Origin of the sequence: Wolbachia endosymbiont of Armadillidium vulgare str. wVulC (assembly GCF_001027565.1) — a bacterium.
Lineage (GTDB): Bacteria > Pseudomonadota > Alphaproteobacteria > Rickettsiales > Anaplasmataceae > Wolbachia.
Genome location: NZ_ALWU01000008.1, coordinates 115,344 through 173,014, shown reverse-complemented (window position 1 = coordinate 173,014; position 57,671 = coordinate 115,344). Strand labels below are relative to the sequence as shown.

The 57,671-nt window shown below is 35.1% G+C and carries 50 protein-coding genes, 3 tRNA genes and 7 pseudogenes (1 of these 60 only partly in view); 25 read left to right on the top strand and 35 right to left on the bottom strand.

Going from position 1 to position 57,671, the window contains the following annotated elements; genetic code table 11:
• The first annotated feature begins 114 nt into the window (after positions 1-114).
• From wVul_RS05450 to wVul_RS08880, 4 genes and pseudogenes are all read left to right on the top strand, one after another.
• Positions 115-546, top strand: a complete 432-nt coding sequence (locus wVul_RS05450; RefSeq protein WP_161794178.1) for a group II intron maturase-specific domain-containing protein — start codon at positions 115-117, stop codon at positions 544-546.
• Between the two features lie 14 nt (positions 547-560).
• Complete coding sequence (locus tag wVul_RS05445) at positions 561-782, top strand: hypothetical protein (RefSeq protein WP_153295372.1); 222 nt, start codon at positions 561-563, stop codon at positions 780-782.
• A 77-nt stretch (positions 783-859) separates the two neighbouring features.
• The gene (locus wVul_RS09895) at positions 860-1,609 is read left to right on the top strand and encodes a hypothetical protein (RefSeq protein WP_238580334.1); all 750 of its coding nucleotides are present in this window, start codon (positions 860-862) and stop codon (positions 1,607-1,609) included.
• A 79-nt stretch (positions 1,610-1,688) separates the two neighbouring features.
• Positions 1,689-2,781, top strand: a pseudogene (locus wVul_RS08880) (IS256 family transposase).
• A 35-nt stretch (positions 2,782-2,816) separates the two neighbouring features.
• Here wVul_RS08880 and wVul_RS05420 read toward each other — a convergent pair.
• From wVul_RS05420 to wVul_RS09890, 3 genes and pseudogenes are all read right to left on the bottom strand, one after another.
• Positions 2,817-3,576 (bottom strand): annotated as a pseudogene (locus tag wVul_RS05420) (IS630 family transposase); the annotation flags it as partial.
• A gap of 91 nt (positions 3,577-3,667) precedes the next feature.
• Complete coding sequence (locus tag wVul_RS05415) at positions 3,668-4,219, bottom strand: DNA-3-methyladenine glycosylase (RefSeq protein ID WP_047759499.1); 552 nt, start codon at positions 4,217-4,219, stop codon at positions 3,668-3,670.
• Positions 4,220-4,283: 64 nt separating this feature from the next.
• The gene (locus wVul_RS09890) at positions 4,284-4,841 is read right to left on the bottom strand and encodes a hypothetical protein (protein WP_238580416.1); all 558 of its coding nucleotides are present in this window, start codon (positions 4,839-4,841) and stop codon (positions 4,284-4,286) included.
• Positions 4,842-5,436: 595 nt separating this feature from the next.
• Here wVul_RS09890 and mraY point away from each other — a divergent pair.
• Positions 5,437-6,416 (top strand): annotated as a pseudogene (gene mraY / locus wVul_RS05405) (phospho-N-acetylmuramoyl-pentapeptide-transferase).
• 5 nt (positions 6,417-6,421) lie between these two features.
• Entirely contained in the window at positions 6,422-7,018 is a 597-nt protein-coding gene (locus wVul_RS05400) for a ribonuclease HII (protein ID WP_047759484.1), read from the top strand.
• Here wVul_RS05400 and virB9 read toward each other — a convergent pair whose 3' ends face one another.
• The 3 genes from virB9 to wVul_RS05385 all read right to left on the bottom strand — a co-directional run bounded on the left by virB9 (position 7,019) and on the right by wVul_RS05385 (position 8,755).
• A complete protein-coding gene (gene virB9 / locus wVul_RS05395; protein ID WP_047759483.1) occupies positions 7,019-7,804 on the bottom strand; it encodes a P-type conjugative transfer protein VirB9 in 786 nt (261 codons plus the stop codon). It lies immediately after the preceding gene.
• 187 nt (positions 7,805-7,991) lie between these two features.
• Positions 7,992-8,447 carry an outer membrane lipid asymmetry maintenance protein MlaD gene (mlaD, locus tag wVul_RS05390; protein WP_047759482.1) on the bottom strand — a complete coding sequence of 152 codons (456 nt, stop codon included), beginning with the start codon at positions 8,445-8,447 and terminating at the stop codon, positions 7,992-7,994.
• 2 nt (positions 8,448-8,449) lie between these two features.
• Positions 8,450-8,755, bottom strand: coding sequence for an NADH-ubiquinone oxidoreductase subunit NDUFA12 family protein (locus wVul_RS05385; RefSeq protein WP_047759481.1), 306 nt, complete (start codon positions 8,753-8,755; stop codon positions 8,450-8,452).
• 64 nt (positions 8,756-8,819) lie between these two features.
• On the opposite strand from wVul_RS05385, the gene wVul_RS05380 reads away from it, so the two are divergent.
• Together wVul_RS05380 and rodA are read left to right on the top strand one after the other, a co-directional pair.
• Complete coding sequence (locus wVul_RS05380) at positions 8,820-10,268, top strand: proton-conducting transporter transmembrane domain-containing protein (RefSeq protein ID WP_047759480.1); 1,449 nt, start codon at positions 8,820-8,822, stop codon at positions 10,266-10,268.
• 45 nt (positions 10,269-10,313) lie between these two features.
• A complete protein-coding gene (gene rodA, locus wVul_RS05375) occupies positions 10,314-11,417 on the top strand; it encodes a rod shape-determining protein RodA (RefSeq protein WP_047759479.1) in 1,104 nt (367 codons plus the stop codon).
• A 48-nt stretch (positions 11,418-11,465) separates the two neighbouring features.
• Here rodA and wVul_RS05370 read toward each other — a convergent pair whose 3' ends face one another.
• Together wVul_RS05370 and wVul_RS05365 are read right to left on the bottom strand one after the other, a co-directional pair.
• Positions 11,466-12,707 carry an IscS subfamily cysteine desulfurase gene (locus tag wVul_RS05370; RefSeq protein ID WP_047759478.1) on the bottom strand — a complete coding sequence of 414 codons (1,242 nt, stop codon included), beginning with the start codon at positions 12,705-12,707 and terminating at the stop codon, positions 11,466-11,468.
• 173 nt (positions 12,708-12,880) lie between these two features.
• Positions 12,881-13,426 carry an ankyrin repeat domain-containing protein gene (locus wVul_RS05365; protein WP_153295609.1) on the bottom strand — a complete coding sequence of 182 codons (546 nt, stop codon included), beginning with the start codon at positions 13,424-13,426 and terminating at the stop codon, positions 12,881-12,883.
• A gap of 199 nt (positions 13,427-13,625) precedes the next feature.
• On the opposite strand from wVul_RS05365, the gene wVul_RS05360 reads away from it, so the two are divergent.
• On the top strand, positions 13,626-14,639 hold the full coding sequence (locus wVul_RS05360; RefSeq protein ID WP_047759358.1) for an IS110 family RNA-guided transposase: 1,014 nt from the start codon (positions 13,626-13,628) through the stop codon (positions 14,637-14,639).
• A 163-nt stretch (positions 14,640-14,802) separates the two neighbouring features.
• Here wVul_RS05360 and wVul_RS05355 read toward each other — a convergent pair whose 3' ends face one another.
• The 5 genes from wVul_RS05355 to mnmE all read right to left on the bottom strand — a co-directional run bounded on the left by wVul_RS05355 (position 14,803) and on the right by mnmE (position 20,106).
• Positions 14,803-15,279 carry an ankyrin repeat domain-containing protein gene (locus wVul_RS05355; protein WP_153295607.1) on the bottom strand — a complete coding sequence of 159 codons (477 nt, stop codon included), beginning with the start codon at positions 15,277-15,279 and terminating at the stop codon, positions 14,803-14,805.
• A 109-nt stretch (positions 15,280-15,388) separates the two neighbouring features.
• Positions 15,389-16,822, bottom strand: coding sequence for a phage terminase large subunit (gene terL / locus wVul_RS05350; protein WP_047759477.1), 1,434 nt, complete (start codon positions 16,820-16,822; stop codon positions 15,389-15,391).
• Between the two features lie 642 nt (positions 16,823-17,464).
• Positions 17,465-18,475: an NAD(P)/FAD-dependent oxidoreductase gene (locus tag wVul_RS05345; protein ID WP_047759476.1), complete on the bottom strand. Its 1,011-nt coding sequence runs from the start codon at positions 18,473-18,475 to the stop codon at positions 17,465-17,467.
• A 170-nt stretch (positions 18,476-18,645) separates the two neighbouring features.
• Positions 18,646-18,730 (bottom strand) — tRNA-Ser (locus tag wVul_RS05340).
• Positions 18,731-18,777: 47 nt separating this feature from the next.
• Positions 18,778-20,106 carry a tRNA uridine-5-carboxymethylaminomethyl(34) synthesis GTPase MnmE gene (gene mnmE, locus wVul_RS05335; protein WP_047759475.1) on the bottom strand — a complete coding sequence of 443 codons (1,329 nt, stop codon included), beginning with the start codon at positions 20,104-20,106 and terminating at the stop codon, positions 18,778-18,780.
• 206 nt (positions 20,107-20,312) lie between these two features.
• On the opposite strand from mnmE, the gene nuoI reads away from it, so the two are divergent.
• From nuoI to infC, 3 genes are all read left to right on the top strand, one after another.
• The gene (gene nuoI / locus wVul_RS05330) at positions 20,313-20,795 is read left to right on the top strand and encodes an NADH-quinone oxidoreductase subunit NuoI (RefSeq protein WP_047759474.1); all 483 of its coding nucleotides are present in this window, start codon (positions 20,313-20,315) and stop codon (positions 20,793-20,795) included.
• Between the two features lie 185 nt (positions 20,796-20,980).
• Positions 20,981-22,882, top strand: coding sequence for a threonine--tRNA ligase (thrS, locus tag wVul_RS05325; protein ID WP_047759473.1), 1,902 nt, complete (start codon positions 20,981-20,983; stop codon positions 22,880-22,882).
• Between the two features lie 12 nt (positions 22,883-22,894).
• Complete coding sequence (infC, locus tag wVul_RS05320) at positions 22,895-23,413, top strand: translation initiation factor IF-3 (RefSeq protein WP_047759472.1); 519 nt, start codon at positions 22,895-22,897, stop codon at positions 23,411-23,413.
• Positions 23,414-23,435: 22 nt separating this feature from the next.
• Here infC and nuoF read toward each other — a convergent pair whose 3' ends face one another.
• The gene (nuoF, locus tag wVul_RS05315; RefSeq protein WP_047759496.1) at positions 23,436-24,689 is read right to left on the bottom strand and encodes an NADH-quinone oxidoreductase subunit NuoF; all 1,254 of its coding nucleotides are present in this window, start codon (positions 24,687-24,689) and stop codon (positions 23,436-23,438) included.
• A gap of 19 nt (positions 24,690-24,708) precedes the next feature.
• A tRNA-Lys gene (locus wVul_RS05310) sits at positions 24,709-24,781 on the bottom strand.
• Between the two features lie 302 nt (positions 24,782-25,083).
• Here wVul_RS05310 and wVul_RS05305 point away from each other — a divergent pair.
• The 3 genes from wVul_RS05305 to wVul_RS05295 all read left to right on the top strand — a co-directional run bounded on the left by wVul_RS05305 (position 25,084) and on the right by wVul_RS05295 (position 27,692).
• Positions 25,084-25,159: transfer RNA gene (locus wVul_RS05305), tRNA-Ala, on the top strand.
• A 164-nt stretch (positions 25,160-25,323) separates the two neighbouring features.
• Positions 25,324-27,204 (top strand): magnesium transporter, encoded by a 1,881-nt coding sequence (locus wVul_RS09885; RefSeq protein ID WP_238580415.1) that lies wholly within the window; start codon positions 25,324-25,326, stop codon positions 27,202-27,204.
• Between the two features lie 44 nt (positions 27,205-27,248).
• A complete protein-coding gene (locus tag wVul_RS05295; protein ID WP_047759471.1) occupies positions 27,249-27,692 on the top strand; it encodes a hypothetical protein in 444 nt (147 codons plus the stop codon).
• A 76-nt stretch (positions 27,693-27,768) separates the two neighbouring features.
• On the opposite strand, the gene ccmE is transcribed toward wVul_RS05295, so the two are convergent.
• From ccmE to wVul_RS05250, 10 genes and pseudogenes are all read right to left on the bottom strand, one after another.
• Positions 27,769-28,161, bottom strand: a complete 393-nt coding sequence (gene ccmE / locus wVul_RS05290; protein WP_047759470.1) for a cytochrome c maturation protein CcmE — start codon at positions 28,159-28,161, stop codon at positions 27,769-27,771.
• Positions 28,145-28,282 (bottom strand): CcmD-like small membrane protein, encoded by a 138-nt coding sequence (locus tag wVul_RS09465; protein WP_179943858.1) that lies wholly within the window; start codon positions 28,280-28,282, stop codon positions 28,145-28,147. The genes ccmE and wVul_RS09465 overlap by 17 nt, the downstream gene beginning before the upstream one ends.
• Positions 28,279-29,138, bottom strand: a pseudogene (locus wVul_RS05285) (biotin--[acetyl-CoA-carboxylase] ligase). Before wVul_RS05285 ends, wVul_RS09465 begins: the two are co-directional and overlap by 4 nt.
• 17 nt (positions 29,139-29,155) lie before the next feature.
• A complete protein-coding gene (locus wVul_RS05280) occupies positions 29,156-30,520 on the bottom strand; it encodes an NADH-quinone oxidoreductase subunit N (RefSeq protein ID WP_047759469.1) in 1,365 nt (454 codons plus the stop codon).
• Complete coding sequence (locus tag wVul_RS05275) at positions 30,517-31,959, bottom strand: complex I subunit 4 family protein (RefSeq protein WP_047759468.1); 1,443 nt, start codon at positions 31,957-31,959, stop codon at positions 30,517-30,519. The genes wVul_RS05280 and wVul_RS05275 overlap by 4 nt, the downstream gene beginning before the upstream one ends.
• A gap of 3 nt (positions 31,960-31,962) precedes the next feature.
• On the bottom strand, positions 31,963-33,810 hold the full coding sequence (nuoL, locus tag wVul_RS05270) for an NADH-quinone oxidoreductase subunit L (protein ID WP_047759467.1): 1,848 nt from the start codon (positions 33,808-33,810) through the stop codon (positions 31,963-31,965).
• Complete coding sequence (gene nuoK / locus wVul_RS05265) at positions 33,807-34,115, bottom strand: NADH-quinone oxidoreductase subunit NuoK (protein WP_047759466.1); 309 nt, start codon at positions 34,113-34,115, stop codon at positions 33,807-33,809. The genes nuoL and nuoK overlap by 4 nt, the downstream gene beginning before the upstream one ends.
• Positions 34,106-34,693, bottom strand: coding sequence for an NADH-quinone oxidoreductase subunit J (locus wVul_RS05260; RefSeq protein ID WP_047759465.1), 588 nt, complete (start codon positions 34,691-34,693; stop codon positions 34,106-34,108). The genes nuoK and wVul_RS05260 overlap by 10 nt, the downstream gene beginning before the upstream one ends.
• A gap of 133 nt (positions 34,694-34,826) precedes the next feature.
• Positions 34,827-36,028, bottom strand: a pseudogene (locus tag wVul_RS05255) (IS256 family transposase).
• Between the two features lie 150 nt (positions 36,029-36,178).
• The gene (locus tag wVul_RS05250; RefSeq protein WP_047759464.1) at positions 36,179-36,820 is read right to left on the bottom strand and encodes a hypothetical protein; all 642 of its coding nucleotides are present in this window, start codon (positions 36,818-36,820) and stop codon (positions 36,179-36,181) included.
• A 196-nt stretch (positions 36,821-37,016) separates the two neighbouring features.
• On the opposite strand from wVul_RS05250, the gene wVul_RS05245 reads away from it, so the two are divergent.
• From wVul_RS05245 to wVul_RS05240, 3 genes are all read left to right on the top strand, one after another.
• The gene (locus wVul_RS05245) at positions 37,017-37,304 is read left to right on the top strand and encodes a WD_0964 family protein (RefSeq protein ID WP_238580414.1); all 288 of its coding nucleotides are present in this window, start codon (positions 37,017-37,019) and stop codon (positions 37,302-37,304) included.
• 2 nt (positions 37,305-37,306) lie between these two features.
• Positions 37,307-37,438: a hypothetical protein gene (locus wVul_RS10070; RefSeq protein WP_255351242.1), complete on the top strand. Its 132-nt coding sequence runs from the start codon at positions 37,307-37,309 to the stop codon at positions 37,436-37,438.
• Between the two features lie 122 nt (positions 37,439-37,560).
• Positions 37,561-39,474 carry an ATP-dependent helicase gene (locus wVul_RS05240; protein ID WP_047759463.1) on the top strand — a complete coding sequence of 638 codons (1,914 nt, stop codon included), beginning with the start codon at positions 37,561-37,563 and terminating at the stop codon, positions 39,472-39,474.
• A 125-nt stretch (positions 39,475-39,599) separates the two neighbouring features.
• Here wVul_RS05240 and wVul_RS05235 read toward each other — a convergent pair whose 3' ends face one another.
• The gene (locus wVul_RS05235; protein ID WP_047759462.1) at positions 39,600-40,355 is read right to left on the bottom strand and encodes an alpha/beta hydrolase; all 756 of its coding nucleotides are present in this window, start codon (positions 40,353-40,355) and stop codon (positions 39,600-39,602) included.
• 1 nt (position 40,356) lies between these two features.
• A complete protein-coding gene (locus wVul_RS05230; protein WP_047759461.1) occupies positions 40,357-40,881 on the bottom strand; it encodes a c-type cytochrome in 525 nt (174 codons plus the stop codon).
• Between the two features lie 299 nt (positions 40,882-41,180).
• Here wVul_RS05230 and ruvA point away from each other — a divergent pair, with 299 nt between their 5' ends.
• The 3 genes from ruvA (at position 41,181) to wVul_RS05215 (ending at position 44,189) form a co-directional block, all read left to right on the top strand.
• The gene (gene ruvA, locus wVul_RS05225) at positions 41,181-41,753 is read left to right on the top strand and encodes a Holliday junction branch migration protein RuvA (protein WP_047759460.1); all 573 of its coding nucleotides are present in this window, start codon (positions 41,181-41,183) and stop codon (positions 41,751-41,753) included.
• On the top strand, positions 41,750-42,739 hold the full coding sequence (gene ruvB, locus wVul_RS05220; RefSeq protein WP_047759459.1) for a Holliday junction branch migration DNA helicase RuvB: 990 nt from the start codon (positions 41,750-41,752) through the stop codon (positions 42,737-42,739). The genes ruvA and ruvB overlap by 4 nt, the downstream gene beginning before the upstream one ends.
• Positions 42,740-42,986: 247 nt before the next feature.
• Positions 42,987-44,189 carry a hypothetical protein gene (locus wVul_RS05215; RefSeq protein ID WP_047759458.1) on the top strand — a complete coding sequence of 401 codons (1,203 nt, stop codon included), beginning with the start codon at positions 42,987-42,989 and terminating at the stop codon, positions 44,187-44,189.
• A gap of 540 nt (positions 44,190-44,729) precedes the next feature.
• Here the strand turns inward: wVul_RS05215 and wVul_RS08870 are convergent.
• A pseudogene (locus wVul_RS08870) lies at positions 44,730-45,015 on the bottom strand (GIY-YIG nuclease family protein).
• 582 nt (positions 45,016-45,597) lie between these two features.
• Between wVul_RS08870 and wVul_RS05210 the strand changes: the two are divergent.
• Both wVul_RS05210 and wVul_RS05205 read left to right on the top strand, forming a co-directional pair.
• The gene (locus wVul_RS05210) at positions 45,598-45,777 is read left to right on the top strand and encodes a hypothetical protein (RefSeq protein ID WP_047759457.1); all 180 of its coding nucleotides are present in this window, start codon (positions 45,598-45,600) and stop codon (positions 45,775-45,777) included.
• Between the two features lie 25 nt (positions 45,778-45,802).
• Entirely contained in the window at positions 45,803-47,260 is a 1,458-nt protein-coding gene (locus tag wVul_RS05205; protein WP_047759456.1) for a hypothetical protein, read from the top strand.
• Positions 47,261-47,350: 90 nt separating this feature from the next.
• On the opposite strand, the gene wVul_RS05200 is transcribed toward wVul_RS05205, so the two are convergent.
• The 5 genes from wVul_RS05200 to wVul_RS09460 all read right to left on the bottom strand — a co-directional run bounded on the left by wVul_RS05200 (position 47,351) and on the right by wVul_RS09460 (position 50,913).
• Entirely contained in the window at positions 47,351-48,592 is a 1,242-nt protein-coding gene (locus tag wVul_RS05200) for a citrate synthase (protein ID WP_047759455.1), read from the bottom strand.
• 80 nt (positions 48,593-48,672) lie between these two features.
• Complete coding sequence (gene rpsT, locus wVul_RS05195; protein ID WP_047759454.1) at positions 48,673-48,942, bottom strand: 30S ribosomal protein S20; 270 nt, start codon at positions 48,940-48,942, stop codon at positions 48,673-48,675.
• A 43-nt stretch (positions 48,943-48,985) separates the two neighbouring features.
• The gene (locus wVul_RS05190; protein WP_047759453.1) at positions 48,986-49,711 is read right to left on the bottom strand and encodes a lysophospholipid acyltransferase family protein; all 726 of its coding nucleotides are present in this window, start codon (positions 49,709-49,711) and stop codon (positions 48,986-48,988) included.
• Between the two features lie 55 nt (positions 49,712-49,766).
• Positions 49,767-50,753, bottom strand: coding sequence for a site-specific tyrosine recombinase (locus wVul_RS05185; protein ID WP_047759452.1), 987 nt, complete (start codon positions 50,751-50,753; stop codon positions 49,767-49,769).
• On the bottom strand, positions 50,743-50,913 hold the full coding sequence (locus wVul_RS09460) for a hypothetical protein (RefSeq protein WP_179943857.1): 171 nt from the start codon (positions 50,911-50,913) through the stop codon (positions 50,743-50,745). The genes wVul_RS05185 and wVul_RS09460 overlap by 11 nt, the downstream gene beginning before the upstream one ends.
• Before the next feature lie 540 nt (positions 50,914-51,453).
• Here wVul_RS09460 and wVul_RS05180 point away from each other — a divergent pair.
• Positions 51,454-52,078 (top strand): annotated as a pseudogene (locus wVul_RS05180) (IS110 family transposase); the annotation flags it as partial.
• Positions 52,079-52,180: 102 nt separating this feature from the next.
• Positions 52,181-53,449, top strand: a complete 1,269-nt coding sequence (locus wVul_RS08860; RefSeq protein WP_076611312.1) for an IS4-like element ISWpi18 family transposase — start codon at positions 52,181-52,183, stop codon at positions 53,447-53,449.
• Positions 53,450-53,967: 518 nt separating this feature from the next.
• On the opposite strand, the gene putA is transcribed toward wVul_RS08860, so the two are convergent.
• Both putA and acnA read right to left on the bottom strand, forming a co-directional pair.
• Positions 53,968-57,108: a bifunctional proline dehydrogenase/L-glutamate gamma-semialdehyde dehydrogenase PutA gene (putA, locus tag wVul_RS05165; RefSeq protein ID WP_047759451.1), complete on the bottom strand. Its 3,141-nt coding sequence runs from the start codon at positions 57,106-57,108 to the stop codon at positions 53,968-53,970.
• 131 nt (positions 57,109-57,239) lie between these two features.
• Positions 57,240-57,671: the 3' portion of an aconitate hydratase AcnA gene (gene acnA / locus wVul_RS05160; RefSeq protein ID WP_047759450.1), read on the bottom strand. The gene runs 2,163 nt beyond the window's last position; the window shows 432 of its 2,595 coding nt (coding positions 2,164-2,595); its start codon lies off the right edge, out of view — the gene reads right to left on this strand; it ends in the stop codon at positions 57,240-57,242.

The following is a 57,671-nucleotide window of genomic DNA, read 5'->3' as shown; positions in this document are numbered from 1 at the left end:
ATTGTGTACCAAGCACAACTAATTTTAACTCAACTTGAACAGAGACTGAAGATTTGCAAATTGGAAGTAAAGCATACAAAGACCAAAATTATCTACTGTCAAGATGGAAAACGAATGGATAATCATGAGAATGTGTCATTTACATTTCTTGGATATGAATTTCGAAAAAGACTTGTACGAAATAGAAAAGATAGTAGTCTGTTTGTAAGTTTTACTCCAACTGTAAGTAAAGAAAGCCTGAACAAGATGAAGAAAGAAATTAGAAGCTGGAAATTTGCTAGAAGAACAAACTTGGAAATAGAAGATATATCACGAATATGTAATCCAATCCTGAGAGGGTGGTTTAACTATTACGGGAAGCATCATATAACTGCACTAGATAGCATAATAAGAATGTTTAATAGGAAACTCAGAAAGTGGTTGCAGACAAAGTACAAGAAGCTGAATAGGCATAAGACCAAAGCAGCTAAGTTACTAGAAAGAATCGCAAAGAGTAGACCAAATCTTTTTGTGCACTGGAAATTAAGTATAGGATTAGGGCAATGACTAGTGGGAGCCTTATGAGGCAAGAGTCTCGCGTAGGGTTCTGCGAGGGGCCAGGAGGGAAGTTCTCCTGGTCTACTCTCCTTGAGATTGTAGACGGTAGAATTGCGGGCAGTTGTCACGGCAATTCTGAATGTGATAGATGCGTAGAGGCGGTGAATAACTCTATAGTAGATAGAGAACTTTTCTTTTCTGCTTACAATGTGTCAGTGCCAGAAAGTACTGTTTATATTATATGAAAGTAGTGAAATATGTACATTGTTAGTACACACTTCATTTTATGTTTAATAAATTTATTTACTAATGGAGTCATTTTATGTTAAAAAGTACCTATTTTTATTCAAATCAAAAAAATACAAGTCGTGCATGTTCATTACCACCTGATACATGTTCTGTTAGTGACATGGTGAAAGTTAATTTGTTCACAAAGTTGGATGATTGTAAAGTCAATAAGAGTAAGTTGATTTATGATAAATGTGGTAAAGATCTTAAGTGTAAGATTGATGATAAGACTAAAAATGAACTGAAAGAAGATATTAAGAGTGAGCTAGAGAAAGGTCTTAAGTTTGAGATTGGTGATAAGACTGAGAATGAATTGAAAGAAAAGATAAAAAATGAGATAATGAAAGATCTTAAGTTTGAGATTGATGATGAAACTAAGGATGAATTAGAGAAAAAAATAAGCGAAGAAGTAAAAGCAAACATAAATTGTGACATATTAAAAAAGTGTAGCCTTGAAGAGCAAATTGATGAATGTGATCGAAGAGGATGTGAGAAGAGCAGACAAGATGGCGAATATATTGATATAGATAAAAAGTATACGATTCACATAAGAGAAGCGTTAAATAAATTTTACCCTAACTTAAGTCTAGAGATTATAAAAAAAATTGAGGAGGGAGTCTTGGAAGCAGTAAAAGATTTAGGGTATGGCGATATAGTGAACTCTTCGTTAAATTCCTGTAGAGAAGGCTGTGCAGAAAATCAGGGTGCTAGTATGAACTCAAGTCACTCAGTGCAGCATAGCAAGTCAAGTGGAAATAGGAGGAGTATAAGTGCTCCAGGTTAAAATAACAGGGGAGTGTTAAATAAACTGTGTCAAACCAAGAAATAAAAATATAATTGATATAAAAAAACGGAGGTTTGACATGAGTCAAGTAAATAAAACTACCGGTTTGGTAGATTATAAAGATGTCGTCTATACGAGAAGGAAGACCGCTAACAGGAAGAGATAACACCGTTTATAAAAAAGCTGCTTGAGGCAAGTCTGGAAGGTGAAATAGAACACCACTTGTCTGGTGAAAGCGAAGAAAATAATCGAAGAAATGGGAAAAACTTTACGTACAACTCATTTGAGTTGTTAACACCTAGAGACAGGGAAGGAAGCTTTGAACCCCAAATAGTTAGAAAAAGACAAACAACAGAACTTGAAGCAAAGGTCTTAAGCACATTTGCCAGTGGCATGGAGATATAGCGTCACATATTGAGGAAATTTACGATCACAAAATATCGGCGGCAGAGATATCAAGTATTACTGACAAACAGTAATCAACGAATGGCGTAGTCGTCCGCTGCAGTCTGTATATCCGATAGTTTTCATGGTTTTTTAAGGAGTTGTGTAAGTAAATGTATGTATAATATATTAGCAAAATGGCAGAAAAGAAGTTTTATTTAGCTGAAAGTGAAGTTCTGGTTGGGAGTACTAAATGATCTCAAAGAGAGAGGAGTGGAAGATATTCTAATTGCATGTGTAGATGGGCTAAAAAGCTTTCCTGCAGCAATAAACGGTGTGTTCCCTAATGCAGAATGTGTATAGTGCATCAGATACGTAACTCACTGAAGTATGTAGCTAGTAAAGAGTTTTTTGAGTGATTTAAAGAAAAGCTTCAAGTAAGGAAATTGCCGAGAATTATCTGTTGGAATTAGATGAAAAATGGGGCACAAAGTACCCTATAATCTTGGCAGAATAATTGGGAAAACCTATCTGGTTATTTTAAGTATTCCGACCCAGTTAGGAGGATAATCTATACTACTAATCCCATAGAGGGGCTACATAGGCAAATTAGGAAATTCACCAAAACCAAGGGCTCATTTACTAGCATAAATGCCTCGTATAAACAGGTATATTGTGCTATAAAGAAAGCGGAGGAGAAATGGACTATGCCTGTACATGATTGGGCATTGACTATATCTCAGCTCGACATTTTCTTTCCCAACAGATTGAAAATTGAGTTGAATTAAAAATGCAGTTTGACACAGTTTATTTAACACTCCCGCCAGCTTGCGTAATCCATTACAAGAAAGGCTTCTTTCGTGCCTAAATCTTTCGACATCTGCTCCAGAAATATATTCATACAATCAGTGTTTACGTATGGAGCAAGTAGGCTAATTTCCTCACCACTTCTTGGATTTACCACACTGTAGATATAGAAATTTTGTCTACCGATTTTCATTTTAACCTGCGTTCTGATCCCTTTTTTGAACCATTCGTGTCCGACTTTTGAATGAGTCCCAAATCGTGATTCATCAAAAAAATACCTCCTTTTTAGGGTGGGAATTAACTATTTTATTGCAGTATTTTTTAACTCTTCTTGCTTATTTTTATCTTGTTTATGGTGCATTGGCCTCGGTGTTATGTAAATCCTTTGTATCTCACGGTGCACTGTTGATTTGCCGATGTTTAGGCCAAATTCCTCTGAGATTTTTATTTGCACTTCCTTAATAGTAATATTTGGATTTTTTTCTACCCATATTTCAATTTGCTCACGTTGATTTTTGTTTAATTTGCTTTTTATTCGCCGCTGATATGGGGCAAGTAATTTTTCTGCTCTACTAAATTTTAGGTGCTTTATCCATTCAGTCAATGCAGCCCTTGAAATTTTACATATTCTTGCTACAGCGCTTATACTACTTTCTTTTCCTGCTATCACCGCTTGTAACTTTTTTGAAACATATGCGTTGTTTCTGACCTTTTTTAACATTTCTTTCACCAAATTTACAACTTTTTTTGTCTAATAGTTTTGACCTTAATGCCACTTTATACTTCCATATTCAACTATTTTTACTATAACCCCTTCATATATACTATCTATTTGTTGGTTATGCAAGAGGAATTGGTATTAGAAGTCTAATATTTATTGTCGAGTGTGATTTTAGGCATTTCTGCTAAAGCGCAACTTTTAAATCGCCAAAATTTCTCTTGGCCTTTACTAATTCCGATTCTTGGAGTGCACACATAATCCGGTTTGAAGTGAGATTCATAAACACAAAATTCGTGGCTTATAGTAAGGTCTTGTTTATTATGTTCTTTTGTAATGTTTAATCTTTTGCACAGTATGCCTGGCCCGCCTAAGTTTGCTTCAAGCGGTTCAATGATCTTTAATCCTCGTATTAACACTGCTGCTGGGAATCCTTCTGCTTCTGTTACAATATTTAGACAATAATACATTCCATATATAAAATATACGTACGAAAACCCCGGAGTACCAAACATTACTGAGGTTCGATTAGTATAGCCTCTTGCTGCGTGACAAGCTGGATCATCCATTCCTATATACGCTTCAACTTCAGTTATTATTCCGCTAAAATTAAAGAATTTTAGCGTTTTTCCTAGCAGCTCCCCAGCTACGGTTAAAGTTGGCCGGTCGTAGAAATTTCTCGGTAGTATCATGTTGTTCATCATAGAAGTATAAGTTGCTTACATTTGCAAACAACTTATACTATTTTTGCTTTTTCTTATTTATTTAGTCAAAAATACATCTCTGAGAAGTAGAAGTTGGTGTTGTTGTCACATCTTCCATATCTGTTGTAGGCTGTTGTAAAACTTTGACTGATTCAGAGCTTCTTTGTTGCAGCTGCGATGCTAACGCTTCATATAAAGATTTTGGCTCACGTTTCTTACCTATTTTGACTTCTTTATTTGCGCACAACTGCTCCGCAGTAACACCGTTGCCTTCAAGGAGAGTTACACCGTTCTCACCGTCAATGTTAACTTTAATTTTGCATTCTTTCCCATCAACATACCACTTTAAAGTCATTTCATATAACCCACTAATTATTTCATAAACTCTTTCCTCATCATCATTAATATAGCAACATGCCCCTCTCTTTTTTTCTTGATTAGGATGACAAAATGTAATTGTTCTTACATCATACTTTTCACATATACTACCGCTTAGAAGTTTAGCTATATCTACTCCTTCTTTATTGACCTGTAGCACAACTCTCACGGTAGGGTAAACAATATTATCTTCCCTTTTGCCTTCTTTTATCATTATGGACCCTATGGTATGATTTTTCATACCTTCAGATATCTCTGCCTTAATTTGGTCAGCAATTTTGCCTACAATCTCTTTACCATGATAGTGAAATTCTCCTTTCTTCGGAGAAAAAGGTTCTTTGTTTGTAGTATTAATGGAAGGATCATTCTGTAACTCAAAGAATTCATCCCATTCTTCATCGCTGTCTAATTTGATATATCCACGCTCGTTCTTGCCTGATGTTGATTTAGACGCACTCTGAGTACTAGACGATCCTTCTGTTAAAGTTGTAACAGAGCTATTGCTTTTACCCTTTAGAAGAATAAGATGCTCTTCTTGCTTTTTTCCTTACTCAACTTTAAAGCTATATCACCAAAGGAAGGTTCTTTTACTGTATGCGTGTGAGGATTTTTAACTCTATTCTCACTATAGGGTACTAAAATAGTTCCCAAAAGCTTTTTAAATAAGCTAAATCTAATATATATCACCTCTTACCATTAACTAAATATCAGTATGCAGACTTTGTCATAATTAATCAATAACTAATTTACCCTAAATTAAAATGAGCTGCTAAAAAGGTATAAATTGAGATTAGGTAAAGCTTTTGGTATAATATCTAGTCAATTTGGATAGGCAGGTGATCTTAGCTACAAAGACGTTTTTTACCTCATTTATTTTTGGGCTCATTCTTTTTCCTTATTTTATAAAACTTCTAAAAAAGATAAGTAAAGATGGACAACCAATCAGATCATGTGGACCAGAAAGCCATTTAATAACAAAAAAGAATATACCACCTATGGGTGGAATAATAATACTCACTTCTGCTTTATTACCAATCCTGCTTTGGAATCAATTAACACCAGAAGTTTTATTACTGATATTTATAACTCTATTTTTTGCTCTACTTGGATTTATTGATGACTATTTAAAATTGAAGACGAATCACCACAGAGGTTTAAGTGCAAAAACCAAAATACTCATTCAGTTTGTCGTCGTTCTGGTTGTTATGTCTATACTTAAACTACAATCTGCTGAAGATTTTACAAAAACTTCCCTATTTAAAGAAGTAATAATCGACTTTGGCTATCTATATGTTCCGTTTGCTGCATTTGTAATTGTCGGCTCTTCTAATGCCGTAAATCTCACAGATGGCCTAGATGGCCTTGCTGCAACTCAAGTCATCACTTCCTTTGCTTTTTTGGGGCTAATTGCATACATAACTCAAGCAGATGTAAATATTACTTTATTCTGCATCGCATTTATAGGAGCCATTTAGGTTTCTTGTGGTTTAACACACATCCAGCAAAAATATTTATGGGTGATGTTGGAAGCCTATCAATCGGTGCAGCTTTAGGGTTAACTAGTGTCCTAATTAAAAAAGAAATGCTTTTTGCTATTATTGGAATAATCTTTGTAATAGAGACTCTCTCTGTGATTATTCAGATATCATATTTTAAATATACAAAGTTTAAATATGGAGAAGGAAAAAGAGTTTTCCTTATGACACCAATACATCATCACTTTGAAAAGAAAGGGTGGTCAGAAAATACAATAATTATAAAATTTTGGATAATTTCTATTGTTTGTTCGATTTTTGCTTTAGCTTTCTTATTATAGGAATTATGAAATATCCAGATTTTACATTAGAAAATACATTATCAGGCATTATAGCAGGAGTAGATGAAGTTGGAAGAGGTCCGCTTGCTGGTCCAGTGGTATCTGCAGCTGTAGTGTTTATCGATAGAAATACAATTATTGATGGAATCAACGACTCGAAAAAATTGACTCCTAAGTGTAGGCAAGTCCTATATGAAAAAATAACATCTGTTGCAAAATTTGGTATAGGAATGGCAAGCGTAGAAGAAATAAACTCATACAATATCTTGCAAGCAACAAAGCTTTCAATGAAACGTGCACTGGTGAATTTGGATCTAGAATTAGATTATGTGCTAGTTGATGGTAATCAACCACCTGAAGTGAAATGGCAAGTAAAATCTATAGTGAATGGTGATAGTTTGAGTATATCAATTGCCGCTGCTTCAATCATTGCAAAAGTTACAAGAGATCGGCTTATGGAAGAGTTGCACAATAAACATCCCAAATATAACTGGTATAAAAATAAAGGATATGGAACAAAAGAGCACCTTAATGCTATTAGTCTTTATGGAATTACGAAACACCATAGAAAAAATTTTGCACCCATATCTCGGGCATTTTAATCATTTACCTTTTTTGAAAGGCATGCTTTCATTAAATAGGCAAACTGTACTTGATCCATTCCTTAAGGTAAATACTGAACTTACTCTTTCGATTATCAGATAGTCATCAACTGTACGGAAATTGATCAAAGACTCATACCCTGCAGAATCAACCATAAAAACTGCCGGGAGATCAGAGTTTATTTTATTAAATTGTAGATATGTAAATTTTCCGTCATCAAAAACCTTGATTGGTGTTATTGACTGACTGCCTTTAACATGCGAGATTGAATAGTTAAAATTTAAGCCCTTCTTTATAACTTCAATATCATTTATATCAGGAATAATGGTATGACTAGCTTGCTCTAGAATATTACCGTTACTCGTTGAATAAATCTCATCACTGTTGAATAGTGGATAAAGAAACCTTACTTCATATGCTAATCTTGGATCATCTAATCCAGTTGCTTCCTCAGCGTGAAACTCAAAGTAATAAACTCTTTTATTGGTAATTATAGTTGCATTAGTATCGGCAATATCGTCTATAGGCTTAATAAATAATCTATTACCTTGAGGAAGGAGTTGCCAACCAGTTGCATCACCCATTGAAAGATTTTGTATTACTTCCCCTGGTTCAAACAATATACTGGATTGATAACCATAAAAACCCGTATACTTATGTACAGCTTGTGGATTATAATTCATTACCTTTATGTGATTATCACCGGCTATTGAGCGTGGCTCCTGTTTTGCAAGTGCATCACCACCACAAAAGAACAACAGTACGGCAAACAGTAAACCAATCATAATATCAAAATAAATTAATCTTCATTTTACCATTGATAGACATGTACTGCAACCATTAAGCTATACTATAAAGCCCAATTATAGGTTAGTAAGGGGTAAAAAAAGCAAGAAATCAGGCAGACGCTTTGAATACTTTAGAACTACAGGAGGCTTCAACTGAACGGATAAACTTGGAATTCTGCCATTTTCACTTCGTAAACATACCAATAATTTTATCCATTATTCCTCCCATATTTGCTTCAGCTTGAGTATGCACTATCTTACCACCGTGTGAAATTAATTTGGGATCTGCGCCAGGTGTTATATTAACAAACTTACTGCCAACAACTCCACTGCTAGTGATTAGAGCTGAGCTATCAACTGGCAATTTTATATCTCTGCTTATGCACATATCGATTCGCGCTATGTAGGTAGCTTTATCAAGTGATACACCAGTTATGCTTCCAACACCTACGCCGGAAATTTTAACGCTATCGCCGACTCCTACACCGTTAGCATCAGTAAAAAGGCCATGTATTTTATAGCAATCCTTATAATTTTTCTTTATGTAAGATAGCTTGTCAATGGCAAAGAAGATAAGAAAAATAGTGAAAATTAATACAAATGACCCAGCAGTTATTTCAAGTATATTTGACCTTTGCATCTTCAGTTATTAGGATTCCAGCTTTCATAGTAGTTTTTCACCTTTTGGTTTGGGTAGTATGCATCTTTTGTACCCGTTAAATTAGGAATTTTTCTCTTTTTATTGTTAACTGGTACTGCATTATCGGTATAATGCAGCCATATATGCCATTCTGGAGAAATTGTTGTTGGCTCAGAAATATTTCCGTATGTCACCCATCTTTTTCCTTTACTTGATTCATAGTAAGAATTTCCGTTTTCGTCCCCCCCTATAAGTTTACCTTTTCTTCGTAATAGGTTTGTTACTGCATTATAAATTTTAGATAACATAAAGGTATTAAAACAAAAAGTATTATATATACTAATACTTTAACGATGTATTAACAACAGTTTAATGCAATTACCAATTCTACAAGTGATTATACCAATAATTGCGTCAATGTTTTGCTTTCTTGCCAAGAGGCACAAGATATCTTGGTTTATTTCTTTTACCGCAACAACAGCTACTTTTTTGATCTCATTGATGCTGCTCATAAAAACATACAATGGTGAAATTATAACTTATTACCTTGGAGATTGGGCTCCTCCGTATGGAATAGAGTTAAGAATCGACGTATTAAACTCCTTGATTCTAACTTTGGTGAATTTTATAGCATTAATTAGTGTGCTTTATAGCTTTCATATTAATGAAAAAGAGATTAGCGAAAACAAAATCACTGGTTTTTATTCTCTATTTTTACTGTGCTTAAGTGGACTACTTGGGATTTTAGTAACAAATGATATATTCAACCTTTATGTCTTTTTAGAAATTTCATCTCTTTCTTCCTATGTCCTAGTTTCAATGGGAAGGGATAAGAAAGCCCTAGTTGCAGCATTTGAATATCTAATTAGTGGTACTGTGGGAGCAACATTTTACTTGTTTGGCATCGGGCTTTTGTACTCCATGACAGGAACGCTCAACATGTCTGACATGGCTGAAAGGATAGTGCCATTATATGATAATAACATCATAAAACTTGGTACATTGTTCATTTTTGTTGGTCTCTCAATCAAGATGGCACTGTTTCCACTCAGCAAATGGCTGGTTAATGCTTACAGCGAAGCACCTAGTTTCATTAGCATATTCTTTTCAGGCACAGTGACAAAAGTGATGATATATGTTTTTATCAGAATCTTTTATACTGTTTTCCAGCAAAATTTTTTCTTACCACTAAGCGATGTGATGATCATTCTTGCGCTTTGTGCTATTGTATTTGGGTCAATATTTGCAATAATCGAAAAAGATATAAAAAGACTACTTGCTCATTCCAGTATCAGTCAGATTGGCTATATAATTTTAATGCTGGGTTTAAATTCAAAAGCAGGTTTATTTGCAGCAGTTTTTCATATAGTTAACCACAGTATGATAAAAACGTCTTTATTCATGATTGCAGGGTGTATTTCTTATAAGTTTGGTATGACAAAAATAGAAAATTTATCAGGACTAAAAAAGTCAATGCCTTATACAACACTTGCATTTACTCTACTTAGTTTGGCATTAATCGGTGTACCTTTGACAAATGGCTTTGTAAGTAAGTGGTATATGATGAAAGCAATTGTCGAATCTCATGCATGGGTCTCTCTGATGGTTTTTGCTGTTGGCTCTTTTTTTGCACTAGTATACATGTGGAAAATGGTTGAGAAAATGTATTTTGAAAACAGTACAGAATCAAACGTTGGAGTGACACTTAACGAGGTGCCATTCCTTATGCTCTTTTGCCCATTGTTTATGGCAACTTTAACGGTAATAACTGGGATATATAGCAATCTAATTCGATTAGTGATTGATAAATTTGCTTTTTGATTTTCTTATGTTTTATTATACCTCAAAGTCTGTAAAGTTTTCGCTGTGGATAAGCTAAAGAAGATTCACTTATTACTAGTCATTAACGTAATAGCTCTGTTTTGCGTTGGCATTGTTGTTCAATATTCTTCTGCTGGAGGAAAGTGGGCTCCATTTGCAATTCATCAATTGGTCATATTCTCTTTCTTTTTTTTGCTTGCTATAGCTATGTCATTTATAGAACTAGATTTTTATTTGAAGCGCGCTTATTTTTTTTATATAGCAACAGTAATTTTGTTATTAATAGTAAATTTTTTTGGTTCGCACATAATGGGTGCTACGAGGTGGATAAGAATTGGTTCAATTAGTTTGCAACCATCAGAATTTGCAAAAGTGGGCTTAATACTTGCACTTGCTTGTTATTTTAATAAACGAAGTGTGTATAAAATGATGGAATTTCAAAGCTTATTTAAGCCACTTATAATTATTTTCTTACCTGTATTCCTGGTGTTGAAGCAACCTAATTTAGGCACAGCTGTGATAATGTTGTTTATAGGAGCATCAATTATATTCACAGCAATAATGGAAAGATCTCATTTAATAATTTTTGGAACGCTTGGCATTTTTGCAATACCAGCTATTTGGCCTTTTTTGCGCCCTTATCACAAGCAAAGGATATTATCGTTTTTGGATTCATCAGTGGATCCACTTGGAATAGGTTATAATGCACAGCAATCTCAAATAACTATTGGTTCAGGAGGTTTGTTTGGTAAGGGCTTTGTTAACGGAAGTCAAACTCAACTTGGATTTTTGCCAGAAAAGCGTACAGATTTTGCTTTTGCAGTGCTGAGCGAAGAATGGGGTTTTTTAGGCAGCATGACTTTGATTTTACTCTATACCACATTGCTCGCTATAATATTCTCTATCGCTTACAGGTCAAAAAATTATTTTTCTAAGTTAACATCTATCGGGATTTTTGCCTTTTTTGGTGCTCATTTCTTTATAAACATTGGAATGACAATAGGCCTATTACCTATAATAGGTGACCCACTTCCATTTCTATCCTATGGCGGAAGCACAACTGCTGCGAGCTTAATATGTATAGGATTGCTACTTAGTTCCGTGGCATCTACAAAGGACTTAAAGCTAAGTTTCCGATTTCACCCATAGAAAGAGCTTAGACAACCATCACTCTGCTAATGGTTAACGTCTTATTCTTCAATGAGAATCCCATTTTACGGTGCTTAAATCTATTCCCTCTTGTACCATTTCCAAAAGTGGGCTCATCTCTCTTAGCCGTCCAACATTTTTAGTAACAAGATCTGCTGCATATAGAACTTCATCTTTAGTTGTAAATCGGCCAAGGCCAAATCTAATTGATGAATGCTCAAGATCGTGGCCATTGTTTAGTGATCTTATGACATAAGAAGGCTCAAGGGATGCAGATGTGCATGCAGAACCAGAGCTTACTGCTAAATCCTTGATTGCCATGATAAGAGACTCACCCTCAACATAAGGAAAACTTAAGTTAAGGTTACCTGGAATTCTATTTTCGTAGTCACCATTTAAAACAACATCAGGAAATGCTTCTTTTATTTTGTTGTACAAAATATCTCTCAGTTCTTCTAATTTGCTTGCTTCTGTTTCCATTTCTTCTTTAGCGATACGTGCCGCTTCACCAAAACCAACTGCGAGGGGAGTTGGAACTGTACCAGAGCGCATGCCTCTCTCCTGTCCACCACCACTAATTAGTGGTGTCAATCTAACTCGAGGATTTTTTCTACGAACATATAATGCACCTATTCCCATAGGTCCATAAATTTTATGGCTAGAAAGGCTCATAAGATCAATGTTCATTTCATTTACGTCTATTGGAACTTTTCCAAAGCTTTGAGCAGCGTCTGTATGAAAAAATATATTATACTTTCTACATATTGCGCCAATTTCTTTGACAGGTTGCATTACTCCGATTTCATTATTCGCCATCATCACTGAAATTAGAATTGTTTTATCAGTGATTGCCTCTTCAAGTTTCAACAAATCTATAATTCCGTTTTGCTTAACGGACAAATATGTAACTTTAAAGCCTTCATTTTCCAGATGTCGACAAGAATCTAAAACGCACTTATGCTCTGTGCAGACAGTTATTATATGATCTCCTTTATTTTTATAAAAGTGAGCAACGCCTTTGATTGCCATGTTATTTGACTCAGTTGCACCTGAGGTAAAGACGATTTCTTTGCTGTCTGCGCTCACCAAGTCAGCGATGTGCTTCCTTGCTCTTTCTACTGCGTCCTCAGCTGTCCAACCAAATGAATGGCTACGAGAGTGTGCATTACAAAACTCACCAAAATAAGGTATCATCACCTCTAAAATGCGGGGATCCACTTTAGTAGTAGATTGATAATCAAGAAATATTGGTAATTTTATTTTAGTGCTGTGTATTTTTTCCACATTCATAGTCAGATTCCAGCATAGAAGTTACAATATTTAATAGCACTAAAACTTAATTTTTTCAAGATATAATCTTGCCTAAACGAAAGTTGTCAGCGCTCTCTCCTACGTTATTCCAGTGCCCCTGTAAAATGTCATTCCCTATGATCAGTGTTTGACACTGGTAGGTCGAATACGCGCTAGGCAACCCTACTAGCGCTAGCAGCTTCTTGCTGTCCATTTGTTAAGATTGGTTTATCAACTTGAGTATCAGGCTTTAACATCATATATGTAGCACCACCAACTGCTAGTGCTATAACTGCAACCACTGCTATAGCTATAGGTATCGCAATTGTCCCAGTTGCGAAAAGCACCGCTGCTATAGCAGCAACTAATAATGCAGTTTCTACAGCGGCAGCAACCCCTCTATTAAATGCTTTCACAAAAGAACGTCCTCCTGCCTTTAATAGAACTTCTACGTTTTGACCCTTAGCATAATCTAAAGGAGTCATTCCATGTGTATTTACTGCATTAACATTTGCTCCTTTTTCGAGTAAAACCTCTACTGTCTCTTTGCGACAATAAGAAACAGCATAATGTAAAGGAGTTCCATATAAATGTTGCACATCAACATTTGCTCCTGCTTGGATTAAAAACTCTACTATCTCTTTATGATCTTTATGAACAGCATTGTGTAATGGGGTAAACCCATATTCATTCCTTGTATCTTGAAAAAAGCATCTGATGTTTTAAGCTTAAGCATTAGGTGGAGAAGGGAAAAATTCTGCGTTCATTCCTAGATATAAAATCTGCATGAAAGATTAAGAGTTCCCTTCTCAAAAGTAGAGGCTGGACGGTATCGTAGAAAAACCTAAATGGTTCTAATTCTGTATTCACAAGGTAAGCCTTACTTTTCATTTTAAATGGTAACGTATGGGGTTATATATGATCAACAACTTTTTAGGTATAGACATTTCAAAAGAACACTTTGATGTTTCTCTCTCATTCATAAGTAAAAAAGGAAGACGTGAAGCAAGGAAAAGAAAATTTAAAAACGATGATATTGGGTTTCAAGGTCTGCTGAGCTTTTTACAAAAACATAATGTAGAAGAAGTAAAAGCCTGTATGGAATTCACTGGTTGTTATGGCGAAGCTTTGGCTGAATTCCTTCACAACGCTGGATATTTTGTTAGTGTTGTGAACCCAGCTTGCATAAGCTTTTATGCAAAAAGTAAGCTTGCACGGCAGAAGAATGACCAGTCTGATGCAGAAATTATTGCAGATTATTGTCAGAGACAGGAACCTTCTCGTTGGACACCACCTTCCCCTGAAAAGAAAAAACTAAAACATCTTTATCGTTGCTCAGATGCGTTAAAGAATGAGCTAGCATTAGTAAACAATCATTTAGAAAAGAAAGAGAGACTGCCTGAAGAAGTTGTAAATGTTTGGGAAAACCTTGCAACGAGTATAGAGCAATCAATAGAAACAATAAAAAACTCCATACGTGAACTATTAAAACAACACAAAGAATTGTTGGAAGATTTTCAACTCTTATTAACTATTCCAGGAATAGGAGAGGAATCAGCAATAGCTATTTTAGCTGAAATTCCTGATATAAAGGCTTTCATAAATGCAAGGCAATTGGCAGCATATGCAGGAACCATACCAAAAAATATAACATCAGGTTCATCTGTGCATGCCAAGACTAGATTGAGTAAATCAGGTTCACGAACATTACGTAAGGCGATGTATTTTCCTGCTATAGTAGCTAAGAATCACAACCCTATCATTATGACTTTTTGCGAGAGGTTAAAAGAGAAAGGCAAACATAATATGGCTGTTGTGGGAGCTTCAATGCGTAAGTTACTTCATATTGTTTTTGGTGTTTTAAGTTCAAGAAAAGCTTTTGATCCAGATCATATCAAAAACTACAGGGCTATGAGGTTGATTGAAGCTTAAAGTCCAAAAATTCTTCCAATATATCTTATGTAAAACAGTACCTTACACAAATTTATTGAATATTGTTGGTTAGTGTATATGTTGATAAGTAAATTTCTGCTGTTGTGTACGTATAAAATTAATTTACTTATCAACATATACACTAACTATAATCTGCGTACCACTACACGAAATATAGATTGGAAGAATTTTTGGATTTTATGATACAGCTTGGACAATTTTTATAATTTTTTTGTTGACTCGCAAGACGGTATCTTTCATCAACTTTAATTCCTTCGATCTTTAATAAAGCTTCTACTGTTCCTATATGGCCATGTTTAGCTGCTAAATTTAATACAGGAGTCCAACCTTTTCCACTCTTATCTCTAATGTTTGCTCTTGATGCTATTAGAGCGTCTAATATATCTGTATAGCCTGCCTCAGCAGCTATCCTTGATAACGTAAACTTTAAGTATTTAGGATGATCTGAGGCAAATTCATGATTTACATCAAATTTATTATCAATCCACTCTTTATGTAGATCTTGATCCTCTTTCTCTAGTTCTTCTTCTATTTTCTCAATTATATTATCTTTATCTAAATCTCTCTTATCGTTAATGATACTCAGTACTTTTTTCAGTGTTTCATATCCTTTTGCCATAACTTTATCCTTAAACTAGAATAAAATATCCAACTATTACATATTATACTAGAAAGTAAATATTTATTTTAAATGAGCTTATAATCGAAATTGTGGGTAGCAAATTGAATCACAATGTTCGTATAGCTGCAACTCGCGAGCTACTATCTCTCATCCACTGGAGGTATTGCACAGTGCTGTCGACTTGATCGTCGTGGCGAGTTTCTGGAAACATTAAAAATTCATACTCAAAATCGCTGAGCCATATTGCTTGATGCGGCAGAAAAACCTTGCCAGATTCTATTATCGGAACAATCTGGTGGAATCGAGCGAGTTTACTGTTATGCGGCACTATCTCGATAACAGGTATTGCCTTTAGCTCTTGAATCAATTGTTGACCGCTTGTTTTTGCTTCAATTAAAATTGCGTGTGGCTTCCACTTTGCAGCTAGTGATAGAACTTGTTCTTTAAGTTTTGGATACTCAACCTTTGCACGGTACACATTGAGTAAATAAAACTTATTATCCACCTTTGTCCAGGTGGTGCAGACACTAAAGCCACTAGAATCGTTTATTGAAACTGCAGTGTCCCAGCTCTGAGTTATATGTGAGAGATTGTCAGGAAAATTTCTATAGCGTTTCAACCATTCTTGCTTAATTATACCACTTGAAAGCGGCAGAGGATTTTGTTGATATTGGGCAGCAAAAGCGTAACTCCCAAGTTCAGCCTTCATCATTTCAATTTCTCCTACATCGAGGGGATATAACAGCTGACCTTCCTTTTTTAAGTATAAAATCCTTGAAGATGTAGCGCCTGTTGAGCTTTTGCACTCATTTGTAGTTACTTGAATAATAGGAACAGGAGAAGGGAGAATTGATCTTTTGATTGAATAGATAATTTCCTTATTTTCAGAAATCATTGGTAAACAAACATGATGCCATATATTTTTCGGTTTGGAGAGAAGATGCCCGGTTAAATCCTCCTGATGTAGTCTGTGCATTACAACAACGATAACTCCTTTTTTCCTGTCATTGAGCCTGGTTATTAGAGTCTGATCGAACCAGTTTGTGGCACGTTTTCTAAACGTTCCACTCAAAGCTTGAGAGGAACTCAGTGGATCATCCACGACGATAAAATCACCACCTTCACCAGTCAGTGTTCCACCAACAGATGTTGCAATCCTGCATCCTCTCTGCACTGTTTGAAATTTGTATTTAGTGTTTTGGTCTTTGCATAGTTCTACCTCTGGAAATAGCGCTCTATACCAACTAGACTGCATTACGCACCTGGTGTCGAGTGAATGCTTTTCGCTAAGCCGCTGAGAATAGCTTGCAACTATTATTCTTGCAGTTGGCTGATTCCCTAGTATCCATGCGGGCCATGCAACACTCACGCACATAGACTTCATCGAGCGCGGAGGCATATTGAATATTATTCGCTTCACTTCACCAGTGCCTGCTGCTTCAAGCCTGTCTGCTATAATTTTTATATACTGATAATTGTTATACTCACACCCTGGCATTACCGTTTGAAAGCATAGTTCAATAAATTTTAAAAAGTTCATATTAGTCTCCTATAGTGTTACTGAAATCTACTTTACGGTGGTGTCAGCTTCTTTGTTGTCATCCCAGTGCTTGACACTGGGATCCAGGAAATTTGATTGGATATTAAGTTTATGAGCATAGAAGCAGCTAATTTTATGTTAAAACACAACATTTTTGATGAGGCTGTATTAAGAGATGGATCCCAGTGTCAAGCACTGGGATGACACCTTTGCTATGCAATTTACCTTCAAAAATGAATGCTCGTACAGCTGTGTGTCAGCTACTTACATAACATCTCTCTAAAATTACTTTAGCTACAAATATTAAAAAATTTACCAAGCGAAAAAAAGGCAAAAGAACCCCCGTGTAACGAGTTTTGACCCTATAATAATGTAAATTGGCATTGTAATAATGTGCTAACGCTTAAAATAAGCGCGTTTTGGCTGAATGTAGAAAAAATAAAAAAGACATGCAGCCGCTATAATTTTATGTAATTTGCCAATAAATATCTGAGTTTTTTACTGAATTTTGTCGTTGAGCCCAAAAACAAGGATAAATACTCTTATTGTCATGATAAGGAGACTGATGAGGTTTGTAAAGTAATCTTTTTCGTTTGTATTCCCTTATGCTTGAGGTAACTGCATGCAGGTTCATGGATGTCCTTACTCTTTATTTCCATGAATTCCCTTTGAAGTTGAATATTGAAAGTTAACTGGAGAGTTGTGAATTACTTTGTATATGTCATAACAAGCCATTGCGCCCTCAGCAAAACCATTTAGTATCAACTTGAGTTTGCCTGAATAAGTAGCTATATCTCCGATTGCATATATCCTATCTCTACTGGTTCTAAGTGTAGCTGGGTCGACAACTATGCGGCTATGTTCTAACTGTATACCCCAATTGTTTATTGGACCAAGATTCATTGATAATCCAAAAAATGGCAGCAAAAAATCAGCGGATATTTCTTTTTCTTCCTTAGAGGCAATGTTTTTTACTATCACTGCGATCAACTGCCCGTCATTTCCGGCTAGTTCATGTAATTGATATGGCACTACAAGTTCTATTTTTCCATCAATTTCAAGTGTTTCTAATTTATTTCTAGTTTCAGGAGTGCAGCGAAATTCTTTTCTTCGATGTATCACATAAATTTTCTTTGCAACTCTAGAGAGTTCTACAGTCCAATCAGCTGCAGAATCACCCCCCCCTGCAATGACTATAGTTTTGTCCTGAAAATCAGAAATTTTATTTACACTGTAAAATACAGATTTATTTTCATATTCTAATATACTACTTAAGGGTGGACGGTTAGGTTCAAACATTCCGTTACCTGCAGCAACAATAACAACCTTACATTTTACCTCTGTGCCTGTATTAGTTATGATAATAAAGCTTTGATTGCAGTTATTCGAAATCTTTTCTACTTTTTGATTTAAATGGTAAATAGGCTTAAATTGTGAAGCCTGCTTCATTAATTGTTCGATTAATTTTTGAGCAGTAATTACAGGGTAACCAGGTATATCGTATATTGGCTTTTCTGGGTAAAGAGCAGTACATTGCCCCCCTGCTTGATCCAAAATATCAATTATATGACATTTCATATTAAGCATTCCTGCCTGAAAAGCAGTGAATATTCCAACAGGTCCTGCACCTATTATTACTATATCAGTTTCCATATTCAGATGGTAATCTATTTATAGATATTAGCTTTCTTCGCTAATAAGGTCAATTTACAAAGGGATGTATTTTAAAAAGACGTAGCTAGATTAGATAAGATTTACAGCGCTACGAACCATCTAAATAAGCTCTAAAAATTAACTAACATCGTGAGTCTGAGAAGTAAGTGCGGACGGAATGGGATTCGAACCCATGGTACGTTTCCGTACGTCAGTTTTCAAGACTGGTGCCTTAAACCGCTCGGCCATCCGTCCACCTCTTTTCTACCACAATATTTAATTTCAAGCAATCTATAAAAATCTTACTTACCTATACAAAAACTGCTAAACACACTATCCAATATTTCCTCAACATTAATAACCCCAATTACTGCACCAAGTTCAAATGCAGCAAGCCTCAAATCTTCAGATATCAACTCAATTGGATTATCGATATTAAAACGTTGTAAATGTTCTAGCGCCTTCTGCATGTGACCCCTATGTCTTTGCCGAGTAATTACAGGAGTGTCTCTATCATGCCCAAATTTTTCCTCTGCCTTCTCTTTTATAAGAGAGATCAATTTGTTTGTACCTATTCCCTTTAGAATAGAAATAGGTAGAAAATCTACACCGCCAATCAGTGTATTTCTCTCATTAATTGCATCGTCAGCTTTACTCAATACATAAATAGTATCGCTATTTACAACGTTGCAATTGACATTATAACGTTGTTCAAAAGGAAACAGTTCTATTCTTAAATCAGCTTCAAAAGACCTCTTTTTTGCTCGACTTATGCCTTCTGATTCTATTGGATCTGAACTTTCACGAATTCCAGCAGTATCAGATAGAATGATTGGGTATCCGCCAATGTCAATATGAGCTTCAAGCACATCCCTTGTTGTGCCTGCATATTCAGAAATAATAGCAATATCACGTTTGGCCAAGAAATTAAACAGCGTTGATTTACCAACATTTGGTTCACCAGTTATTACAACGTGTAAACCCTCACGCAACCTTTCGCCCCGTCTATTATCATTTAAATGCTCTTGTATCAACTGCATGAGAGATTGCACTTCATTATTAATTTTTTCCAATTCACTTTTTTCTGCCCAAATGTCCTCTGGAAAGTCTATATATGCTTCGATTTTGGATTGTATCGTTATTAATCTTTGCCTCCAATTGCTGTATAGTCTCTCCAATTCTCCTGATATCTGCTTAATCGCTTGTTTAGCTTGCATTTTCGTCTCAGCATTAATTAAGTCTGCAATCCCTTCTATTTGCGTTAAATCAAATTTACCATTTAGAAAAGCCCTAAGTGAGAATTCTCCTGGTCTGGCCATAGCAAAAATTTTCGATAATTCCTCCAAGATGATTTTTATGACTGCCTTGCTTCCATGTACTTGTAACTCTATAACGTCCTCGCCAGTGAAACTGTTTGGAGCAGGGAAATAGATGATTATTCCATTATCTATCAATTGATTGGAATCATCATATAGATCAACTAAAGTAGCAAGCCTTGGTTTAATTTCTTTCTTAATATGAAAATGATTTAAAGCTTTAAGCGCGTATTCGCCTGAAATTCTAATTACTGCAACTCCTGACTTACCCAATACGGTCGATAAAGCGAAAATAGTTTCATTTGTGTTTGTCATTATTCATATAAACTACTTAGCAATTTAAGAAACCAAAATACCTAATTTGAAAATATTCAAAATTTTTATCTATCTTGCTAGTTTATAGTAATATCATATTAATAAATACATTATATAAAAAACTGTAAAGGTCACTCAGATGAAAATATTTATTTTGAAAACTGATAATATGAATTATAATTATAAATGCAGCTTTTAAACATTTTATGCTCAAGAAATTAGCTTGGTATTGGTCTTTTGTAGAGTTGATTAAAGGGTTCGCTATCACATTGAAATACATGTTCAAACCGAAAGTCACACTGAGGTATCCTATGGAGAAGGGCCCTTTAAGTCCAAGGTTTCGTGGTGAGCATGCGTTGCGTAGGTATCCAAACGGTGAAGAACGATGCATAGCTTGTAAATTATGTGAGGTTATTTGTCCTGCCCAAGCAATAGTTATTGAAGCAGAGGAAAGGGAAGATGGCAGTCGCCGCACTACGCGTTATGATATTGATATGACAAAGTGTATATATTGCGGGCTTTGTCAAGAAGCGTGTCCTGTTGATGCAATTGTTGAGGGCCCTAATTTTGAATTTGCCACAGAAACAAGAGAAGAGTTAATGTATAATAAGGAAAAATTATTGCGTAATGGTGAAATTTGGGAGGATGCAATTGCACTCAGATTGAAAAAGAATAGGCCGTATTATTAACTAGGTATGTCAACAATTAAAACTTCTTACAGCAAGTATGTAATAGATCTCTTGTACAGCTGTTATTTAAGTGAAAGATCAGTAGCTCACCTTTTGGTGTCATTCCAGCGCGTGACGCTGGAATCTAGAAAAAAAAGAAACATGGATCCCAGTGTCACGCACTGGGATGACAAAAGGTCTGATGAATGATAAAAGTTACCTTTTCAACCGAACAAAAAGTAAAAGAATACAGTGGTAGAGTTACTGGCTTTGATATATTACAACCGGATGCTTTGAAAGAAGCAGTTGCATTGAAAGTAAACGGTGAGTTATATGATCTCTCACGTGAAATTGAATCTGACACAGAGATAGAGGTAATACAGCTCAGTGACGAAGTGGGTTTGGACGTAATAAGACACGATGCTGCTCATATAATGGCTCAGGCAGTGAAAGAACTCTTTCCTAATACTCAGATTACTATTGGGCCAACAATTCAGGATGGTTTCTACTATGATTTTGCTACAGATCGTGCCTTTACCACGGACGATCTTGCTGCAATAGAAAAAAAAATGAAGGAAATTATAAAAAGTAACCACAGATTCGTCCGAGAAGTTTGGACTCGTAAGCAAGCAATTGACTTTTTTAGCAGCATAGGCGAAAAATATAAGATTGATATTATCTCATCCATACCAGAGGGTGAAAACCTAACTGTTTATAGACAAGGCGATTTTGTAGACCTATGCCGTGGTCCGCACTCTCCTTCAACTGGCAGAGTTAAAGCGTTTAAACTTATGAAAGTTGCAGGAGCATATTGGCGTGGTAACTCGAAAGGTCCCATGTTGCAGCGCATATATGGAACGGCATGGAGAAATAAAGATGAATTAAATGCTTATATAGCGCGGTTGGAAGAAGCAGAAAAGCGTGATCATCGCAAAATTGCCAAGGATATGGACTTATTTCACATTCAAGAAGAAGCTGTTGGGCAGATTTTTTGGCATGAACAGGGATATACTTTATATAATGTTCTTGAGTCTTATATAAGAAAGAAATTGATAAGTAATGGCTATTTTGAAGTAAAAACTCCTATTTTAGTAAGTAAAGAGCTGTGGGAGAAGTCAGGACATTGGGATAAATTTCGTGAAAATATGTTTATTGTTGATGAATCTGAAAGTAAAAAGCTAGCAATAAAACCCATGAATTGCCCCTGTCATGTGCAGATTTTTAATTCTCACACCAGAAGCTATCGTGATTTACCGATGCGTATGGCAGAATTTGGTATGTGCCATAGGAATGAAAGTTCAGGTTCATTGCACGGACTGATGCGAGTGCGTGGTTTTACGCAAGACGATGCACACATTTTTTGTATGGAAGAACAAGTAAATTCTGAAACTGTAAAGTTTTGTGACCTTTTAAAAGAAGTATATTCAGAGCTTGGATTCAATGAAATTTCTGTGAAATTTTCAGACCGTCCAGATGTGAGAGCTGGAACAGATGAAGTGTGGGATAGGGCTGAAAAAGCGCTGCTTGAAGCTGTTAAAGAAGCGGGCTTAAGTTATGAACCAAGTCCAGGTGAAGGTGCGTTTTATGGTCCCAAGTTAGAATTTGTTCTAAAGGACGCAATAGGAAGAAGCTGGCAGTGTGGTACGTTACAGGTTGATTTTATTTTACCAGAGCGGCTCAGAGCTTTTTATATAGGAGCAGATGGGCAAAAGCACCACCCTGTTATGATACATAGAGCAATTCTTGGAGCTTTTGAACGTTTTATTGGAATTCTAATAGAGCATTATGCAGGAAAATTTCCACTGTGGCTTGCTCCAACACAGCTTGCTATTCTGACCATTACAAATGAGGCTGACGGTTACGCCACAGAAATTAGCAGTATTTTAAAAGAACAAGGTGTGAGAGTCAAGACTGATTTGACCAATGAAAAAATTAGTTATAAGATACACTTGCATAGTTCAAACAAGGTTCCTATATTATGGATCATAGGCAAAAATGAAGTTGCAAACGAAACTGTGTCAGTGAGAAATTTGGGATCGAAAAAACAGGAGTCTTTGTCTTTTGAAAAAGCTGCTGAATTGTTATTAAAAAATATTGATTTGAGTTAAGGGAGTTAAAATTTGCAAGTTAAAAAGAACAATAAAAACAGAATTAATGAACTCATCACAGCTAAGGAAGTACGCTTAGTTGATCATAATGGTGAAATGATCGGAATTGTTCCAATAGAACAAGCTTTGGCATCTGCTCAGAATGTCGGTTTAGATTTGGTAGAAATTGCACCTGATTCAACTCCTCCAGTATGTAAAATACTGGACTATAGTAAACAAAAGTATGATATAAAAAAGAAGGCAAGTGAAGCAAAAAAGAAACAAAAAGCATTAACTACAAAAGAAATTAAACTGGGTCCTAATATTGGTGATCACGACTACGAAACAAAATTGCGTCAAACAAGGGATTTTCTTACGCATGGACATAAAATTAAAGTCACAATGAGGTTTAGAGGTAGAGAACTTACAAATACTGAGGTTGGGTTGGAAAAATTAGAACGATTAATTAGAGATACTGAAGACATTGCAAAGGTAGAATTAACACCTAAAAGGGAAGGGAATCAATATTTTTTAGCTCTGGCTGCTAAGTAGCAAAACGACTTAAAAGTATAGGTTAAGTTACTATTCTCTCTTCAATTATATAACGAAAATGCCTGATTAATCCTTGAATCGGCCAAGCTGCAGCATCACCAAGTGCACAAATTGTATGTCCTTCTATTTGAGTTGTAAGATCAAGTAGCTTATCTACTTCATCAAGTTTAATATTTCCTGCTACCATCCTTCTCGTAATCCTCCACATCCATCCAGTACCTTCACGGCATGGTGTGCATTGGCCACAGGACTCATGCATATAAAAGTGTGATAACCTCTCTATTGCAGCTATTATATCAGTTGATTTATCCATCACTATTACAGCAGCAGTACCAAGCCCTGATTGTGCAGCTTTTAATGAATCAAAATCCATTTCAATAGTATCGCATATAGATTTTGGAATTAATGGCACTGAAGACCCACCAGGTATTACAGCAAGTAAATTATTCCAACCTCCTCGCACTCCACCTGCGTATTTTTCAATCAATTCACGTAGTGGAATTCCGAGCTCTTCTTCAACATTACACGGATTGTTTACGTGTCCTGAAATACAAAAGACCTTGGTACCAGTATTATTTGGTTTACCAAGAGATGCAAACCATTCTCCTCCGTGATTCAGAATATCTGGAACCATGGCTATAGTTTCAACGTTGTTTATTGTGGTTGGGCAGCCAAAAAGCCCAACACCTGCAGGAAATGGAGGTTTCACGCGAGGAAAGCCCTTTTTTCCTTCAATTGATTCGAGTTGAGCTGTTTCTTCCCCACATATGTAAGCTCCTGCACCCCTATGGATAAACACATCAAGATCATAGCCTGATTTGCAGGCATTTTTTCCAATTAAATTTTCTTCATAGGCTTCCTCAAGTGCCTTTTTTAGCACTAAATATTCTTTATAAAACTCACCCCTGATATAAATATACGCAACTGATGCGCTGACCGCTCTGCCGGCCAGGAGAATTCCCTCAAGTAACTTATGTGGCTCATATCGCAATATATCTCTATCTTTACATGTACCAGGTTCTGACTCATCTGCATTGACTACTAAATATGCTTTTGGAGGATTTTTAGGCATAAAGCTCCACTTAAGGCCGGTGGAAAATCCTGCACCCCCTCGACCTCTTAAGCCAGATTTTCTTACTTTATCAATGATCTTTTCTGATCCTAAATCTAGTAACTCCTTTGTTTTTTGCCAGCTACCACGTTTTTTTGCACCTTCAAGTAGTGGAGTTTCTTTACCATTTAGGTTGGTGAATATTTTGTCTTGTTCTTTTAGCATGTTTTTCAAAATTTGTGAGTGATCCCGACGCGATTCGAACGCGTGACCCACTGATTAAAAGTCAGTTGCTCTACCGGCTGAGCTACGGGATCATTTCATTTTTCAACTGTACTAAACAGTAATATAGTTTTTATCCATTTTAATCAAACTAAAATTTTCATGTGTGGTTAAATAAATATACTGCGTTAGTGATAATTTAATTAAGAATTTTTGAAGGAAAACTTCTTGTTAAATTTCAATTTACAGATTCATTTTGGAAGGCTTATAGAGTGATTACAAATCTGAAAAGACAAAAAGATAGCGAATTATACATAACTGCAGAATCTGTTAACTATTTAGCAATAGATAAATATTTCTTGCATTTCAGCCTGAGTGATTTATGCTTTAAGCAAGTGGGGGTATAGCTCAGCTGGTAGAGCATCTGTTTTGCACGCAGAAGGTCAGCGGTTCGATCCCGCTTGCCTCCACCAATATAGGTTTCAATATACCATAAAGTCAGTCTATTTAGTTCATCGGGGCTTTATACTAATCCTCTAGTGATATCTATTATTATCATTCCAGTATATATCAACTTAATCATAAGTTAATCAATAAATGTTAGAATAACTATAATTAAATTTATTAAATAATATTTATGAGTGGTGAAAAACATATTTTCAAGATAGTGCCTGGAGATCAGATTTCCGATACTAACGGCATCTCTATTTTTGAAAGAGCTCCAAGACTCTTTCTCGGTGATATAGGGTATAGAAAACATTCTGAATACAATCTTGCTAAAGTGAATTTTGAAGCGTTAGATGATGAAAGTAAATTTATAGAACTAAGTTTACCCCTGCAGATATGCCAAATTACAGGATTTAGAATGGATGATAGGCTTACTAAAGAAATGTCGTGTCTGAAAGAAGACGGAAAAAAACTAAACCTCTGTACAATAAAGCAAAAAAGAGATTTTTATGCTAGTGATAAAGATTTTGCTAGAGTGGAATTAGAGGAAGTACCATCTCCGATAAAAGGCAAAAGTTATTCATTAAGTATATTCGATAAAGAGTCAGGTGAATGTTGCATAAAATCTGAAATTAGAACTGACTCTAGCTTTGATTTTGAATCAGCAAAAAAAAGCCTGGGTGATACAAGCAACTTCTCTATTTTATCTGATCCTGCACGTGAAGAAATCCTTGCCGTTATACCAGAGTTCAGGGGAGGGATAATGTCTTATTATCCTTTCACTAGTGTATATGACCAAGCAAATAATAAAATTGCTTCAATACCAGGCCTCTCTCTTGCATACTTTAATGACAGTTTGGTAGACATAAAAATACCATCATTACAAGGATCTTTTTGTATTTTTGTAGACCCACAGGAATGCGAATATATTACACTTGAAGGTAGCGGTGATGATTATCAACTTTACCTATCAGATAGCCAAGGAAATCCTGTGGAAGATGAAAATCCTCAAACTCCTACTTTCCTCGAAAAAAGTATAGTGCTGAACAATAGTATATTATATAATGATTATAGTAATTTGAAAGAAATAATATCATCTAACGGACTAGAAGACTTAATATCATCAAATATATTTACTAAATTTTTTATTAAGGACCTAACAAATGACCAACTAAAGACCCTTGCCAATACTCTTAGTAACGAGCAACTGCAAAAAATAATTCCTGAGCTGAGCTCAAACCAGTTGCAGGTCTTAGCAGAGAATTTAACAGATAATCAACTTCAAGCTTTAGTGGATCATCTAACCAATCACCAATTACAAACTCTCGCTCAGGAACTAAATCCAGAAAAATTACAAATAATTGTTCCTATTTTAAGTGGTGCTCAGCTTGGAGCCCTAGTGGAAGACTTACGTCCAGAGCAAGTAAAAGAAATTTTACCTCACTTAAAAGTGGATCAGTTCAAAGCACTTATTAAAACTTTAAATAACGAACAATTTACAGTGCTTGCAAAAGACTTGGCTGAGCACCACTTGACAATACTCTCCAAAGAATTAGAAGGTGATCAGTTGAAAGCTTTAGTAAATAGTCTGCAAGAAGAACAACTGAAAGACTTAGTTAATAAGCTTGATCATGAGAAACTTGAAGCAATTGCTCAGGATTTAACTGATTCTAATAAGATTCAGATTATCATCAAGTCTTTAGCTGATAACCCAGACAAACTTCAAGCTTTTGCTCGCAATATGTCTAATGAGCAGTTTAAAGAACTTTTGGATAACGTAGGCGTAGAAGAGCTTAAAGAGATTATTCACAAGCTGCCTTATGAGAAAGTAACAGCTGTGATTGGTGATCTTGGCAATAAAGATCAATCTCAAGCTATTATTGATTCATTAAAAGGTAAACTTGACGAGCAAAATGAAAAGCTAAAAGAGGTTTATGAGAAGCTAGAAGAACTTCTACCGCCACCTGTGTACAGCGAAGCGTTGGAAAGTTTGCGTTCATCACCCCGTATTTCCCAAGATACTAACACTGAATTTATAGCAGTCGAAGAATATGCTTACCATGAAATCTGAGTACTTGTAAGCCAGTGCTTACGAGTTTGGAAAAAGGTTGTCTGATGAGCGTAGCAGCTAGTTTAATTATTAATAATGTTATGGAGGTAACTCATATGAGAACAGATAAAAGTCTACAAAACAATGTACAAGGTTTTGCAACAGAAAATAATGAGCAAAAAGTTAATATCATTGGACCTTTCAAGCTAAAAAGCCAGGGGAAAAACTTCACGGAGCAACAACTAACAAGAGCTATAGTAGGTGCTCATGTTCAAAATGTTATTAATGAGATGGTCGATAGTATAAATCAAAACCTCATTGATAAGTTAAATACGATATTAACAGATGAAGAGAAAAAAGTTGCAAAACTAATTGAAGATGTTGGTGATCAAAAGAGTGGTTTAGTAAAAGATCTCAGTGATTTAAAACAAGCTTTCGAAAATATTGCTCCTCCATTAGCAGCTCCTCCAGTATCCCATGTTACTGGCGAAGAGAACGGATTGTTTTAATATAAAGAGGTAACAGCTTGCTAGCAGGTTGCTGCTTTCTCCACATACTATTTAGGTATAGCTGGGGTTAGGGAGTTTATTTTAAAACTTTTGGCATATAGTTCTCATCATGTTTTGCAAACACCGTATCTGCAAGAAAGGTACTATTATCAGACATTTTACCTTGCACGACAATACCGCTTTTTTCCGAAAACATCGGTGGAAGTATTCCCTGGTATTTTACCACAACGCTTTTGTTAAAATCTGTCATTTGAAAAATCACTTCACTTTCGTTGCGTATCACGCTATTTTCAACAACCATTCCACCAACACGGATTGGCTTTTGACTATTTGGTAAAACTATTGCCTCACTTACTGTATAGAAAAATGAGATATTTTCTTTGAGCGTTGTTAAAATAAAAAAAACTGCACAACTTAAAAAGCAGAAAATTCCTGAAGTTATAAGTAATCGCTTATGTTTCTTCTTCATTATTATCTTTCAGGCTTTCTAGAATTTTTTTACTTTTAGTATAGCAAGAAATGGTAAAAATTAGCTCTCCAGCAATCAGCGTGAAACTAATAAGGTAAGCAAAAATTACATATGTATTCATAATGCATTATCAATAAATAACTCACCTGCATCAAAATAAATTAAGCTTTCATCCTTTTGCTGCAACACCAATTTACCACTTTTATCTATATCAGCAAAAATTCCTTCATACAATTTGTCAGCTAACTTTACACTGATTTGCTTATTCAGCTTAAATGCTCTTGTGAGCCACATTTCTCTTATAGCATAAAATCCATCAAACAGCCATTGCTTTCTTAGCTTATTAAATTTATTATTAATTTCTCTAATAGATCTATGTTAGACACAGACTCACCGTAATTGCTAATACACGTTGTTCCTGGAAGTGGTGCATGATTGACATTAATTCCAATTCCTACAATAAGCCAATTCGAATTGGATCTTTTTTCAAGCAATATTCCACTTATTTTCTTGTCATCGATTAGAATGTCATTTGGCCATTTATGTTGAATGTTACTGTCGCTTACAAATGACAGTAACGTATTCCCGACAGCAAGAGCAGTAACAAAAGTCAATTCTGTTAATTTGCTGATATCTTTAACTTGACTCGTTAAGCCTACTGTTATCCCAGTATCATCCGATGTCATCCCAGTGCTTGACCATGCTTCTTTATTCCTAGATTCCAGCGTCACGCGCTGGAATGACACCGAAAGCAGGCTTTTATCGAGATAATTGTTAAAGAGGTTTACTACCAAACTTGCATAAAAATTACCCTCGGGAGAAATCCAGTTTTTTCCAGTGCGCCCTCTACCCTCTGTTTGTTTATCGGCAATAATAATAGTTTCATTAGATATTCCTTTATCAATTAAATCTAATGCTTCTCTATTAGTGCTTGAAACTTCTTTGTAATGATGAATATGAAAGCCCTCAGGGATCACCTTGTCAACCCTTTAGTTCAATGAGTGAGTAAAACGTACAAGAAAAGAACGAGATTGATCAGTGAAGCCACCGAAATGATAATGAATAGACCCTTAGAATAAGCAACCTTATTACCACTAGCTTTATCAAAATACATAACTTTCATGATATTTAAATAATAGTAGCATGATATCACACTCGCTATTACAAGGATCAAAGACAGGCTGATAAAGCCAGAATTTATTAAACTTTTGAATATAAAAAATTTAGCGATAAAACCCGCAAGTGGAGGTATTCCCGACATCGAGAGTAACAGTACAGAAAGATGGAATGCTAAAATTGGTTGCTTTTTTCCTATACCAGATAAATTTGCAATATCACAATCGTCATCGTCAATTTGTACGAGATATGAGAATAGCCCTATGCTTGTAATGATATATATCACCAGATACATTAAGGCACTATCTGTTCCTGCTTGTGTAAAAATAGAAAGTGAAGCAAATATAAAACCAATGTGACCAATTGAACTGTAAGCAAGCAGCCTTTTTAAGTTTTGCTGACGCAAAGCCCCAAAAGCTGAGATAAGCACAGACAATGCTGAAACGTATAAGAAAATAGGCTGAACATAACTTTTTACATTTACTAACTCTTCATTCATCAATCGAATTAAAAATGTTACAAGTGCAGCTTTTGGGGCCGTAGAAAAAAACGCAGTTACTATGGTAGGTGCACCTTGATAGACATCTGGAGCCCACATATGAAAAGGAGCAATAGCAAGCTTGAAACACAAACCAATAAGGATAAAAACTAACCCAAAAACTATTCCATAAGTTATCTGATGGCTTTGCAAGAATGAACCGAGCTCAGAGAAATTGACTTGTCCTGTATATCCATAAAGCAGCGACATTCCATATAGCATAATGCAGGAAGATAGTGCACTAAGTGTAAAATATTTCACTCCTGCTTCACATGAATAAGCTGAATCTTTATTAAAGCTCGCAAGAACATATAAAGATATACTCATCAACTCAAAAGCTAAGTAAAAAGAAATTAAACTATTTGCTGAAACTAAAGTTATCATGCCAAATAGCGCAAAAAGAATCAGTATTGAAAATTCATATTTATAGTTATATTTTGATAAATTCAGCATCAAAAGTATTAAAATTCCTGTGCTGAGAATTAACCCTTGGGCTGACCTGATGTATAAATTGAGTTTTAACAACGAATTAAAGAGAAAGATTTCATTGTTTTCTGCCGAAATAATTAAAATAATCAAAGTTACCACTGTGCAGCCAAGTGCTAATAAGTTGATAGTTCGGCGGTTAAATATAATTCCAAGCAGTAGCAACACTAACGAGGAGATAATAGAGAACGTTTCCGGCAATATCTGTATATAATTCATAGCGCATTATATTTGACTAACAAATTTGCCATACATGGCTTCAAATAATTCAGTGCAAGGGTTGGGTAGAATCCAAGCAAAATAACAAACACTGCAAGCAGAATTAAGACAGAAAATTCTATGCTATCCAAGCGATTATTTAATAATTTAGAATAGCTAACCCCCCATATTATTTGCTTACATAAATTCAGCATATAAACTGCGCTTAAAATAGTGCCAAGTGCGATAAATCCTGTAAAAAAACCTATGCTCTTAAACATTCCAACCATGGCCAAAAACTCACCTATGAACCCAGATGTTCCAGGTAGCCCTATTGAAGCCATTGAAAACAAAATAAACATAAAACCAAATTTTGGCGTTGTATTTACTATGCCAAAATACTTTGCAATCTTCAAAGTTCCAATTCGAGTATATAGCATTCCAACACACAAAAATAAAGCAGCAGAAATAAGGCCATGACTAATCATTTGAAATATGCTACCCAGTACTCCTTCCTCACAAAATGAAAAGAGGCCAGCGGTAACGATCCCCATATGTGCTATTGAAGAATAAGCTATTAACTTCTTTATATCATCTTGAGCAAACGCAACTAGAGAAGCATATATCACCGCAATAATGCTCAGCACAACAACGAAATTTGAAAAATACAAACTTGCCTGAGGAAGCATTGGAATAGAAAACCTTAAAAATCCGTACCCTCCCATTTTAATAAGCAAGCCAGCTAAAATCACAGATCCAGAAGTTGGTGATTGCACATGCGCATCAGGAAGCCAAGTGTGAAATGGAAACATCGGTACTTTTATTGCAAAAGAAATAAAAAATGCAATCCACAGCAATGACTGCACTTCAAGATCAAGGCTTGGCACTAATGTAGCTAATTTTTGTATACTAAACGTTCCAAAAACACTATAGATGTACACCAATCCAAGTAGAAATAATAATGAGCCAGTTAATGTATAAAGAAACAACTTAAACGTCGCATATACCCTTTGCTTCCCTCCCCAAATGCCAATAATAAAGAACATTGGTATTAAAACAGCTTCAAAAAACACATAAAAGCTTATAGCATTCAGTGAAACGAAAAAACCAACTACAAAACTCTCAAGCAGTAGAAACAATGCCATATATGGCCTAAGGGTTGTATAACTCATTTTGCAGTTGTAGAGTATACAAATTACAAACAAGAAAGTTGTAAGCAGAAGGAAAAGCAACGATATACCATCTATCCCTATTCCAACATTTCTAATTGGGTAGCTGACAAACTGAAAGTCCGCATCGTTATAATCAAATTCTATACAAGCTACAATGCTAAGCAAAAATGGAAGTACAGCAAAAAATAGGGCAAGGAATCTTAGGTGTATAGATTGATGATTAATCCTGATCGAGGATAAAATCAACGCTCCTATCAGTGGAAGCAAGAATATACTAAGTAACAACACCTTCTATTTAATTCCAATAATATATAAAGCACCGATTATTAAAGTAACAAACATAATAAATGCATAATCAAATATATAACCAGTTTGTAACTTTATAGAACTTTTTGAACATTCATTAACCAACCTTACAACACCATTTGGCCCAAATGAATCAATAACCTTAACATCAAACTTCCATAGGAGCTTAGATATAAACCTTATTGGTACAATTATAACAAACTCATACACCTCATCAAAGTACCATTTATTCTGCAAGAACTTATGTAAAAATTTACTCTTAATTTGCCTAATTACTTGATATTGGTAAATTAGGTACGCAAGTGCTATTCCACTTAGGCTTGCTAAGGTTGGCAGTAGTTTTATAAAGAAATTATGAACTCCATGCTCATCAATAACTACTAAACTTGATTTCCAAAACGTACTACTAGTTATGTTCAAAATATTTGCTCCCCACACTCCAGAAAATACCGATCCAAAAGCAAGTATCAGTAATGGTATAAGCATAATCTTTGGTGCCTCATGTATATTAATTTTACTTTGTTTTTGGCTGTGGAACACAAGAAGCAATAACCTCCAAGAGTAAAACGCTGTGAAGAATGCAACAACTAAGCTTATTACAAAAGCAAAGCTATCCGTGCTATAAGCATGTTCAATTATCAAGTCTTTTGAATAAAAACCTGCAAATGGAAATATTCCAGAAAGTGCAAGAGACCCAATCCACATTAGAGTGTAAGTGCAAGGGATTTTCTTCCAGCAATTTCCCATTTCCTGAATGTTTTGCTCATGATGCATTGCATGAATTACATTGCCAGCACCAAGAAATAGTAGAGCTTTAAAAAAAGCGTGTGTCATTAAATGAAAAATAGCAACATTGTAAGCAGAAAGCCCACATGCCATGAACATATAACCAAGTTGACTGCAGGTTGAATAAGCAATTATTTTTTTTATATCATTCTGAGTAATCGCAACGGTTGCTGCAAAAAAAGCAGTAAGTGCACCAACAATAACTATTAATTCTCGTGCCACATTTGATAACTCAAACAATGGAGAACATTTTGCTATTAGAAATATACCTGCTGTTACCATCGTTGCTGCATGAATAAGTGCAGAGACGGGGGTTGGCCCTTCCATTGCATCTGGCAACCAAACATGTAAACCAAGCTGTGCAGATTTACCCATACAGCCAATAAAAAGTAATATGCATATTATATGAATTACTTTGAATTCACAGCAGAATGCCCTAATGTTCTGTGTGCCAAGAAGATCAGCTATGTCAAAAACTTCAATAAATTTCAAAGAGTGAAATTTATAATAAATGAGAAAGATTCCAATCAATAGTGCAAAGTCTCCTACCCTATTCACAACAAATGCTTTAATTGCTGCATTATTTGCAGAATATTTTTGAAACCAAAATCCTATGAGTAAATAAGAACATAGGCCAACCCCTTCCCAGCCAAAAAAAAGCTGCACGAAATTATCGCTTACAACCAGCACAATCATGCAAAACGTAAATAGCGATAGGTAAGAAAAAAACCTCGACTTCCCTTTATCATGCTCCATATAACCGATAGAATAGAGGTGGACTACTAGTGAAACGGTGGTAATAACAATAAGCATTAAGGATGAGAGAGCATCCACACTAATTGCCCAATTTACTTTTAATACACTTAATGAAAATAGAGGAAATAAAACTAAATGATAGTTTTCAGAGAAGGTGAGAAAAACATACCAAGATAAAACTGCAGATATTCCAATCCCTGCCGTTGTAATTAACTGACTTTTTCTAAAAAGTGCTGCAAATAGTGAACCAAAAAGTGGCAAAAATACTATTAATTTCAGTATATCCATCATTCTTTCATTAAATTCGCTTGTTCAACATCTATATTGCCACGGCTTCTATAATATACAACCAATATTGCAAGTCCAACTCCTGACTCTGCTGCCGCAACAGTCAACACAAACATCACAAAAATTTGCCCAACTATATCATTTATAAAGGCAGAAAAAGCGACTAAGTTGATATTAATTGCCAGCAGTAATATTTCTATTGATAACAGTATGTTGATTATGCTCTTACGGTTAATGAAAATACCGCACACCCCAATAGTAAACAAAACAGCAGCAACTATCAAAAAATGATTTAATCCTATTTCCATTCCACTCCTTTTCCAAATTTAGCCTTAACCAATTTTACAGATGAAGATTGTGTCAATTGCTTTAATATATTCTGTTTTTTAACTCCTTTTTTCTTGTCCTGCAAAGTAAGAGCAATTGCACCGACAATTGCAACAAGCAGCAGAATACCAGAAAGATGAAAAGCGTACATGTAGTCAGTGTAGAGCAAATTACCGATAGCTTTCACGTTATTGGTATTATAGTTTATAACATTGCTTATATTCGGTGCTGAGCTGCGAATTACAAAGCTGATGACTAGAAAAAACACAACACATAATATAGCACCAAGAGTGAAATGCTTTGCAAAACCTTGGCGCAACCTTATGTAGTCAACATCGAGCATCATAACTACAAAAAGGAATAACACTGCAACTGCACCGATGTATACTATCAATATCATCATAGCAATGAATTCAGCGCCAAGGAGAATAAAAAGAACTGCAGAATTAACGAAGGTGAAAATTAAAAATAATACTGCATGCACAGGATTTCTTACGCTAATTACGCATACAGCAGATAAAATGCTAAGAATTGCAAAAAAATAAAAGAAAAAGGGCATTGATACTTTAACTGCAACAATAGTTACTAACTTAAAGTAATTATTGCTGTAAAGTCAATATTAAATGCCTACCTTATGGATGAACTTGCGATTGTGATTGGGAGTGTTAAATAAACTGTGTCAAACCACATTTTTAGCTCAACTGAATTTTCAATCTGTTAGGAAAGAAAATATCAAGCTGAGAAATAGTTAATGCCCAATTAGGCAAAGCCATGACCCATTTTTGCTCTACTTTTTTTATAGCACAATATACCTGTTTGTACAAGGCGTTTGTGTTGGTAAATGAGCCTTTGGTCTTAGTAAATTTTCTGATCTGCCTATGCAGCCCCTCAATAGGATTAGTAGTATAAATTAACTTTCTAACTGGACCTGAATACTTGAAATAACTGGACAAATTTTCCCAATTATTCTGCCAAGATTTTACAACTAACGGATACTTTTCGCCCCATTTTTCTTCCAGCTCAAGCAAATAATTTTCAGCAATTTCTTTACTTGTAGCACGATATATTTTTTCAAATCATTCATAAAAACTTTCACATCTTTGCTAGATACATATTTCAATGAATTTCTTATCTGATGCACTATACATAGCTGTACTTCTGCATTAGGAAACACATTATTTATTGCTGTAGGAAAGCTTTTTAGTCCATCTACACAAGCTATCAGAATGTCCTCTATACCTCTCTCTTTTAGGTCATTTAATACACCCAACCAGAAGTTAGCTCCTTCGCTTTCAGCTAAATAAAAGCCCAGTACTTCTTTTTTACCATTTTGGTCTATGCCCAATATATTGTACATACATTTACTTACACAATGCCCATCCTCCTTGACCTTAAAAAACATGCCATCCATGAACACTATCGGGTATACAGATTGCAGTGGGCGACTGCGCCATTCATTGATTATCGGTAGCAATTTGTCGGTAATACTTGATATTTCTGCTGCAGATATTTTGTGATCATAAATTTCCTCAACATGTGACGCTATATCTCCATACCACTGGCAAATGTGCTTAAGACCTTTGCTTCAAGTTCGGGATGTAGGCTTGTTTGTCTTTTTCTAACTACTTGAGGTTCAAAGCTTCCCTCCCTATCTCTTGGTGTTAACAATTCAAATGAGCCTGCACTTGTACGTAAAGTTTTTCCCATTTCTTCGATTATTTTCTTCGCTTTCACCAGACAAGTGGTGTTCTATTTCACCTTCCAGACTTGCCTCAAGCAGCTTTTTTATAAACGGTGTCATCTCTTCCTGTTAGCGGTCTTCCTTCTCGTATAGACGACAGGTTTCTAATTCTTTATAATCTACCAATCCGGTAGTTTTATTTACTTGACTCATGTCAAACCTCCGTTTTTTTATATCAATTATATTTTTATTTCTTGGTTTGACACAGTTTATTTAACACTCCCTTGTGATTTTAAACATTCGGGAGTAAGTACATTCTTAATTGCAGTACACATACTCATATCAGGATCATTTTGCTTCTCTTCACTTACTTTCTCGCAAAACTTTCCAATACCATAACCCACCAGTGCACCAACAACAGTGGCTGCAATAAATACTGCAACAGCAACAACAGGAGTTAAAGCAGCAGCTCAGGTATGCTATAGCTGCTCCTATCACCGCACCACTACCTAAAGCACAATAAGTTTTATAGATACTTGTCTTGATTTTCACTTCTGTTTGTGGTTTTGAAGCTTCTTCTATCCGTTCAAGTTTTCTTGCAAGTAAACGTCTACCAATCTCCGTACCATCTGAACTACCACATTTCTCCAAAATCTTCGAAATATATTCTACATAGCTCCCAATAGATTTTATATACCCTCTTAATATGTCTATCTTACCTTCATTGACATATTTTTCAATAGTATTATGGGTAAGGTCATCAAGTATTAGCAAATAGCGGGTTTGTGTTTCATTAATTGTTTCAATAAATTGCTCAGAAGGTTTCCCTACACATTCAATATACTTATCTATGATATCGGTATTTTTTTTAGATAACTCTGCAACACCTCGTCCTGATTCATATCTTTTTAATTTGTGTTCGTCTCCACACAGCAACATGTCCACAACAGCACTTTCCAATTCTTCAAGCGATATTTTTCCTTGGTCATCAGAGTTAGTAGGCATATTTTCTCCTATTTACTATACTTAACATACAATAATTTCAACTAATATTTTCACAATTGTCAAATTTAGGCGTCCATTTTTCTTAAAGTTCAAAGTACACAACAAAAACTTTACAGAGTGCAAGTAGTAAAATTCTTGACAATTTTAATTTATTAACGTATAATATATGTATGTTAGTAATTAATGGCAGCTCAAAATGTATAACATATTTGGTTATTTTCAAAGCAATAACACTTGTAACACACAAAGTAACAAATTAGATGGAGAAAGTTATCAATACACCACAAGAGACTATATGACAATTTACTTCAATAACACACTAGCCAGTTTAGATAGATCATGGAGAGAATTTAAAGAAAAAGCGTATGGATTTATGTATGATATCGGAGCTTGGTTGAAAGAAACATATGAAGATCTCATTGAACGACCTGCAACGCATAATCACTATACCCCAAAAAACCCCTTGTTGAAGTTGAAAAAATAGAAATGAAGGAACTAAACCGTACATATAAGCCATTCCAAACTCCACCCATCAATCCAATAAGCAGAAGTCCTGGTGCCAATGACTCAAATCAAGTTGTTATTACTCAGCATATACCAATTACTCAGGTAAGATAGATACAAAATTCTACGCTTAAATGTTTAGTACTTGAGTGAGTTGACTGTTATGTTCAATAAGACCTTTACAATATTTAGATCATAGGTTTAACTTTACGAAGTTAGTAATCTATAGGGCTTCAATGAACGATTATCTCTCACTGCTAAACCCAGAGCAAGAATTAGCTGTAACTAACGTAAATGGGCCAGTTTTGATACTAGCAGGAGCCGGAACGGGAAAAACAAGAACGATTACTTCAAGAATAGCACACATAATTAGAAATGGTCACGCTTATTCTGATGAGATATTAGCAGTGACATTTACAAATAAAGCAGCAAATGAGATGGTATCAAGGGTACTTGAGCTAACGGGCACAAACATACCATGGCTTGGCACTTTTCACGCAATTGCAGCAAAAATTTTACGTTATCATGCTGAAATTGTGGGCTTAAATTCCAATTTCACAATCATTGGTGTGGATGATCAATTACAAGTAATAAAAAATATCATGAGTGAAATAAGCTCTGATAGCTTATCAGAAAAATGTAAGACCATTATGAATACCATCCAGCAATGGAAAGAGAAGTGTTTATTGCCGTCTGAAGTAGAAGATGTTCAATCATTTAGGCCACTATACGTGACTGCACTCAAAGTCTATCACCAATATCAAGAAAGGTTGAAATTCCTTAACTCTGTCGATTTTGGTGACTTATTGTTATATAACATACAACTTTTTAATCAAAAGAATGAGATTCTGTCCTACTACCAAAACAAGTTTAAATATATCATGGTAGATGAATATCAAGATACAAATGCAATACAATATCTTTGGCTAAAATACCTTGCAAAAGAGCACTCAAATATTTGTTGTGTAGGAGATGACGATCAATCGATATACAGTTGGCGTGGTGCAGAAATTGAAAATATTTTGAAATTTTCCGATGATTTTAAAAATGCAAAAACCATTAAACTGGAGTGTAACTACAGGTCAACATCCCATATACTTGCAACTGCGTCATATGTTATCAATCACAATAAGACTCGTTTAGAAAAAAAATTGTGGACAATAAACGTTGAAGGGGAAAAGGTAAATCTAATAAAATTATGGGACGGAAAAGCTGAAGCAAGATTCATAAGCGAACAGATATTAAAGCTCAATAAATACAGATTTAGTGACATTGCAGTGCTGGTCAGGGCCACTTTTCAAACTAGAGTTCTCGAAGAGTATTTTATAAAATATTCAATTCCCTATAAGATTATAAGTGGCGTAAAATTCTACGAACGTCAGGAAGTTAGGGACATAATCGCATATTTAAGACTTATTACAAACAATAATGATGACTTAGCTTTTGAAAGGATCGTAAATCGGCCAAAGAGAAGCATAGGAGCTACAACTCTAAAGAAAATATACACGACTGCTCAGGATAACAAAATTTCTTTTTTTGAGGCAGCAAAAATATTAGTTAATAGTGATCAAGTAACCGAAAGAATTAAACTCTCACTAAATGATTTTTTAAATAAAATTAAAGCTTGGGAAGAAATGGTAAGCGTTAAACCGCTTTACGAGTTTGTAAAAACTATAGCAAATCAATCAGGGTATATTGAAATGCTTGAAGATGAAGGAATAACAGGTTTAGCACGAATAGAAAATGTCAAAGAGCTCATCTCATCTTTAAAGAATTTCGATAATGCCACAACTTTTTTAGAGCACATCAGCCTGGTGATGGAAGTAGATAACATGAATAGCGATGACACTGTATATGTTATGACTCTTCATGCAGCTAAAGGGCTTGAATTCCCGTGTGTGTTTTTACCTGGTTGGGAAGAAGGATTATTCCCTCATCAAAGATCTTTTGAGGATAAAAGCGGTAAAGCTTTAGAGGAAGAGAGAAGACTTGCATATGTTGGAATAACCAGAGCCAAAGAAAGGTTAATCATTTCATGTGCAGATAGGAGGGAAATTAATAATCAGTGGCAACCAATGCGCACTTCTCGATTTATTAAAGAACTGCCAAGAGAAAATGTTGAGGTGATCAAGAGTAACGCCTACTGTTGAAGCACAGCTGTACGAACATTGTTTACAAGGAGAGTGTAATCCACTTGGATTGTTGTAAACTCGCCTTTTTTTGATTTATCTTGTCTACCTATTTTGCCACTTTGCTGAACGGATACCAAATTACTTCAACTATATATTCCTTCTGGCAAAAATTCTCTGATGGTCTTAAATAAAATTTTCAGTGAATGATTATCAGACATGTTGTGTTCTGCTGATTTTATTAAGTGTACTTCAACGTCTGTTGATTTGATTTTTTCAGCTAAATTTAATGAAACTTGATAAGGAACATCTTTATCATTAATGCTATGCAGCAAGCGCACAGGACAATTTATATCTATTGTTTCTTTGTTTAAAAGAAGGTTCTTTCTGCCATCTTCAATCAAATTTTTAGTTATTTTGTATGTACAATGCCCTGAAGTAAAATCTATTACACCTTTAGAGACCAGCTCTTCTTTTTGTTTATCTGACAATTGCTTAAATATTAAATCTTCAGTGAAGTCAGGAGCAGACGATATGCCGATTAATGCTGCAATTTTTTCTGGAAATTGAAGGGCAGTGAGCAACATCAGCCATCCTCCCATACTTGAACCTATAATTATTTGTTTGTTGCTAGTTAATTCGCTTATCACTTTAGCACAATTTTTTTGCCAATCACTTATTGTATAATTAGTGAAGTCACCGCTTGAATTACCATGGCCAAGATAATCAAAGAGCACAAGTGCTACGTCACTTTCTTGGCAAAATTTGTAAATGGCAGTTGCTTTAGTTCCATCCATATTGGATGCAAATCCACAAAAAAAAACTATAGAAGCTTTCTTTCCTTGTAGCTTTCGATATGCTATATGACCATTACTTCCATCAAGTAATTTACAATAACCCATACTACTTTGGCAAAGCAACCGGACTATCACTTAATTGGCGTAAATAACTGACTAGATCTGCAATCTCTTTTGAGTTGGAAATGCCTGCAAATGCCATACGTGTACCTTTTATGTAGGCTTTTGGATTTTTTAAAAAAGCAAATAGCTCATCATACCCCCATTTTCCACCTTTTTCAAGTAGTGCTTTTGAATAATTGAATGAGCTGCCAAGATGGGCCTTTTTATTTCCAACCACGTTCCATAAGTTTGGTCCTACTTTATTCATTCCACCTTTCTCAAAACTATGGCAAGCTATACATTTTTTTGCTGCTGATTTACCTTTTTCAAAGCTAGCGTTCTGCATGAGTGCTCCAATATCAAGTGCCACTTGTTCAATTTTTTGCTGAAGCTCATTGCTGGCTGCTACTATTGTTTGGTGCTCTATTTTAGAATCCTCTGGGTTGTAGAGCATATCAACTACATTACTCACCATCATAATTATTAATCCAGAAAGTAAAATCGATGCTGCAATCTTATTAAGCTCCATAGTTAATTTTTATCAAGTAATGTTATTTAAATTATGCAAATATTTTTGCAAACAGCAAACAATTACCTTAATTTCACCAAAGATAGAAATTTCTACTACTTAGTCAATAGATACCTAAGCTTTTTACTGAATTTCTGTTGTTGAACCCGCGCGGATTAAAAACAAGTTTTGAGTCAAAAAGAACCTTAACACCATAATAATAAGACTGGAGGAATTTGTCAAGGAGCTACTGTTATAATGTTCGTTTGCTTGACCTAAGATTCAGGAGCATTTAAACTGAACTTTATGCAATACTAAAAATGATAGGAAATCTAAGCGGAATAGTTGATGAAGTGTGCAGCGATCACATAATCCTGAATGTGAATGATATTGGCCACATAGTATACCTTTCAGCCAAAACTTTAAGTGCTTGTTCAATCGGAAATAGAGTAAAATTACTTATCGACACTTATGCAAATGGCAGAGAAAACGTTGCTCAGCTATATGGTTTTATAAGTAAAGAAGAACAGCAGTGTCTGCGTTTACTAGTTAAAGTGAGCGGTGTTAGCTATAAAACCGCAATGTCAATTTTGAGTAAACTAACTCCAGAACAGCTGTTTTTGGCAATTATGAATGAGGATAAACTAGCACTTAAGGTGAGTGGACTTGGCCCGAAGCTCATAAATCGAATTATCACTGAGCTGAGTGGTAAAGTAAGTAAATTAGAGATAAATAACAATAATTTTCATCCAATTAGTGAAGATGCCCTTTCAGCTCTGATCAATCTTGGATATGAAAGAACAAAAGCTTATAATATGATAAAAAAAATAGAGGATGAATCACAAAACTTGGACACTAGAGATATTATTCGTATGGCGCTTAAAACACTATGAAATCAATATCATGTAGTAAGGAATATTCTGAAGATGTACGCAATTTAAATATCAGGCCTGAGCAACTTGATGATTTTGTCGGGCAAAAAGACTTAATACAAAATTTAAAAGTGTTTATAAACGCTGCACAGACGAGAGCTGAAGCCTTGGATCACGTATTACTCTATGGTCCTCCAGGGCTTGGCAAAACAACTTTAGCACAAATTGTCTCTAAGGAGTTAAGGGTTAGCTTTCGTGCAACTTCTGGTCCGTTGCTCAGTAAAGCTGGGGACTTAGCTGCAGTACTCACTACTTTAAATGTAAAAGATGTCTTATTTATCGACGAAATCCATAGATTAAACCGCAGCATTGAAGAAGTTTTATATACTGCTATGGAAGACTTTTGCCTGGATATATTAGTAGGTGAGGGCCCATCTACACGCACTTTAAGAATAGATTTACCACCATTTACACTGATTGGGGCAACAACGCGGCTTGGACTGCTTTCTGCACCGCTTAGGGATCGTTTTGGCATCCCTTTGCATCTTGAGTTTTATTCTTTCGAGGAACTGGTTGATATTATAAAAAGAGGTGCAAGAGTTCTTTCTGCTGAAATTGAAGAAGATGCTACACGGGAAATTGCCTGCCGTGCGCGTGGTACTCCAAGAATTGCTTTGAGATTACTCAGAAGAATAAGGGATTTTGTTGAAGTAAAAGATGATAAAAAAATTACCTGTGAAATTGCCGGCTCTGCACTATCAAAATTGGGCATAGATAAAATGGGACTAAATAAATTAGATATGGATTATCTGAGATTTTTGTTTAACACCTCAGGACCTATTGGAATTGACACTATATCTATTGCGCTATCTGAAGATGTTGGCAATATTGAGGAAACAGTAGAACCTTATTTAATCAAAATCAGCTTTGTAAAGCGCACACCAAGAGGACGTGTTTTAACTGATCAAGCGAAGGAATACCTCAGCATCAATTCAGGCATATGTTAGCATGTCAATATACTCTTGGATTATTGACATAATAAATATTATAATGTTCTCTTGTTGTATGTTTTGCAGGTGGTGTGTGGGCAAATAAGAATACTAGAGTATAGTAAAGATGTTCTTGAAAGATTATGTAATACATGTTAAGCTACATATAGCATGAATTAAAAATCTCAATAATTTTATTGACATTTTAAGATTAATATTTATTAAATATTTGATGCTGTAAAATTGAGTTTTATGTAGGGGTAAAATGGTCAAAAGTTTTCTAAGTAGCTACGAAAACAGTAATTCAATTGAGGGAGAAAAAATGATGGAAAATTTTTCAAGTAATAACGGAAACGACGATAGTTCAATCTTCATTAGTCGAATTAGGGAGCAAGATCTCTCTGCAGAGCAGAAGATCAATGAATTAAAAGGATTCATAGAGGAGCTTGCCAGAAAAGCTGAGCTCAAAAGAATAGAGCTTGAGCGTCAGGCTGCGAGTTACGTTGATGAAACATTGTCTCAAGTAGAGCTACAGATAAAAAACGATGAGGATTACTTTGCTGGTGATAGTAAAGGAGCATTTGCAAATTTCTTTGAATCCCTCTTTAATCTTTTTGAAGTAAATGTAGACCCGAGAGTCTACAAAATGCTCAAAGAGAAGAAAGAGAAAAATCTGCTTCTTTCAATAATCAAGTTTTTGCGTGATAAGCTTAAGGAGTTAATCAAAAAGATCTTCAAAAACAATTTAGATTTAAGTTGGGACAAGAGGCTAGACAAAGAGATAAAAGAATTGCAGGAGAAATTACTCAGTGGTGGGTTATCTCCTGAGGAAGAAATAGCAATACTAGAACGTTTGCAAGCATTGCAAAATTTAAAATTGAAGCTTCAAATTTTCCTTGTTGGCTCTGTTATTGCAATGTTTACAGAAATTTTTGCAGTTGATTTAGCAGCAGTAGTAGAGCAAGATGCAATCGAGAAAAAGGAAGACAAAAAAGCGGAAAAAACAAAAGAAAAAGAAGTTTATCAAGAAGTAGAAATAAAAGTGAATGAAATCGCACCAGTTCACCTTTTTGACTTTTCATCCAAAGTTCCAATGCCAATCACTCTGAATAAGCAAGAACGTGCTCTTTTACCTGTAGAAAAATTAGTAGACACTTCACCTAAATTTGTTATAAACCACAAAAATAATGAAACACAGAAACAGGAGAAAGTGAGTAAAAAAGAAGACAAAACTGAAAAACCAAAGGTAGCTGTGTGCCCACCTGCTCCTCCAAAGAGGAGACGAGTGCGTAGAGTAAATAAGGTCCATGGAAATCCAGATTTAAAGAGGCAAGGCAATCAGCATAATTATAATGCACAGGGAGTGAAAAACAGCTCTCGTGATAATGATGGTTCTGTGAAACCAGGAGGATTAAGAGATGTAGAAGTTGAGAATCATACTTCTTCAGTTAGAAAAGAGAGATCGTAAAGATTCTCTCTTTTTTTGTCATTCAAGTAGCCCCTTCGTTGTCATCCCAGTACTGGGATCCATTTTTTTCTTCTGGATTCCAGCGTCACGCGCTGGAATGACACCGTCTTGAATGGAAATCAGTGCGTAATGTACCAAAGGGGTGTTAGCCCTTTCGATCAGCGCGTGACACTAGAATCTAGAAGGTTTATATTAACAAGTTGTCATTCCAGTGCGTGACACTGGAATCCAGTTAAATTCAGGAATATAAAAGTAATGTTAAAATACAACATTTTCTAATGATTATGGTAAAAGTTAGATTCCAGTGTCAAGCACTGGAATGACACCGTCTTGAATGGGAGCCAGTGCCAACGTTTATTATGTGCCATATTGCAATGTTCGTACAGTTGTGACTTAACTCCATAAGGAAAGGTGTCATCCCAGTGCTTGACACTGGGATCCAGGAAAAAAGAAGAGTGGATGCCAATGTCAGCTACTTTCATGACATCTTTCTTGGTCTGTTTGATTACAATATTCATAAAATTGTGTACTCAAATACCGTCATCCAGACACAATTTCATCATATAAATCTTTCCATTCTTGATTTGTTTTTTCAATTAAGTTTATTTTCCATTTTCTCTGCCAACTTTTCAGGAGTTTTTCTCTACTAATTGCTAAATGTATGTCTTGAAATTCTTCAAAATAGACTAATTTACAAACATTGTACTTTGACGTGAAACCAGTTGCTTTTGTGTTCCCAAATTCGTTTAGTCAAATTTGACGTTATACCTGTATATAGAGTTCCATTTCGTTCACTTGCAAGTATATAAACATAATAACTTTTCATATACAGTAAATAAGTTTACTATATCCCAGTGTCAAGCACTGGGATGACACCGTCTTGAATGGAAATCAGTGCGTAATGTACCAAAGGGGTGTTAGCCCTTTCGATCAGCGCGTGACACTAGAATCTAGAAAGTTTATATTAACAAGTTGTCATTCCAGTGCGTGACACTGGAATCCAGAAATTTTGGATACATAAAGTAATGCTAAGTTTTTATTGATGAGATTAGGAAAAGAGTGGATTCCAGTGTCACGCACTGGAATGACACCGTTTTGGATGGGAGCCAGTGCGTAATGCACCAAAGGGGTGTTAGCCCTTTCGATCAGCGCGTGACACTAGAATCTAGAAGGTTTATATTAACAAGTTGTCATTCCAGTGCGTGACACTGGAATCCAGAAAACTTAGTTTAAAAAAGTTGTTATCCCAGTACTTCCTCTCTTGTCATTCCAGTAGCCCCTCCGTTGTCATCTCAGTGCTTGACACTGGATATAAAAATGGTAAATAAAATTTATGTTAAAAAACTGCTTGTGCTGATAATTTATTCTCAGTATACTTATTACATAATATTTTAATTGAGAGGTTAATATGCCAAAAGATAAGTACGTTCAACCAGTATATAATCATAATGATGTACCAGGAGGAGGGAAAGCTTACATAGATAAGTCGGATAAAAGGTACGATGACTTTAGTGCAAAGTGGCAAAAGAAAGAGCAGGAAAGAAAAGAGCAAAGTAAATCCAGTGGTCAAGGTAGCAGTAAAAGTTAAAAATTTATAAATAAAGGGGGGTGTCATGCCTAAAATAACTCAGCAGCTGATTAAAGCATTTAATGTGGATAATCGTTATAATCGAATTATTGATACTAATTTTACACTGCTAGAAAATAACTTTAGAAAAGATGAGATTGTCATTAAGTTTGATAAAAACATGACTGATAAGCAATGCATGGTTTATCTACATGACTTAAAAAGTAAAATGGTAGAGAGGTTTTTTCCGAATGCAGAGGATGCAAACGTAGCTTTTAATGTTCAATCTTTTCCATTTAATTTAGCAAAAGGGGATTTGCGCCATAGAAAAGGGAAATGTAAGGAATACGTAGTCCCTATAGATGACGGCACACTTTTTAATTTAAAGAGCTATTTAATGTCTTCATTTGCACAGTGTACTATAGAAAAACTTACAGGAATTTTTGGAGAGGAGTATATGGATACTTCAACTGAAGGTGTGGAGTTTGATCATGAGCGTTATCTATACTCTACGGATTTTGGAAACAAAGGAGTACGAGGCAAGTTTATAGAGTTGTTTCTAAAGGATATCACAACCTATGATGGCGCTCCTTGCAACATTTTCAAAATTGAAGATAATGAAGTGTCGATCAGGGATATTTTTAAAGGCAATCCTCGACTCATTGAGAGCATGATAGAGCGTCAGTTATGGCTCATGGGGCGTGACCTTCGGACTTCTAACAGTAAAGATAAATATGTTGAAGAAATAAAAGACAGAATAATTAGCTTTATTAGTGTCAAAACAGGCATTAAGATTGACGGTATCTTTCGTGCAGCTTATTTAGGTAGCGAGGAAAATTCACTTCTTATACCTAATGTATTAGATGTTGATGGAGAGCCTAGATGGCTAACTCGCAGAGAGGTAAAAAACATCAATGAAGCATTTGGTCATGATGTATTGAACAATGTTCAAGAGTTTATGACTGAGAGACAGTTGAAAGAGTTGCAAAGAGAAAATTACAAAGAAGGAATATATGGTATAAACTTTTATGACAAGAAGATCTCATGTTATGTTTTGAACAAGATAATAGAGAGCTCTGTAATCAACGAAGATAAAGGTTATAAGCTATCTATTGACCCTGCGCGTGTGCCAAAATTGTCACCACCACTTGATTCTCCTCTACCAAAAACGCCACCTCAAGAAAAAGAAGATAGAGATAGTGGTATTGAGACTACACCTCCGAAACCTAAGGGTTCTGCTGCATGTTCTTCAAGTGATAGTTCACCTGAGAAAGACCCTACTTCACTTATTAAAAGATTTTCAATGAAACGTCAATCTCCAAAACGTAAGCAACCAGAATCTACAGATATATCAGACGGAGTGAAAAAAAATAATAGAGATAGTGGCGTTCATTTTTTAGAATCCTCTGGCGAATCACGTTCTTCGCCTGATTCAAAACTTGAATCATCTACTACAGAATCGCGTGCACGTGTACCAGTTAGTGAAAGAGATTTTTCAGAATAAATTTACTTAAGTAGGGTAAAAGTTTTGGCCCTACTGCTTGCTGTAGTAGAAAAATTCTAAAGAAGTTACAAAAAAATTATGAATGAAACTTTACTTGCCAAGGTAGAGCTGCCTTGGCCTACAAATCTTGGTTTCTTTATCGTTTATCATTTCATACCACTGAGCAACCCAGCCAGTGGTTCTTGCAAGTGCAAAAATAGGTGTAAACATACTTGAAGGGATACCGATAGCATTCATTATTATACCTGAGTAAAAATCAACATTTGGATATAACTTACGCACGATGAAATATTCATCCTTTAAAGCTATTTCTTCAAGTTTTTTTGCAATTTTAAGTAGTTCATTATTTTGCTCTAATTTACTTAGAATCTCATAACAAGCATCCTTTAATATACGCGCGCGCGGATCGTAACTTTTATAAACACGATGTCCAAATCCCATTAGTTTAAATGGATCTTTATCATCTTTAGCTTTTTCAATGAATCTATCTACATCTCCACTTTGCTCTATCTCCTTCAGCATATTTATAACTGCCTCATTAGCTCCACCATGTGCTGGACCCCAAAGTGTAGCAATTCCTGCAGAAAGGCTTGCAAATAGATTAGAACCAGCTGACCCTACTAATCTGACAGTTGCCGCAGAAGCATTCTGTTCATGATCGGCATGGAGAGTAAATATTTTATCCAGAGCTTGTGCAAAAAGGGTGTTATCAACAGCATCACCAAACATCATCTTTAAGAAATTTTCACTATAGCTCAATTCATTATTGGCATTTATGAATTTCTGACCATTGATATGCCTGTATATCATTGCAACAACTGCAGGAACTTGTGCTATTGCAGAAATTCCAAAATCTAAATCTTCACCATTGATATTGTTGCCATGCTTTTCATGGTAGGATGCTGACAAATTTGCAAAACATGCAATTAAAATCGACATAGGGTGAGCAGTTCTTGGAAATGCTTTGATTACATTTGTAACTTGCTCTGATACTTTGGATGATTCTTGTATTTTTAGAAGAAATTTTTTGTGTTGCTCTGAATTGGGTAATTCACCATAGAGTAATAAATAAACCACAGCAGTAAAACTATTATTCTCTGCCAAATCAGCTATATCATGTCCCCTATATTTAAGAACTCCTTCATCTCCATCAATAAATGTAATCGAAGAAGAACATGAAGCTGTGGAAACAAACCCCGGATCATAAGTGAATAATCCTGTCGTCTTATATAAATCCTTGATATTCAACACGTCAGGACCTATTGTTCCACTTAATATGGGTAGCTCAATTTTTAATCCATTACTTAGTTCTAATAATGCTTTTTTATCCATCACTTAAGCTACTTAAATTTTATACAGAATATACAAACTGAAGAGTATATATTAATCCGATTAACTTTAAATTAACCATATTATGCTGTCATCAATGCTTTTACTTTTGCATTTAAGCGACTTATTTTACGCGCAGCAGTATTTCTATGAAGAACACCTTTACTCACACACTTGTGTAAATTAGATTCAGCATCCCGAAATGCTAAGACAACATTCTCTTTATCACCAGACTTGATTACATCGACCAATTTTCTAATAGCGGTGCGAGTTTTACTTTTCCGCATCTTATTTATTAAAGTGCGCTTTGCTATTACCTTTATCATTTTTTTAGCACTCTTATGATTTGCCATATATTAATACCTGTACTTTTCTTTTAATTATAAAGTTTTTTTGTTAATTTGCAATATCAGTTTTTTCTGCAATTAATCCACTGCTTCTCTCTTCAATAATTTTTTCTAAACTTTGCAAGAATTCATTTTTGTTTAACCCAGGATATATTGGGGGCAATATTTCTATTACTGCCTTTCCGGGATTCTTTCTCAGAGAAAGTATGCTTTTTGGCCAAAACAAACCAGTGTTTAAAGCAACCGGTAACACAGGAACAGATAATACGCTATATAAAGCAGCAATACCTGGTTGATATTTTATATTTTGGTTTATAGTCGTTCTTGTACCTTCAGGAAATATTATTATGCTTCTATTTTCTTTTATATGCATTTTTGCTAGTTTAATTATATGGCGTATAGAACTGATACCATCTGAACGGTTAATAAAAATCATTTTCAGCGCTATAAGATGTAAACCAATGAATGGAATCCATTTCAATTCACGTTTTAAAATAAAAACCGCTTTTCTAAATAGTAGTATAAAAATAAATGTTTCAAATGGAGATTGGTGTTTAGATGCAATGATAAAAGGTTGCTGAGGAATGTTTTCCATTCCCCTCACTTCATATTTAATGCCACATAATAAACGCAGCGTGAATAATACAACTTTCACCGAACAGACGAGAAAAATGGTTATTACACACTCAGAAAAGAAAATTACAGGGAGAGTAATTAAAGTATAGAATACTTCCCATAATATAAGGAATAAGTTAAACAATAAACTTGCAATCACAAACTCACATAAATTTATTTAAATTTAACTTTATTACAAGTTAAAAACAATAAGTTTAATTATTGATCATCTGAGTAATAGGATGCGAATTAGCTAGTTTGTCCTTTAACTTTTCGTTAGCAATATGAGTATATATTTGTGTTGTAGAAAGGTTAGTATGGCCAAGAATTTTCTGTATCAACACAATATCTGCTCCGCTATTTAGTAGATGGGTAGCAAAAGAATGCCTAATCACATGTGGAGAGACTTTATTTTTATCAATATTGCACTTTCCTGCTAATTCCTTTATTAATTGACCAATCCTTTGCCTTGTAATTGGTTTATTAGGTTTATCACCTGGAAATAGCCAATCAGATTTTTTGTTGTTAGGGAGCAGATTTTCACGAACTGATAAGTAATCTTTAAGGCTTTGCAATGCTTGCTCATTAAAAAAGATTTGCCTTTCTCTGCCACTTTTTCCCTTTATTATTATATAGCCTTCTTTACCGTTACTGTTTACTAAATTTGATACTTCACATAACTTCATATTAATTAGTTCAGAAATACGCATCCCGGAAGAGTAAAGGATATCTAAAATTGCACATAGCCTTTTATTGCTCATCTCTTTATTTGATCCGCTTGCTGGTTTTTTTACTGTTTCCATGAGCGAAAATATTTCTTGAATATTTAAACACTTAGGCAAAGGACGAGAAACCTTTGGATTTTTTAATTCATTATCATTAGCCGGTGCTGGGTTAAAGTCTATTATTCCATCATTAAATAGGCACTTATAGAAATTTCTTATAGCAGACATTTTTCTTGATATGGAGCTACTTTTATATTTTTTTTGTGTATATAAAAAGTTTACATAATCTTTAATATTAGCTTTACTTGCACCAACTAAGGTAGTGCTTCCTTCTAATAAAAACTTTTCAAGTTGATGTAAATCTGAACGATAACTTTCCAAAGTATTTTGCGTAGAGGACTTTTCTGAAGCTAAAGCATCTATGTAATACGTTACGTAAAGATTCTCTTTTTTATTTTGTGGTTGTTTATTTTTCATTGTCAGCTCCTATATTTATTTCTTTGACTATAATTTGATTAAAAGTATTTCCTGTGTTTTTTATGAGAAAATATGAGACAAATAAAGCGTTTATCAATAAGGTCAGCACTACAAACTTTTGTTTTAACCTTTTTTTCAAATTTGATCTTGTTTTTGTCATATTTTAATTATAACATCAAACCTATAAAAAACATCTCCTAAAGTAAGCTCTGCCATAATATGGAACATCCCTTAGCTATATCTGTCTATGCTTATCATACTATAGTATATATGATAGTTTTAATATAAAAAGATAGTGATTTCAACTATAGGCGTCAAGTTAAGAGAATACACCCAATATAGCAACCATTTAAGGTTTATTTATTATATTTATTTTTTAAGAAATCTTGATCTAAAATAAGATAATTTTTTTTAAAGAGTCTATAAATTACTAATTTTATTGTTTAATGTCTAAAATAATTTTTACCGCTTCCCTTCTTGTATCTTGTAAAAAGCATCTAATGTTTTAAGCTTAAGCATTAGGTGGAGGAGGGAAGAACTCTGTTTCTCCTCTTAGATATAAAATCTGTAAGAAAGATAAGAGTTCCCTCCTCAAAAGTATAGGCTGGACGGTATCGTAGAAAGACCTAAATGGCTCTAATTCTGTATCCACAAGGTTAGCCTTACTTTTCGTTTTAAATGGTAACGTATGGGGTTATATATGATCAACAACTTTCTTGGAATTGATGTATCAAAAGATCGCTTTGATGTTTTTCTTTCATTCATAAGTAAAAAAGAAAAGCGTGAAACTAGGAAAAGGAGCTTTAAGAACGATGATCTTGGGTTTCAAGGTCTGCTGAGTTTTCTACAAAAGCATAATGTGGAAGAAGTAAAGGCATGCATGTGGTTGTTATAGCGAAGCTTTGGCTGAATTTCTGCACAATGCTGGACATTTTGTTAGTGTTGTAAATCCTTATTGTATTAAATCTTATACAAGGAGTAAGCTCGTAAGACAAAAGAATGATCAGACTGATGCAGAAATTATTGCTGATTATTGCCAAAGACAGGAACCAACTCGTTGGACACCACCTTCTTCTGAAATGAAAAAATTAAAACATCTTTATCGTTGCTCAGTTGCGTTAAAAGAATTAGTAAATAACCACCTAGAAAAAAAAGAGAGACTGCCTAAAGAAGTTGCAAATGCTTGGGAGGATCTTGCAACGAATATAGTTAAAAAAATAGAAATAATAAAAAACTCCATACGCAAACTATTAAAGCAGCACAAAGAATTGTTGGAAAATTTTCAGCTTCTATTGACTATTCCAGGAATAGGAGAGGAATCAGCAGCACTGCCATTAAGTTAAGGGAAAGTGATGGACTGTATTGTAAAATCAGGTAAGATCCACAAATTAAAAGAAGTAATGACATGAGTAAAAAAAAGAATAATCATGTTTATAAAAAATAAATTGATGAGTTTAAACTTTATAAACGCACACAGAGCATCCTCAAAAGACTTCTCACGAAAAAGAAAGCTGCCCTTCATTAATGTATTTCTCCTGATTTTTAGAAAGAGTGTAAAGTCATTACAAGTAATGCTTAATGAGTTTGTTCTGCATACAAGAAAAGATTACACAATTACGGCAAGTGCATTTACTCAAGCAAGAAAGAAGCTAAAGCATACTGCGTTTTCAGAGTTAAATGATGATATAGTTTCCCTATACTACCAAGATCAGGAATTTAAAACCCACCATGGCTTCAGAGTACTTGCATTTGATGCTTCAATACTGATTCTGCCAAAGAGCGACAAAATAATAGGCGAGTTTGGCTCAAGAGCAGTATGGAATGGAATCCAGAGATTTGAAGACTATACAAGTGCAACCTTTGAAGTTTGCTACGATGTGCTAAATAATATTGCAATAAAATCTGTGCTAAGTAGAGGTGACAGCTATGAGGTTGATTTAGCGATCGGTATGCTTGAATCCATAAAATCAGACGATTTGTTAATCTGTGATAGAGGATACGTATCTTATCGATTTCTTGCTGAGCTTACAGGAAGGAAAATCAATTATATAATTCGCTGTCCAAGTTCGTCTTTCAATGAAATAAACGCTATGTTTAAGCCGGAAAGCCCATCTAGTATGGTGGTAGCACCTATTAAAGTAGCAAGACAGCTACGAAAGCTAGGATTACCTGATGAGATGAAATTCAGGTTAGTCAAAATAATACTTTCTTCTGGAGAAGTTGAAGTGTTAGTAACATCTCTGTTAGATGAGCAAAGTTTTACAGTCGAAGAGTTTGAGAGATTATATTACTTGCGCTGGGGAGTAGAAACATTTTTTTCTAGGCTGAAGGGAAGATTAAATTTAGAGAATTTCACAGGAAAAAGTATTGAAACTATCAAGCAGGATTTTTGGTCAACTATCTTCATCAGTAATCTAGAAAGTATCATGATAGAAGATGATGAAGAGACATTGAGCGCACAGAATAGTAAACTAAAAAAAAGCATCAATAAATCTGTCTCATTTAATGCGATTAAAAACTTAGCCTTTGATATTTTTTCTACAGAGTCAGACATAGACTGCATTATGGATCGACTATCACAGTTATTTTTGATGAACACTTTAGTGGTAAGAAAAGGGAGAAGAGTTGATCGTCATAAGATATCTGATATTCGTTCACTCAACTACCAGAAAAGAGCTAGAAAACATGTGTTTTAAATTCAAGATATCTTTTCAGTATCATTGCATTAGTACATTCTTTGCAAAATAACCTGCAATTATTACTTTTTTAAATAACTTGCACTTTTCAGACTCCCTTTTCTTAAAAATTCACCCTAGTATTTACCATAATTATCAATCGCTTCAAATTTTTTGTCCAATCTTAACTTCTCTTTCCCTTAACTTAATGGCAGTGATGCTGGGATCCAGCTTCTATGCAACTTAATTAAAAACGTTTGTTTTAGCGTAAGACAACTACCTTTAGCTCATCAGCTAGTTATGCAAAATTTCTGGATTCCAGACTGGAATGACACCATTTGCTGTGCAATTTACCTTCAAAAATGAATGTTCGTACAGCTATGTCATAAAGGAACCAGTGTCAGCTACTCGGATGACACCTTTTTTCTGCTTAGTTTAGGTTATGCAAGAAGTCTAGTGCATGAGCTGGTCCTTTTCAGATCTTAGCGCTGTCTGCACGAACGTCTAGCTTAGGGGTAAGAAAAATTAGGGCCCGCAAATTAATCCAAACACAGAAGTGTAGTGTTACCACCGAATGCTGTAGTGTTAACACTTACAACTTTTTCTGTAGAAAAACGCTGTAAATAATGAGGACCACCAGCTTTTGGCCCAGTGCCAGATAGTCCTCTACCACCAAATGGTTGTATCCCAACTGCTGCACCTATTTGGTTACGGTTGATGTAGACATTTCCAACTGATATTTTTTTACTTATAGTGTCAATTTGACTTTGTATACGACTCTGCAAAGAAAATGTGAGCCCATATCCTGTATTGTTTATATCACTTATAACTTCATTTAATTGTGACTTGTTAAAACGTATGATATGTAAAATAGGACCAAATACTTCTTGCTTTAATTGCGAAATTTTTTGTATCTCATAAACATATGGAGGAAAGAAATAACCATTATGAGAATTTGTATCCATGGGTACTTTAAATAACAGATTTGAATCTTTATCCTCTGACATTTTTTGCGTATGTTGAGTGAGCATATCGATAGATGCTTTGTCAATTATTGGACCAATATCAGTGCTAAGTTGTATTGGATCACCAATCTTTAGTTCTTGCGCTGCACCGCATATCATTTTTATCTGCTTCTCTGCTATGTCCTCTTGAATAAACAGCACTCTAAGTGCAGAACAGCGCTGACCGCTACTGCGAAACGCAGAAAGCAAAGCATCCATAGTCACTTGCTCTAAGAGAGCAGAACTATCAACAATCATAGTATTTAATCCGCCAGTTTCAGCGATAAGCGGCACAATAGGACCGTCCCTGCCAGCAAGCATTCTATTAATTATTTGAGCAATTTGTATTGAACCAGTAAAAGCTACACCAGAGATTCTGTTATCTGGCACTAATGTTTTGCCTAAATACCAACCATCCCCTGGAATAAGGTGCAGTACATTTTTTGGTATCCCAGCTTCGTGTAGTATCTTAACAGCTTCATAGGCAATAATCGGCGTTTGTTCTGCTGGCTTTGCCAGCACTGCATTACCTGCTGCAAGTGCAGCTGAAACCTGCCCAATAAAGATAGCGAGCGGAAAATTCCACGGTGATATGCATAAGAAAACTCCTCTGCCTTCAAAAAAGATGAAGTTATCTTCACAAGTTGGACCTGGCAATTTTTTCCAGTCATTCAGTTCATTTTTTGCTATCGTTGCATAATAGCGCAAAAAGTCGATTGCCTCTCTTACTTCTGCTATTGCATCGGATAAAATTTTTCCTGCTTCTACGATTAGAATGTAAACCAACTCTTTCATCCTTTCTTCAAGCAAATCTGCAGCTTTTTCAAGGCATTTAGCGCGCTCTTCTGCTGAAACATTCTGCCACTTAGTAAAAGCACTATGTGCTATTTCAAGAGCGTTTAAAGCCTGATCGCTTGTTGCACTTGACACTTCCCCAATTACATTTTCTAAATGTGCAGGATTTACTACTTCAGTAAATTTGGCATCATCAAAAAGTGACTGTCCGTCAATTATTGGTCCAACTTGCCATTTTTTTTCACTAAAGCTCTTTATATCATCTGCAAATTGTGAAACTATCACCGAGTCACTAATATCCATTCCCAAGGAATTTTTTCTTTCCTCTCCAAAAATATCTTGTGGCAATGGAATGTTTGGATGAGGTTCATACTCCAACCTTTTAGCTTTTTCTGATGGATCTGAAACTAACTCTTCAGTTTCAACATTAGGATCATTTATTTGATTAACAAATGAACTATTAGCTCCACTTTCAAGAAGACGTCTAATAAGGTATGGTAGTAGGTCACTGTGTTTACCAATTGGTGCATATATACGACAACTGATGCTTGTTGCAAGTTCTGACGTTGCATAATCATATAAATCCTTACCCATTCCATGTAAGCGCTGAAACTCAAATCCAGGATGATCTTTGTCAGCAAGCTCTATTATAGTAGCAAAAGTATAGGCATTATGAGTTCCAAAGCATGGGTAAAAGTGATTTACTTTGCTTAAAAGCTTCTGTGCACACGCAAGGTAGCATACATCAGTATAGCTTTTTCTTGTAAATATTGAATAACCACTTAACCCTAGCTCTTGTGCACGCTTGATTTCCGAGTCCCAATATATACCCTTCACAAGCCTCACCATAATTTTGTGCTTTGATCGGATAGCAACATCCTCAACAAAATCAAGCACAGATAAAGCACGTTTTTGATACGCTTGCACAGCCAAGCCAAGCCCTTCCCACTGGGAAAGTGACTCATCAAGACGCAATTGCTCGAATAAAACTAGTGACATCTCAAGTCTTTCTGATTCTTCTGCATCTATGCATAATGAAATGTTGTATTTTTTTGCTTCATGACAAAGTTCCAGCAGTTTAGCTCTCAACTCTTCAGCTATATTATCGAATTGGCTGAATTCATAACGTGGATGTAACGCAGATAATTTGATTGAAATTCCATGCGATTTAAAACAATCACTTATATCAGTGGATTCACCTATAGCTTTTATTGAATGCATATATGAATTAAAATACTCTTCCGCATCCTCAGCTGTGTGAGCAGCTTCGCCAAGCATATCAAAAGAGCATAAGAATTTGCTATTATCATTTGGTTTTACATTTTCCAGTGCTTTCTCTATAGTCTCTCCAATAACAAAATGCTTACCAAGCATTAACATTGCTTGTTTCACTGCTTTGCGAATAATTGGCTCTCCTAAATTTTTCAGCAATCTAGAAATTGCGTAATAGAATTTTGGATCTCTTTCATTACTCCTTAATATACTACTTCCTATCATTAAACTCCACGTGGAAGCATTGACGAACAATGAAGAAGAATGTCCTAAATATTTACTCCATTCTTGATTGGCAATTTTATCTTTGATTAGCTCGTCTATTGTATAATCATCTGGTATTCTAAGTAGTGACTCAGCAAGACACATAAGTGCTATTCCTTCGTCGTTGGAAAGCGAGTATTGCTGCATGAAAGAATCTATGACATCTAATTTGTTGCCTTTAATCTTTTCAATAACTTGTTTTGCTATATTATAAATTCTATTTTTTGAATCAGCCGAAAGCTCTGTGTTTTCTACAAGGCGACGTACATAACTTTTCTCATCAGTACGATAAAATCCTTGTAAACGTTTTCTCAATTCGTTAGGTTCTTGTATAGAGGTAATCATATATAACTATCTGCAAAACACTCTGTTACCGTAGTAAGGTAAAATTATATCATAACTTTGCATAGAGCAAATCATTATTTATGAAGGGACCAGGGCTGGCTAAAAGAAGTCCATGTAATAACTTCACTAAATCAAAAGGATTGTGCAAGTATGTAGCTTAACACTCCGCCATGCATTAAGTATTTAATCTCAGTTGCGGTTTGTACACAGCATTTGAGTTGAATTGATTGCTTTGAATTATCCTTTCTTTTGATGATACATTCTAGATTTCCACCTGGCACTATTTCACCTTTTATGCTTATTACCTCACTACCATCAAATATCTTTCTAGTTATTCCATTTTGGAATATAAGTGGAAGAACACCCATGCCAACTAAGTTGGACCTATGTATACGCTCAAAGCTTTCTGCAATTACAACCTTAATCCCCAACAGTAAAGTACCCTTTGCTGCCCAATCCCTACTTGAACCTGTACCATATTCCTTTCCTGCCACAATGATGAGAGCTTCCTTGTAGCACATCGCTGCATCAAAAATCGACATAATTTCTTGAGAAGGAATATA

Bases quoted from the DNA above. Each gene is read 5' to 3' on its own strand.
- ccmE (WP_047759470.1), bottom strand. From the start codon at position 28,161: ATGAAGAAGAAACATAAGCGATTACTTATAACTTCAGGAATTTTCTGC.
- wVul_RS05185 (WP_047759452.1), bottom strand. From the start codon at position 50,753: ATGAAAAATAAACAACCACAAAATAAAAAAGAGAATCTTTACGTAACG.
- wVul_RS05415 (WP_047759499.1), bottom strand. From the start codon at position 4,219: ATGAACAACATGATACTACCGAGAAATTTCTACGACCGGCCAACTTTA.
- wVul_RS05360 (WP_047759358.1), top strand. From the start codon at position 13,626: ATGATCAACAACTTTTTAGGTATAGACATTTCAAAAGAACACTTTGAT.
- wVul_RS09895 (WP_238580334.1), top strand. From the start codon at position 860: ATGTTAAAAAGTACCTATTTTTATTCAAATCAAAAAAATACAAGTCGT.
- wVul_RS05200 (WP_047759455.1), bottom strand. From the start codon at position 48,592: ATGGATAAAAAAGCATTATTAGAACTAAGTAATGGATTAAAAATTGAG.
- wVul_RS05370 (WP_047759478.1), bottom strand. From the start codon at position 12,707: ATGAATGTGGAAAAAATACACAGCACTAAAATAAAATTACCAATATTT.
- wVul_RS05400 (WP_047759484.1), top strand. From the start codon at position 6,422: ATGAAATATCCAGATTTTACATTAGAAAATACATTATCAGGCATTATA.
- nuoL (WP_047759467.1), bottom strand. From the start codon at position 33,810: ATGATGGATATACTGAAATTAATAGTATTTTTGCCACTTTTTGGTTCA.
- nuoK (WP_047759466.1), bottom strand. From the start codon at position 34,115: ATGGAAATAGGATTAAATCATTTTTTGATAGTTGCTGCTGTTTTGTTT.
- putA (WP_047759451.1), bottom strand. From the start codon at position 57,108: ATGATTACCTCTATACAAGAACCTAACGAATTGAGAAAACGTTTACAA.
- wVul_RS05235 (WP_047759462.1), bottom strand. From the start codon at position 40,355: ATGGGTTATTGTAAATTACTTGATGGAAGTAATGGTCATATAGCATAT.
- wVul_RS05205 (WP_047759456.1), top strand. From the start codon at position 45,803: ATGCCTAAAATAACTCAGCAGCTGATTAAAGCATTTAATGTGGATAAT.
- wVul_RS05355 (WP_153295607.1), bottom strand. From the start codon at position 15,279: ATGGCAAAAGGATATGAAACACTGAAAAAAGTACTGAGTATCATTAAC.
- nuoF (WP_047759496.1), bottom strand. From the start codon at position 24,689: ATGCTAAAAGAACAAGACAAAATATTCACCAACCTAAATGGTAAAGAA.
- thrS (WP_047759473.1), top strand. From the start codon at position 20,981: ATGATAAAAGTTACCTTTTCAACCGAACAAAAAGTAAAAGAATACAGT.
- wVul_RS05295 (WP_047759471.1), top strand. From the start codon at position 27,249: ATGAGCGTAGCAGCTAGTTTAATTATTAATAATGTTATGGAGGTAACT.
- mnmE (WP_047759475.1), bottom strand. From the start codon at position 20,106: ATGACAAACACAAATGAAACTATTTTCGCTTTATCGACCGTATTGGGT.
- wVul_RS09465 (WP_179943858.1), bottom strand. From the start codon at position 28,282: ATGAATACATATGTAATTTTTGCTTACCTTATTAGTTTCACGCTGATT.
- virB9 (WP_047759483.1), bottom strand. From the start codon at position 7,804: ATGATTGGTTTACTGTTTGCCGTACTGTTGTTCTTTTGTGGTGGTGAT.
- wVul_RS05245 (WP_238580414.1), top strand. From the start codon at position 37,017: ATGTATAACATATTTGGTTATTTTCAAAGCAATAACACTTGTAACACA.
- ruvA (WP_047759460.1), top strand. From the start codon at position 41,181: ATGATAGGAAATCTAAGCGGAATAGTTGATGAAGTGTGCAGCGATCAC.
- wVul_RS05280 (WP_047759469.1), bottom strand. From the start codon at position 30,520: ATGAATTATATACAGATATTGCCGGAAACGTTCTCTATTATCTCCTCG.
- wVul_RS05385 (WP_047759481.1), bottom strand. From the start codon at position 8,755: ATGTTATCTAAAATTTATAATGCAGTAACAAACCTATTACGAAGAAAA.
- rpsT (WP_047759454.1), bottom strand. From the start codon at position 48,942: ATGGCAAATCATAAGAGTGCTAAAAAAATGATAAAGGTAATAGCAAAG.
- ruvB (WP_047759459.1), top strand. From the start codon at position 41,750: ATGAAATCAATATCATGTAGTAAGGAATATTCTGAAGATGTACGCAAT.
- wVul_RS05260 (WP_047759465.1), bottom strand. From the start codon at position 34,693: ATGCCCTTTTTCTTTTATTTTTTTGCAATTCTTAGCATTTTATCTGCT.
- wVul_RS09460 (WP_179943857.1), bottom strand. From the start codon at position 50,913: ATGACAAAAACAAGATCAAATTTGAAAAAAAGGTTAAAACAAAAGTTT.
- wVul_RS05450 (WP_161794178.1), top strand. From the start codon at position 115: ATGGATAATCATGAGAATGTGTCATTTACATTTCTTGGATATGAATTT.
- wVul_RS05215 (WP_047759458.1), top strand. From the start codon at position 42,987: ATGGTCAAAAGTTTTCTAAGTAGCTACGAAAACAGTAATTCAATTGAG.
- wVul_RS05445 (WP_153295372.1), top strand. From the start codon at position 561: ATGAGGCAAGAGTCTCGCGTAGGGTTCTGCGAGGGGCCAGGAGGGAAG.
- mlaD (WP_047759482.1), bottom strand. From the start codon at position 8,447: ATGCAAAGGTCAAATATACTTGAAATAACTGCTGGGTCATTTGTATTA.
- wVul_RS05345 (WP_047759476.1), bottom strand. From the start codon at position 18,475: ATGGAAACTGATATAGTAATAATAGGTGCAGGACCTGTTGGAATATTC.
- wVul_RS05210 (WP_047759457.1), top strand. From the start codon at position 45,598: ATGCCAAAAGATAAGTACGTTCAACCAGTATATAATCATAATGATGTA.
- wVul_RS05230 (WP_047759461.1), bottom strand. From the start codon at position 40,881: ATGGAGCTTAATAAGATTGCAGCATCGATTTTACTTTCTGGATTAATA.
- wVul_RS05380 (WP_047759480.1), top strand. From the start codon at position 8,820: ATGCAATTACCAATTCTACAAGTGATTATACCAATAATTGCGTCAATG.
- wVul_RS09890 (WP_238580416.1), bottom strand. From the start codon at position 4,841: ATGAAAAATCATACCATAGGGTCCATAATGATAAAAGAAGGCAAAAGG.
- wVul_RS10070 (WP_255351242.1), top strand. From the start codon at position 37,307: ATGAAGGAACTAAACCGTACATATAAGCCATTCCAAACTCCACCCATC.
- wVul_RS08860 (WP_076611312.1), top strand. From the start codon at position 52,181: ATGTTTATAAAAAATAAATTGATGAGTTTAAACTTTATAAACGCACAC.
- terL (WP_047759477.1), bottom strand. From the start codon at position 16,822: ATGAACTTTTTAAAATTTATTGAACTATGCTTTCAAACGGTAATGCCA.
- wVul_RS05250 (WP_047759464.1), bottom strand. From the start codon at position 36,820: ATGCCTACTAACTCTGATGACCAAGGAAAAATATCGCTTGAAGAATTG.
- wVul_RS09885 (WP_238580415.1), top strand. From the start codon at position 25,324: ATGAGTGGTGAAAAACATATTTTCAAGATAGTGCCTGGAGATCAGATT.
- wVul_RS05240 (WP_047759463.1), top strand. From the start codon at position 37,561: ATGAACGATTATCTCTCACTGCTAAACCCAGAGCAAGAATTAGCTGTA.
- nuoI (WP_047759474.1), top strand. From the start codon at position 20,313: ATGCTCAAGAAATTAGCTTGGTATTGGTCTTTTGTAGAGTTGATTAAA.